Source organism: Maribacter sp. Asnod1-A12 (assembly GCF_045063735.1).
Lineage (GTDB): Bacteria > Bacteroidota > Bacteroidia > Flavobacteriales > Flavobacteriaceae > Maribacter.
In genome coordinates this window covers 1,266,372-1,324,042 of sequence record NZ_JBEFNZ010000006.1, presented here as the reverse complement: position 1 = coordinate 1,324,042, position 57,671 = coordinate 1,266,372, and the positions used below count along the sequence as shown (strand labels likewise).

Annotated in this window: 57 protein-coding genes (2 of these 57 cut by a window edge); 44 read left to right on the top strand and 13 right to left on the bottom strand. The window is 34.5% G+C overall.

Translation table 11 applies throughout. The annotated features are described in order from the left end of the window. A protein-coding gene (locus ACJJVP_RS05545; protein ID WP_405411520.1) for a hypothetical protein crosses the window boundary here: on the top strand, nt 1-127 show its end. The gene continues 197 nt to the left of window position 1, outside the view; the window shows 127 of its 324 coding nt (coding positions 198-324); its start codon lies beyond the left edge, outside the window; it ends in the stop codon at nt 125-127. A gap of 320 nt (nt 128-447) precedes the next feature. On the opposite strand, the gene ACJJVP_RS05540 is transcribed toward ACJJVP_RS05545, so the two are convergent. Further along, nucleotides 448-1,701 carry a DUF2264 domain-containing protein gene (locus tag ACJJVP_RS05540; RefSeq protein ID WP_405411517.1) on the bottom strand — a complete coding sequence of 418 codons (1,254 nt, stop codon included), beginning with the start codon at nt 1,699-1,701 and terminating at the stop codon, nt 448-450. Nucleotides 1,702-1,814: 113 nt separating this feature from the next. Between ACJJVP_RS05540 and ACJJVP_RS05535 the strand changes: the two genes are divergently transcribed. The 4 genes from ACJJVP_RS05535 (at nt 1,815) to purD (ending at nt 6,238) form a co-directional block, all read left to right on the top strand. After that, complete coding sequence (locus ACJJVP_RS05535; protein ID WP_405411514.1) at nt 1,815-2,552, top strand: glycosyltransferase family 2 protein; 738 nt, start codon at nt 1,815-1,817, stop codon at nt 2,550-2,552. Between the two features lie 447 nt (nt 2,553-2,999). Then, nucleotides 3,000-3,938 carry a sugar transferase gene (locus ACJJVP_RS05530; RefSeq protein WP_405411512.1) on the top strand — a complete coding sequence of 313 codons (939 nt, stop codon included), beginning with the start codon at nt 3,000-3,002 and terminating at the stop codon, nt 3,936-3,938. A gap of 8 nt (nt 3,939-3,946) precedes the next feature. Then, entirely contained in the window at nt 3,947-4,888 is a 942-nt protein-coding gene (locus ACJJVP_RS05525) for a UDP-glucuronic acid decarboxylase family protein (protein ID WP_405411510.1), read from the top strand. Between the two features lie 78 nt (nt 4,889-4,966). Next, a complete protein-coding gene (gene purD / locus ACJJVP_RS05520; RefSeq protein WP_405411508.1) occupies nt 4,967-6,238 on the top strand; it encodes a phosphoribosylamine--glycine ligase in 1,272 nt (423 codons plus the stop codon). 58 nt (nt 6,239-6,296) lie between these two features. Here purD and ACJJVP_RS05515 read toward each other — a convergent pair whose 3' ends face one another. Beyond that, on the bottom strand, nt 6,297-6,518 hold the full coding sequence (locus ACJJVP_RS05515) for a DUF6341 family protein (protein WP_405411505.1): 222 nt from the start codon (nt 6,516-6,518) through the stop codon (nt 6,297-6,299). Between the two features lie 40 nt (nt 6,519-6,558). Here ACJJVP_RS05515 and ACJJVP_RS05510 point away from each other — a divergent pair, with 40 nt between their 5' ends. Genes ACJJVP_RS05510 through ACJJVP_RS05500 form a run of 3 tightly spaced genes read left to right on the top strand, consistent with a single transcriptional unit; the run spans nt 6,559 to nt 9,176 of the window. After that, nucleotides 6,559-7,488: a DUF6427 family protein gene (locus ACJJVP_RS05510; RefSeq protein WP_405411504.1), complete on the top strand. Its 930-nt coding sequence runs from the start codon at nt 6,559-6,561 to the stop codon at nt 7,486-7,488. A gap of 40 nt (nt 7,489-7,528) precedes the next feature. Continuing rightward, nucleotides 7,529-8,131 (top strand): DUF4254 domain-containing protein, encoded by a 603-nt coding sequence (locus ACJJVP_RS05505; protein ID WP_405411502.1) that lies wholly within the window; start codon nt 7,529-7,531, stop codon nt 8,129-8,131. Further along, the gene (locus ACJJVP_RS05500; RefSeq protein WP_405411501.1) at nt 8,118-9,176 is read left to right on the top strand and encodes a glycosyltransferase family 9 protein; all 1,059 of its coding nucleotides are present in this window, start codon (nt 8,118-8,120) and stop codon (nt 9,174-9,176) included. The genes ACJJVP_RS05505 and ACJJVP_RS05500 overlap by 14 nt, the downstream gene beginning before the upstream one ends. Here the strand turns inward: ACJJVP_RS05500 and ACJJVP_RS05495 are convergent. Then, entirely contained in the window at nt 9,166-9,783 is a 618-nt protein-coding gene (locus tag ACJJVP_RS05495) for a TetR/AcrR family transcriptional regulator (RefSeq protein ID WP_405411500.1), read from the bottom strand. The genes ACJJVP_RS05500 and ACJJVP_RS05495 overlap by 11 nt on opposite strands. A 488-nt stretch (nt 9,784-10,271) precedes the next feature. Here ACJJVP_RS05495 and ACJJVP_RS05490 point away from each other — a divergent pair, with 488 nt between their 5' ends. After that, nucleotides 10,272-11,792 carry a Do family serine endopeptidase gene (locus tag ACJJVP_RS05490; RefSeq protein WP_405411498.1) on the top strand — a complete coding sequence of 507 codons (1,521 nt, stop codon included), beginning with the start codon at nt 10,272-10,274 and terminating at the stop codon, nt 11,790-11,792. Nucleotides 11,793-11,870: 78 nt separating this feature from the next. After that, nucleotides 11,871-12,644 (top strand): patatin-like phospholipase family protein, encoded by a 774-nt coding sequence (locus tag ACJJVP_RS05485; RefSeq protein ID WP_405411497.1) that lies wholly within the window; start codon nt 11,871-11,873, stop codon nt 12,642-12,644. 4 nt (nt 12,645-12,648) lie between these two features. On the opposite strand, the gene ACJJVP_RS05480 is transcribed toward ACJJVP_RS05485, so the two are convergent. Further along, nucleotides 12,649-14,496 carry an SLC13 family permease gene (locus tag ACJJVP_RS05480; RefSeq protein WP_405411494.1) on the bottom strand — a complete coding sequence of 616 codons (1,848 nt, stop codon included), beginning with the start codon at nt 14,494-14,496 and terminating at the stop codon, nt 12,649-12,651. Nucleotides 14,497-14,709: 213 nt separating this feature from the next. After that, nucleotides 14,710-15,759: a 2Fe-2S iron-sulfur cluster-binding protein gene (locus tag ACJJVP_RS05475; protein ID WP_405411492.1), complete on the bottom strand. Its 1,050-nt coding sequence runs from the start codon at nt 15,757-15,759 to the stop codon at nt 14,710-14,712. Nucleotides 15,760-16,100: 341 nt separating this feature from the next. Between ACJJVP_RS05475 and ACJJVP_RS05470 the strand changes: the two genes are divergently transcribed. The 27 genes from ACJJVP_RS05470 (at nt 16,101) to ACJJVP_RS05340 (ending at nt 42,672) form a co-directional block, all read left to right on the top strand. Then, nucleotides 16,101-19,571, top strand: a complete 3,471-nt coding sequence (locus ACJJVP_RS05470) for a T9SS type B sorting domain-containing protein (RefSeq protein ID WP_405411490.1) — start codon at nt 16,101-16,103, stop codon at nt 19,569-19,571. A 105-nt stretch (nt 19,572-19,676) separates the two neighbouring features. Further along, nucleotides 19,677-21,146 (top strand): DUF5687 family protein, encoded by a 1,470-nt coding sequence (locus ACJJVP_RS05465; protein WP_405411488.1) that lies wholly within the window; start codon nt 19,677-19,679, stop codon nt 21,144-21,146. A 273-nt stretch (nt 21,147-21,419) separates the two neighbouring features. Beyond that, complete coding sequence (locus ACJJVP_RS05460) at nt 21,420-22,139, top strand: ABC transporter ATP-binding protein (RefSeq protein WP_405411487.1); 720 nt, start codon at nt 21,420-21,422, stop codon at nt 22,137-22,139. A 39-nt stretch (nt 22,140-22,178) separates the two neighbouring features. Further along, a complete protein-coding gene (locus ACJJVP_RS05455) occupies nt 22,179-22,883 on the top strand; it encodes a hypothetical protein (protein ID WP_405411485.1) in 705 nt (234 codons plus the stop codon). A gap of 340 nt (nt 22,884-23,223) precedes the next feature. Then, nucleotides 23,224-25,734 (top strand): tetratricopeptide repeat protein, encoded by a 2,511-nt coding sequence (locus ACJJVP_RS05450; RefSeq protein WP_405416139.1) that lies wholly within the window; start codon nt 23,224-23,226, stop codon nt 25,732-25,734. A gap of 3 nt (nt 25,735-25,737) precedes the next feature. Beyond that, entirely contained in the window at nt 25,738-26,154 is a 417-nt protein-coding gene (locus ACJJVP_RS05445) for a polymer-forming cytoskeletal protein (protein ID WP_036150996.1), read from the top strand. Beyond that, a complete protein-coding gene (locus ACJJVP_RS05440; RefSeq protein WP_036150997.1) occupies nt 26,132-26,359 on the top strand; it encodes an AtpZ/AtpI family protein in 228 nt (75 codons plus the stop codon). The genes ACJJVP_RS05445 and ACJJVP_RS05440 overlap by 23 nt, the downstream gene beginning before the upstream one ends. A 3-nt stretch (nt 26,360-26,362) precedes the next feature. Then, nucleotides 26,363-26,755, top strand: a complete 393-nt coding sequence (locus ACJJVP_RS05435; RefSeq protein WP_405411483.1) for a DUF6168 family protein — start codon at nt 26,363-26,365, stop codon at nt 26,753-26,755. Nucleotides 26,756-26,845: 90 nt separating this feature from the next. Next, complete coding sequence (atpB, locus tag ACJJVP_RS05430) at nt 26,846-28,024, top strand: F0F1 ATP synthase subunit A (RefSeq protein ID WP_084684590.1); 1,179 nt, start codon at nt 26,846-26,848, stop codon at nt 28,022-28,024. A 38-nt stretch (nt 28,025-28,062) separates the two neighbouring features. After that, on the top strand, nt 28,063-28,257 hold the full coding sequence (gene atpE, locus ACJJVP_RS05425; RefSeq protein WP_027065438.1) for an ATP synthase F0 subunit C: 195 nt from the start codon (nt 28,063-28,065) through the stop codon (nt 28,255-28,257). Between the two features lie 89 nt (nt 28,258-28,346). Then, nucleotides 28,347-28,847: a F0F1 ATP synthase subunit B gene (locus ACJJVP_RS05420; RefSeq protein ID WP_036151002.1), complete on the top strand. Its 501-nt coding sequence runs from the start codon at nt 28,347-28,349 to the stop codon at nt 28,845-28,847. An 8-nt stretch (nt 28,848-28,855) separates the two neighbouring features. Next, entirely contained in the window at nt 28,856-29,395 is a 540-nt protein-coding gene (atpH, locus tag ACJJVP_RS05415) for an ATP synthase F1 subunit delta (RefSeq protein WP_405411480.1), read from the top strand. A 60-nt stretch (nt 29,396-29,455) separates the two neighbouring features. Next, entirely contained in the window at nt 29,456-31,036 is a 1,581-nt protein-coding gene (gene atpA, locus ACJJVP_RS05410; protein ID WP_405411478.1) for a F0F1 ATP synthase subunit alpha, read from the top strand. 45 nt (nt 31,037-31,081) lie between these two features. Then, the gene (locus ACJJVP_RS05405) at nt 31,082-31,639 is read left to right on the top strand and encodes a hypothetical protein (RefSeq protein ID WP_405411476.1); all 558 of its coding nucleotides are present in this window, start codon (nt 31,082-31,084) and stop codon (nt 31,637-31,639) included. Between the two features lie 89 nt (nt 31,640-31,728). Further along, a complete protein-coding gene (gene atpG, locus ACJJVP_RS05400) occupies nt 31,729-32,592 on the top strand; it encodes an ATP synthase F1 subunit gamma (protein ID WP_405411475.1) in 864 nt (287 codons plus the stop codon). Between the two features lie 141 nt (nt 32,593-32,733). After that, nucleotides 32,734-33,954: a TCR/Tet family MFS transporter gene (locus ACJJVP_RS05395; protein WP_405411473.1), complete on the top strand. Its 1,221-nt coding sequence runs from the start codon at nt 32,734-32,736 to the stop codon at nt 33,952-33,954. Between the two features lie 74 nt (nt 33,955-34,028). Beyond that, complete coding sequence (locus ACJJVP_RS05390) at nt 34,029-34,871, top strand: alpha/beta fold hydrolase (RefSeq protein ID WP_405411471.1); 843 nt, start codon at nt 34,029-34,031, stop codon at nt 34,869-34,871. Beyond that, the gene (locus tag ACJJVP_RS05385; RefSeq protein WP_405411468.1) at nt 34,871-35,365 is read left to right on the top strand and encodes an RNA polymerase sigma factor; all 495 of its coding nucleotides are present in this window, start codon (nt 34,871-34,873) and stop codon (nt 35,363-35,365) included. The genes ACJJVP_RS05390 and ACJJVP_RS05385 overlap by 1 nt, the downstream gene beginning before the upstream one ends. Further along, nucleotides 35,358-35,924, top strand: a complete 567-nt coding sequence (locus ACJJVP_RS05380) for a hypothetical protein (RefSeq protein ID WP_405411466.1) — start codon at nt 35,358-35,360, stop codon at nt 35,922-35,924. The genes ACJJVP_RS05385 and ACJJVP_RS05380 overlap by 8 nt, the downstream gene beginning before the upstream one ends. Before the next feature lie 75 nt (nt 35,925-35,999). Next, nucleotides 36,000-36,440 carry a hypothetical protein gene (locus tag ACJJVP_RS05375; RefSeq protein WP_405411464.1) on the top strand — a complete coding sequence of 147 codons (441 nt, stop codon included), beginning with the start codon at nt 36,000-36,002 and terminating at the stop codon, nt 36,438-36,440. A 51-nt stretch (nt 36,441-36,491) separates the two neighbouring features. After that, nucleotides 36,492-37,952: a polysaccharide biosynthesis C-terminal domain-containing protein gene (locus ACJJVP_RS05370; RefSeq protein ID WP_405411463.1), complete on the top strand. Its 1,461-nt coding sequence runs from the start codon at nt 36,492-36,494 to the stop codon at nt 37,950-37,952. Further along, nucleotides 37,949-38,383 (top strand): dUTP diphosphatase, encoded by a 435-nt coding sequence (gene dut / locus ACJJVP_RS05365; protein ID WP_405411461.1) that lies wholly within the window; start codon nt 37,949-37,951, stop codon nt 38,381-38,383. The genes ACJJVP_RS05370 and dut overlap by 4 nt, the downstream gene beginning before the upstream one ends. Nucleotides 38,384-38,398: 15 nt before the next feature. Then, complete coding sequence (locus tag ACJJVP_RS05360; protein WP_405411459.1) at nt 38,399-39,331, top strand: tetratricopeptide repeat protein; 933 nt, start codon at nt 38,399-38,401, stop codon at nt 39,329-39,331. A gap of 9 nt (nt 39,332-39,340) precedes the next feature. Then, a complete protein-coding gene (locus tag ACJJVP_RS05355; protein ID WP_405411456.1) occupies nt 39,341-40,126 on the top strand; it encodes a DUF4292 domain-containing protein in 786 nt (261 codons plus the stop codon). Nucleotides 40,127-40,130: 4 nt separating this feature from the next. Next, on the top strand, nt 40,131-41,354 hold the full coding sequence (locus ACJJVP_RS05350; protein WP_405411453.1) for a murein hydrolase activator EnvC family protein: 1,224 nt from the start codon (nt 40,131-40,133) through the stop codon (nt 41,352-41,354). A 12-nt stretch (nt 41,355-41,366) separates the two neighbouring features. Further along, nucleotides 41,367-42,212, top strand: a complete 846-nt coding sequence (locus tag ACJJVP_RS05345) for an aldo/keto reductase (RefSeq protein WP_405411451.1) — start codon at nt 41,367-41,369, stop codon at nt 42,210-42,212. 151 nt (nt 42,213-42,363) lie between these two features. Next, a complete protein-coding gene (locus tag ACJJVP_RS05340) occupies nt 42,364-42,672 on the top strand; it encodes a hypothetical protein (RefSeq protein WP_405411448.1) in 309 nt (102 codons plus the stop codon). 5 nt (nt 42,673-42,677) lie between these two features. Here the strand turns inward: ACJJVP_RS05340 and ACJJVP_RS05335 are convergent, their stop codons facing one another. Beyond that, nucleotides 42,678-43,190 (bottom strand): acyl-CoA thioesterase, encoded by a 513-nt coding sequence (locus tag ACJJVP_RS05335; protein WP_405411446.1) that lies wholly within the window; start codon nt 43,188-43,190, stop codon nt 42,678-42,680. A gap of 60 nt (nt 43,191-43,250) precedes the next feature. Next, on the bottom strand, nt 43,251-44,222 hold the full coding sequence (locus tag ACJJVP_RS05330; RefSeq protein ID WP_405411444.1) for an SPOR domain-containing protein: 972 nt from the start codon (nt 44,220-44,222) through the stop codon (nt 43,251-43,253). Nucleotides 44,223-44,314: 92 nt separating this feature from the next. Between ACJJVP_RS05330 and dprA the strand changes: the two genes are divergently transcribed. Further along, nucleotides 44,315-45,433 carry a DNA-processing protein DprA gene (gene dprA, locus ACJJVP_RS05325; protein WP_405411441.1) on the top strand — a complete coding sequence of 373 codons (1,119 nt, stop codon included), beginning with the start codon at nt 44,315-44,317 and terminating at the stop codon, nt 45,431-45,433. 182 nt (nt 45,434-45,615) lie between these two features. Here dprA and trpS read toward each other — a convergent pair whose 3' ends face one another. Further along, nucleotides 45,616-46,584 (bottom strand): tryptophan--tRNA ligase, encoded by a 969-nt coding sequence (gene trpS, locus ACJJVP_RS05320; RefSeq protein WP_036151051.1) that lies wholly within the window; start codon nt 46,582-46,584, stop codon nt 45,616-45,618. Between the two features lie 71 nt (nt 46,585-46,655). On the opposite strand from trpS, the gene ACJJVP_RS05315 reads away from it, so the two are divergent. Beyond that, nucleotides 46,656-47,396 carry a lysophospholipid acyltransferase family protein gene (locus tag ACJJVP_RS05315; RefSeq protein ID WP_405411437.1) on the top strand — a complete coding sequence of 247 codons (741 nt, stop codon included), beginning with the start codon at nt 46,656-46,658 and terminating at the stop codon, nt 47,394-47,396. Here the strand turns inward: ACJJVP_RS05315 and ACJJVP_RS05310 are convergent. From ACJJVP_RS05310 to recA, 5 genes are all read right to left on the bottom strand, one after another. Next, nucleotides 47,393-47,821, bottom strand: coding sequence for a DUF3575 domain-containing protein (locus tag ACJJVP_RS05310; RefSeq protein ID WP_405411434.1), 429 nt, complete (start codon nt 47,819-47,821; stop codon nt 47,393-47,395). The genes ACJJVP_RS05315 and ACJJVP_RS05310 overlap by 4 nt on opposite strands. Before the next feature lie 136 nt (nt 47,822-47,957). Next, nucleotides 47,958-49,472, bottom strand: a complete 1,515-nt coding sequence (locus ACJJVP_RS05305; protein ID WP_405411433.1) for a hypothetical protein — start codon at nt 49,470-49,472, stop codon at nt 47,958-47,960. 31 nt (nt 49,473-49,503) lie between these two features. Continuing rightward, nucleotides 49,504-50,070: an RNA polymerase sigma factor gene (locus ACJJVP_RS05300; protein ID WP_405411431.1), complete on the bottom strand. Its 567-nt coding sequence runs from the start codon at nt 50,068-50,070 to the stop codon at nt 49,504-49,506. A gap of 15 nt (nt 50,071-50,085) precedes the next feature. Continuing rightward, complete coding sequence (locus tag ACJJVP_RS05295; RefSeq protein WP_405411429.1) at nt 50,086-50,508, bottom strand: hypothetical protein; 423 nt, start codon at nt 50,506-50,508, stop codon at nt 50,086-50,088. An 82-nt stretch (nt 50,509-50,590) separates the two neighbouring features. Further along, entirely contained in the window at nt 50,591-51,598 is a 1,008-nt protein-coding gene (gene recA, locus ACJJVP_RS05290; protein WP_036151063.1) for a recombinase RecA, read from the bottom strand. Nucleotides 51,599-51,972: 374 nt separating this feature from the next. Here recA and ACJJVP_RS05285 point away from each other — a divergent pair, with 374 nt between their 5' ends. The 5 genes from ACJJVP_RS05285 to ACJJVP_RS05265 all read left to right on the top strand — a co-directional run. Continuing rightward, nucleotides 51,973-53,004 carry a rhodanese-related sulfurtransferase gene (locus tag ACJJVP_RS05285; protein ID WP_405411426.1) on the top strand — a complete coding sequence of 344 codons (1,032 nt, stop codon included), beginning with the start codon at nt 51,973-51,975 and terminating at the stop codon, nt 53,002-53,004. Between the two features lie 242 nt (nt 53,005-53,246). Beyond that, nucleotides 53,247-54,443, top strand: a complete 1,197-nt coding sequence (locus tag ACJJVP_RS05280; protein ID WP_405411424.1) for a stage 0 sporulation family protein — start codon at nt 53,247-53,249, stop codon at nt 54,441-54,443. Further along, nucleotides 54,436-54,900, top strand: a complete 465-nt coding sequence (locus tag ACJJVP_RS05275) for a gliding motility lipoprotein GldH (RefSeq protein WP_405411423.1) — start codon at nt 54,436-54,438, stop codon at nt 54,898-54,900. Before ACJJVP_RS05280 ends, ACJJVP_RS05275 begins: the two co-directional genes overlap by 8 nt. Before the next feature lie 3 nt (nt 54,901-54,903). Next, nucleotides 54,904-57,249 carry a transglycosylase domain-containing protein gene (locus ACJJVP_RS05270; protein WP_405411421.1) on the top strand — a complete coding sequence of 782 codons (2,346 nt, stop codon included), beginning with the start codon at nt 54,904-54,906 and terminating at the stop codon, nt 57,247-57,249. Nucleotides 57,250-57,354: 105 nt separating this feature from the next. Next, nucleotides 57,355-57,671: the start of a CoA transferase subunit A gene (locus ACJJVP_RS05265; protein ID WP_405411419.1), read on the top strand. Its footprint extends 382 nt past the window's final position; only the first 317 of its 699 coding nucleotides appear in the window; the start codon lies at nt 57,355-57,357; the stop codon falls past the right edge of the window.

Below are 57,671 nucleotides of genomic sequence, written 5' to 3'. Positions count from 1 at the left end.
TTTCAGTGATTTTGATGATAAGGAATTACATATTTTCTTGAAATTTTACCTGAAACGTCTGGGGATAAGAAAATTACTTTTATGGTTGATAGAGGGCAGGTATTTGAAAATTGTGCGTATGAGATGAATTATAAAATAACCAATGTAGAAATAGATAAACTTAATTAGTAAATCAAAAATCTTATAACCACAAAAGAGAGCTTGTCAATAAATGATTCTAATCAATTACTCACGCAAAATGGTTTTTTTTAGGAAAGAACTTTATATTGCTCGGAATGACCGTTTAAGTAATTTTTGTAACTTAAAAATTTAGCAAAAGATATATCTATAGATAATTTCTAAGTAGGCAGGAATATTTGTAATCTAAATTTTCAAGAGATACAGTCAAAAGATTCTTGTAAAAAGTAATTGTTCTTATTTTAAATAACAAATAAATTCTTAATACAACTAGTATTGTACCTGATAATCTTTTTTAAAAGGCTTACTGCTCCATGCTTTTTTTGAAGTCCAATCTTCATAAGGAGCACTCCAGAATTCATCTGTTGGTGGTAGTCCTAAAGGTAAAAAACTTAATGTAGTCATATATAAACTACCTCTTGATGTATAATAATCAGCTAACTCTGGCTGATGACCTCGAAAACCTAATTGTAACCATCCTTCTTTGTCAAAAACATCATCTATTAAAAGGTTTTTTTTAACGGCCGTAAGCGCACATCTCACTTGTGCGGGTTTTATTTCTTTAGGTAATTCTTTCATCAAAGATATTTGTGATAATGCCTGAAAAGCAGCTGTTCTATAAGTAATAGATCTTCCAATAATAGGATAGGTACCTTCAGGAGATATCATTCTTTCCAATTGAACTGCAAATCTGGTCATTCGTTTTACAGCCAAGTCATAATCTTCTTTGTTTGCATGACCTTTTTGAACCAAAACCTTCAATGTGTCTACAAGCATACTATGCATGACATAAGAATTATAATAATTATATGAGAATTTTACGCCATCTGTGTACCAACCATCGCCAATATACCATTCATTATAATATTTTAAGGCCTTATCTACCGCTGGTTTATCCCATTGCTCTCCTATTGAAAGTAAAAATACCTCTGTTAATGCTCTACACATGAGCCAATTATTTTTGTGAGCCTTTCTTGTTCGTAAAGCTTTGAGTTCTGTTACCATTCTATTTTTTGTAACTTCATTTAGTGGTTTCCAAAGTTGTTCAGGAGCTCTAAGAAATGCCTCTACAAGATGCCCAGCATCTACAATTGGTTGTTTTTCTTTCCTGAAATTTAAGTAATCTGGACTTAACGGATTTACTCCATTTGTAATGCCTTTTAAAAAATAAGTTCTTAATTCTTTTCTCAAGTGACCTTCTTTAGTATCATCATCAGGTAAGGATAACCAAGGTGCTATGCCAGCAGCTGTCCTTCCTACAGCCTCTAAATAGGTGACATTTTTTCGAGAGTCGTATGAAGGTGACTTTGTAGCAGGCATGTTTTTTACTAATGTTTCATTTGCTAGATTGGAAAAAACTGGGTAAGCAATTTTAAAAAGCATTGATGACCAGTATTTCCTGTCTTTTAATCCATTCTCATAATTGTTTTTTATTTCTAAAGAATTTGCCGATATACTATTAGGTTTCAGGATAGCTATTATTCCGGATAGTGAAATGGAACTTATAAATTTTCTTCTAATCATAATTTTAATTTATTGAAAATTATGAAAACATTTTTAGAATGAATTTTTTATTTTAAAAGTATACTTATGTTTATTTACATTAGTTTGCAATAAAATTTTTAAAAAATAAGATTTTGGTTTCAATAATAACACCAGTGCATAATTCAGGGAAATTTATTGAAGAGTGTATACAATCTGTAAAATTGCAGACCTATATAGATTGGGAGCATATTTTGGTGGATGATTGCTCAACAGATAATAGTGTTAAAATTATAGAGGAATATGCTCAAAAAGACTCTAGAATTAAGCTTCATTGTTTAGCTGTAAATAGTGGAGCGGGTACTACCAGGAATAAGGCGATAGAACTTGCCAAAGGTAATTACATTGCGTTTTTAGATAGCGATGACACTTGGTATCCTAAAAAGTTGCAACTACAGTTGAATTTCATGATTGCAAACGATTATTATTTCAGTTTTACCAGTTATGATAAAATGGATGAACTAGGAAATAACCTCAATAGTATTGTGAAATCAAAAAGATTTGTTGATTACCATTCTGCTTTATATAAGAATCCGATAGGATGCTTAACTGTCATGTATGATGTGAAATATTTTGGTAAGCAGTATATGCCATCAATTAGAAAACGGCAAGACTATGCTTTGTGGTTAAAGTTGTTAAAAAAATCTGATGCTTACGGTCTTAATGAGGTATTAGCAACATATCGTATAGGTAGCGAATCAATTTCTTCCAATAAGTTTAAACTTTTGAAATATGAATGGCAGATATATAGGGAGGTAGAAGGTTTGTCATTTTTTAAATCTGCATTTTATACTGTTTCGGCAATTATTTTAAAATTGAAAAGCTATTTTTGATTGTTATAAGTAAAAAATAAAATGCCAAACCCTTCCATTTTAAATTCGATAGAGCGAAAATTTATACTTTTAGTAGGGGATTTGGTAATTATTATTGCCAGTCTTAATGTGTTTGTCAATAATGCAATTGATATTGAATTCGTATCTTTTAAGCTTAAGGTGATAGTAACCTTATTTGGGGTATTATCATTTCTAACGCTTTCCTATATATTAGACCTATACAACTTACAAAAAACATTAAAAAGAAAATACGTAGTATCTCAAGCCCTTTATATAACTGCATTATTTGTTTTTATAGTTTTTATTTTTTCAGTACTGTTTTTTGATACTAGTTTCTGGAGAATTCCTTTATTGGTTTTTTTAATACTAACCCCAATTGAAATTGCACTTTGGCGATTGTTTTTTGTCAATGTTTTTAGGGTTATACCAACTACTAGAAATGTACTATTGATATATGATAAAGAAACTGAAAAACATTTTAGAGAGGTAACATCGTCTATTGATGGAGATGATGTTGAAACTTTTTATAAAGTAAAGTTAACGTACAACCTTAATCAACATAGTGAAGTTAGAAAAAAGTTTCTTGTAGCAACTGAAAAAGTTGATTCTTGGATAGTCAATATTAAGAATTATAGTGACTTTCCAGATGATTTAGAAAAGATTTTACTAAGATCTATTTTGAAAGGAAAGGAAGTTATTTCGTATACCTCGTTCTATGAAAATACTTATGAAGCTTTGCCAATACAATCTCATAATGATAGTTTTTATGAGATTCTACAATTTAGAAATAGAAAAATCAGGTATTTACATACTATTTTCAGCTTCATTATAAATTTTGTTCTTTCATTATTTGTGGGTATTGCTCTTTTAATTTGTATTCCTTTCGTTTTCATATTAAATTTTTTTTTTAACAAAGGACCATTGTTTTATACTCAAAAACGTGTTGGTTTTCACGGAAATGAATTTAAAATTTATAAGTTCAGATCTATGGTTGTTAATGCAGAAAAGGAAGGTGCAAAAATGGCTGTTAAAAATGATGCTAGAATAACTCCATTTGGAAGAATATTAAGGGTTTTTAGAATTGATGAATTACCTCAAATTTTATCTGTTATAAAAGGAGATATGCAATTTATCGGTCCACGCCCTGAAAGAAAAGTATTTGTCAATCAATTAAATTCACTCGTACCTTTTTATGGCACCCGTCATTTAATTAAACCTGGTATAACAGGTTGGGCTCAGGTCAAGTATAAATATGGGGAAAATTTAGAAGATTCAATTAAAAAATTAGAATACGATTTATATTATATTAAAAATCGTTCTATTACTTTAGATTTACGAATTGTTTTTAAAACTGTTACAACGGTTTTATTTTCCAGAGGTGTATAATACTAAATATGAAAAGAATATTAATTACGGGTGCCGCTGGCTTTTTAGGTTCTCATCTTTGCGATAGATTTATTGCTGAAGATTTCCATGTTATAGGTATGGATAATCTTATTACAGGAGATTTAAATAATATTGCGCACTTATTTCCATTGGAGCATTTTGAGTTCCATCATCATGATGTCTCTAATTTTGTTCACTTAGGGGGGGAATTAGATTATATCTTGCACTTTGCATCACCTGCAAGTCCTATAGATTATTTGAAGATTCCGATTGAAACCTTAAAAGTTGGTTCGTTAGGTACGCTTAACTTACTCGGACTCGCAAAAGAGAAAAATGCTAGAATATTAGTTGCATCCACTAGTGAAGTCTATGGAGACCCTTTAGTTCACCCTCAAACGGAGGAGTACTATGGTAATGTAAGTCCTATTGGTCCACGTGGAGTTTATGATGAAGCTAAACGCTTCATGGAGTCCATTACAATGGCTTATCATAGACATCACGGACTAGATACTCGTATCGTTCGTATATTTAATATCTATGGGTCTAGAATGCGTTTAAACGACGGTAGGGTTGTACCTGCTTTTATGGGGCAAGCTTTACGTGGTGAAGATTTAACCGTATTCGGAGATGGCTCTCAAAGTAGATCATTCTGTTATATTGACGATCAAGCAGAAGGAATATACCGTTTGTTATTTAGTGATTATACAGATCCTGTTAACATTGGAAATCCGCATGAAACTACTATTAAAGAATTTGCAGAAGAGATTATTGCTTTAACAGGAACCAAACAAAAAGTAATTTACAAACCGCTTCCTCAAGATGATCCTACACAACGTCAACCCGATATTACAAAAGCGAAGGAAATTCTGGGTTGGGAACCAAAAGTACACAGAGCAGAAGGATTAAAAATCGTATACGATTATTTCAAATCGCTGTCTCCAGAAGACTGACAAAAGAAAGAGCATAGAGATTTCTCTACTAAATAATATTATATAAAAGCAAAAAGTATTTTTGCAAAAATGGATAAAATGAATATTTTAATTCTAGGATCGGGTGGTCGTGAGCATACTTTTGCTTGGAAATTGACTCAAAGTAACAAACTTTCCAAACTTTTTGTGGCACCGGGGAATGCGGGTACTGAAACAATCGCTACTAATGTACCAATTGGTGTGAATGATTTTGAAGCCATTAAAAAATTGGTTTTAAAGGAGAATATACAACTGGTTATGGTTGGCCCAGAAGATCCGTTGGTAAATGGTATTCATGATTTTTTTCTTGTAGATGACCAATTAAAGAATATTGCTGTTATTGGTCCTGAGAAATTAGCAGCCACTTTAGAAGGTAGTAAAGAATTTGCGAAAGAATTTATGATGAGACATCAAATTCCAACCGCTCAGTATAAAAGTTTTACAGCAGAAACTGTTGAAGATGGTTTTAAGTTCTTAGAAGAATTGAACCCTCCTTTTGTTTTGAAAGCTGACGGACTGGCTGCGGGTAAAGGTGTAGTTATTCTTAATGATTTGGACGTCGCCAAAATTGAATTAAAATCAATGTTGGTTGATCAGAAGTTTGGTGATGCCAGTACTACTGTTGTAATAGAAGAGTTTCTTGACGGTATTGAATTAAGCGTTTTTGTTCTTACAGATGGTAATAGTTATAAAGTTTTGCCAACTGCTAAAGATTACAAAAGAATAGGAGAAGGCGATACCGGACTTAATACTGGCGGTATGGGAGCTATTTCACCGGTTCCTTTCGCAGACAAGGTATTAATGGACAAGATTGAACAGCGAATTGTCAAACCTACCGTAGAAGGGCTTAAAATGGATAAAATGCCTTATAAAGGATTTATCTTTATCGGTCTTATCAAAGTTGGTGATGATCCTAAAGTAATTGAATACAACGTTAGAATGGGTGATCCAGAAACAGAAGTGGTATTGCCACGTATTCAAAACGATATGGTTGAATTGCTTGATGCAGTGGCAAAACAAAAATTATCTGAGGTTGATTTGCATTTAGACGATAGAACTGCTACTACAGTTATGACGGTTTCTGGTGGTTATCCAGGTTCTTACGAGAAAGGAAAAGAAATTATGGGCATAGACACCATAAGTGAATCTTTGGTGTTTCATGCAGGTACAACTTTTAAAGACGGTAAGGTAGTTACAAATGGGGGCAGGGTAATGGCTATTACTTCCTTTGGTAATGATTTTAAGTCAGCATTGGCCAAGTCTTATCAAAATGTAGAAAAACTTTCTTTTGAGGGAATGAATTATAGAAAAGACCTTGGTTTCGATCTTTAGGTAATAGTTATCCATCGGATTTTAGAAACTAAAATCCGATGGATAATATATTTGACTACTATAAGTAAGAATGAGAAGTACTTGATTTGTCTTCCTCTCCTTTTTCGTTATACTTTTTCAATTCAAGCATCCAATATACAAACGCTGCAGACCCGATTAGCATAAATATCCAGTTTAAGATATTTGCTAAAGCCCAACTGTCTGTAAAACGTAAAAAATCTAATGGTGCAAATAGTACATTTACGAACAAATCCGCAATACCTTCAAAAAATGATTTCATCTTATTACTATATTTACAAGCAAAAATATAAAAAGCTTAGATGATTACAAGCATTTTTGAGAAAACAAAACCGGTGAATTTCATCATTCTTCTGGTTTTTTTGTTTTTATTCTATTGGTCAGTGCAATTTTATCTACTAGATTTTGCACTTGACGATATAGAAATTGTACCTTCTTTAGGAATATTGAGCCTTCTTTTGTTTAGTGTTTTTATAGTTGATTTTGTGGTTAAAAGAAACAAATTAACGCGAACAAATTCCTTCGCAATATTATTCTTTACCTTGCTATTTGTGGTGTTTCCAGAAACGCTAATTGATAACAAGGCCATTTTTACCAGTTTTTTTCTTCTACTCGCCATGAGGCGTTTGTTGAGTATTAAATCGTTAAAAAATATTAAACTTAAGATATTTGATGCCGGACTTTGGATCTGTATTTCAAGTATATTTTATGAATGGGCTTTGCTGTATCTACTTCTTGTTTTTGCTGCCATATTTATTTACGAACCTAAAAATATTAGAAATTGGCTAGTAATTATTTCTGTAGGCTTTTGTTTTTTTATGATACTATACGGTATATTAGTGTTACTTGATAAGCCTTCCTTTATTCAAAATCATTACGATTTTGCTATCGATTATGATGCTATATTACCACTTAAATGGTGGTCGAGTTTAAAAATGTCATTATTTGCAATTGTCAATATGGGGCTTGCTTTTTCTACATTTATAAATCTGAATAAAGCAGGTATGGGCAAGGTTATTGTAATGAGATTAATTGCCTTTTCATTTGTAATCGGTTTGGTGGTTAATGTTTTAGTTACATCCGATAATAATAATGCAGTTATGATTACCTTTTTCCCATCTGTAGTATTTATTGTAAATTATTTGGAGTCCATTAAAAAGCCAAAGATTTTAGAACTTGTGCTTATTGCTAGTATCGTAGTACCTATAATTGTTTTCGTAACTAAACTTTAGGTTTGTCCTTTAAACTTTATCTTTGTAAAAAAATTTTCACATGTTTAGCGATTTCGCATTTCAGATATTTAATTCGAGTATAGAGAAGTATCACATAAAAGATGATGTGTATCAAAGCTTTGAAAACCCTTACTCTAAAGAAGATATAGAACACTTGTTATATCGTAAAAATTGGATTGATACTGTACAATGGCATTATGAGGACATTATTAGAAATCCTGAAATTAACCCTGATGATGCGTTAGTTCTCAAACGAAAAATCGATGCTAGTAATCAAGATAGAACAGATCTTGTGGAGTTTATCGATAGTTACTTTTTAAATAAATACCAATCGGTTGATATAAAACCATTTGCTACGATAAATACCGAAAGTCCCGCTTGGGCTATTGACCGCTTATCTATTTTAGCCCTTAAGGTATATCATATGAACGAAGAGGTTACGAGGATTGATGCTTCGGTAGAGCATAAAGAAAAATGTCAAATTAAATTGAATATCTTACTAGAACAGAAAAAAGACTTGTCCTTAGCTATTGATCAATTACTTAAAGACATTGAAGAGGGTAAAAAGTATATGAAGGTATACAAGCAAATGAAAATGTACAATGATGAGGAACTAAACCCCGTCCTTCGTGGTAATAAATAAATCTTCTCATATTCTGGTTATAAGGTTATCTGCTATGGGTGATGTTGCTATGACCGTACCGGTAATTTTAGGTTTAGTAAAAAAGTATCCAGAAATAAGTATTACTGTATTAACCAAAGCTTTTACCGCCCCTATTTTTTTAGACATACCAAATGTTACAGTTCTTATTGCTGATGTAAACGGTGAACATAAGGGTGTTTTAGGTCTTTGGAAACTTTCTAAGCAACTTAAAAGATTAGAAATCGATGCAGTTGCCGACTTGCATAATGTGCTACGTAGCTCTATTTTAAAGCAATTTCTTAGGTTTTCATCTATTCCATTTATACAATTAGATAAAGGTAGAGCAGTTAAGAAAGAGTTGATAAAACGCAATAGAAAAAATTTCTCTGCGCTTAAGTCTACTTTTGTAAGATATGCAGAAGTTTTTGAGAATCTCGGTTTTCCTATAACTAAACAAGAAATGAAAACCCTTTCTCAAAAAACGTTTTTTAAAAACGAAACAACGTTTAGTGGTTTCGATGAGAGCGAGCTCATTGGTATTGCCCCATTTGCTGCATTTAGTGGTAAAATGTATCCATTATCTTTAATGGAGAACGTTATACAGGAGTTAAATAATACAGATAGGTATAAAATAATATTATTTGGTGGAGGAGAGAAAGAAATTGCGGTTTTGAATAAGTGGGAAAAGCTGTATACTAATTGCAGTAATGCAGCAGGAAAGCTATCCTTTGCGAATGAGCTTGTTTTAATATCCAACCTTCGGCTTATGCTGGCAATGGATAGTGGTAATGCTCATTTAGCATCGATGTACGGAGTGCCAACCGTTACACTTTGGGGAGTTACACACCCTTATGCTGGGTTTTATCCATTTAATCAACCTGAGAGTTATGGTCTTTTATCAGACCGAAATATTTTTCCTGCCATTCCAACATCCATCTATGGTAATAAATACCCTGAAGGATATGACAATGTTATGGAAACTATTAAGCCCGAAACTGTAGTTCAAAAAATAAAAGAAATTTTAGAACTCCCAATTAAGGGTTAACCACTTTCGCTTCTATGCTTTTAAAGTATTGACGCAATTGAGACATAAATCGATACTTTTTAGCTGAAGGAGTTGAACTCGTCATTAAAGTTCTTACTCCGAAATATGAGCTCATTAGAAAAGTTGCTGCAGCTTCGCAGTCTACATGGCGATCCAAATAACCATTGAATTTTCCTTTTTGCAATGTAGTTACCAAATTAACTTCCCAAACAGTTAGTATTTCATTTAAATGGCGCATAATTATTTCATTTCGACCATTAAACTCGGTCAAGAAATTACTTAGAATACATCCATAATCCATTTCGTTGTGCACAGCGGTTTCCATATCATCATCAAAACATTTGGTAATTAAAGTCAATGGATTGTCATGCCCTTCTATTGGTTCTATTAAGGTGCTGTAAATTTTACGCGCCAATAAATTTTGAATAATTTGAACAAAGTAATCTTCTTTAGAATCAAAATGATAGTAAAAAGCTCCTTTAGATAACTCTAACCTCTTAAGAATGTCATCTACACTAGTATTATAATAACCTTGAGCATAAAATAGCTCTAATCCTGTCTTTTGTAGTCGTTGCATGGTAGCCATGCGTTTTAAACTCTTGTTCATAATATTGAGATTTGGGTAAATCCGACCATATGGTCTTTTTATAGAACTCGTGAGTTGTAAAAAACTTTTAGATTCATAGACAAGTTGCATCGTTATTCGATAAACGTCCAATATTTCGTTGAAATACTGTAGTAGGACAGCTTATAACAAACTTAGTAGTCCGTTTGTACACTAACCTGTTTAATTTATGTCAGAAAGAATGATTCATGTTATGTTTAGTCAAAATGGCAGCTTTAAACCATGTGGTCGGTTCTAAGTGGTTAACTATTTTGGCTAACTTGTAGATTCCTCTATTAACTTGTTATAAAATGAGATATGTAGCTAGATTAAATCATAGGATCTAGCAAAATTTTAAGATTACAGACTGATTAGTCTAAAGAATCCCTTAAAATTTTATGCATTTTTAATTTTTTTTTAGCAATGACAGCTATATGCATGGCATAGCTATTGAGATTATGACATCAGAAGAATTATAAAATTAAATACATATGAAATCAGACACAAATGTCAGAAACGCTTGGAAGGTTTATTTCTTCTCAGCAGTAATTGCCTTAGTTGTTAGTTTTGGAGTAATTCAATTTAACAAACAAAATGAATCGGATAAGGAAACTAGCGGAGTAACCGTGGTTGAATCTGTACCCGGAGCACAGGCTTTATACACAAAGGATAATGAAGGAAATATTAAGCCTTTAGATTTTACGGAAACTTCTGAAAAAGTTTTAGATGCCGTAGTGCATATTAAATCGACCCAAACGGGATCAACAAGCCAGAGTCAAGGTGCACGAGAATTACCGGATCCCTTTAAAGAGTTTTTTGGAGATATGTTTAAAGGGCAATCTCCAAACGGTGCGCAATCAAGACCTAGAGTAGGTACAGGTTCGGGAGTAATTATTAACGACCAAGGATATATCGTTACCAATAATCATGTTATTGATAATGCCGATGAAGTTGAGGTTACCTTATATAATAACCAATCGTATAAAGCGACGGTTATTGGTACCGATTCAACGACAGATTTGGCGCTTTTACAGATTAAAGCCGATAATCTAAAAACGATGTCATTGGTAAATTCTGATGATGTAGAAGTCGGTGAGTGGGTATTGGCAGTTGGTAATCCGTTAGGGTTGAATTCAACGGTTACGGCAGGTATTGTTAGTGCAAAGGCAAGAAGCATTCATATCAATACCGATAAGTTTGCGGTAGAAAGCTTTATACAGACAGATGCCGCTATTAACCCTGGTAATAGTGGGGGAGCTTTGGTTAATCTTGATGGTAATTTGGTAGGAATTAACACAGCCATTGCTAGCACAACCGGTACTTATACCGGATACGGATTTGCGGTGCCTAGTAACATCGTTACCAAAGTGGTTGAAGATTTACTGAAATTCGGTAACGTACAACGTGGCATGTTGGGGGTTTCTATTAGAACTATGGACAGTAACTTGGCAAAAGAAAAAGATGTTGACTTTACCAAAGGTGTTTGGGTAGAGCAAGTAGGTGAAGATAGTGGTGCTGATTTGGCAGGTATGGAATCTGGCGATATTATAGTTAGTGTAAACGGTAAAGAAACAGCTACGTCACCAAGACTTCAAGAAATTATAGCAGGTAAAAGACCTGGTGATAAGGTTGCTATTATTGTAAATAGAAATGGAAAGGAAAAAGAATTGGAAGTAGAGCTACATAATTCTCAAGGTGGAACAGATTTTATCAAGAAAGAGAAGAAAGAAGTATTTAATCTTTTAGGTGCGGATTTTGAAAATGTAGACAAGCAATTAGCCAAAAAATTAGATATTGATGGTGGGGTACAAGTTTCTAAACTATACCCTGGTAAGATTAAGAGTGAGACGCAAATGAGAGCTGGTTTCATCATTACGCATATTGATGGTAAACGTGTAGATGACATTGATGATGTTGCTGCTATTTTGGAGAACAAAAAAGGCGGAGTAATGTTGGAAGGTGTTTATGAAGATGGTTCTAAAAATTATTATGCCTTCGGATTGGATTCATAGTCCGCTATAATGATTAATTTTATGCCAAGCGGATAATAGTATCCGTTTGGCATTTTTTTTGAAATTAATTCTAGATAGATGCAATTAGGTTCTAAGTCCATTGGTTTGGTGCTTTCCGGTGGAGGCATTAGAGGCATGGCACATATAGGTGTTATTAAGGCAATGCAAGAGTTTGGCATTGAGGCTAAGGTGGTATCCGGTAGTAGTATTGGTGCATTAGTGGGTGCATTGTATGCGGCAGACAAACCTGTAGTAGATATGCTTAAGTTTTTTAAGGAAACACCGCTTTTTAAATATAATTACTTTGCTGTTGCTAAACCAGGTTTATTGAATAGCGAGAGTTATATAGCTTCTTTTAAACAGTATTTTCCAGATGATAGTTTTGAGGCCTTGAATAGAGAACTCCATGTAGTCGCTACAAATTTGCAAAAAGGTGAAGAGCTTTTTATCGATAAAGGTGAATTGATAAAGCCTTTATTGGCATCGGCTGCATTACCACCTGTTTTTAGTCCTGTAGAGTATAAGGGAGAATTATATGCCGATGGCGGAATCATGAACAATTTTCCGTCCGAAGCTGTGCTGCCAAAAGTTGATTATGTAATTGGTAGTAATGTATCTGTGGTTTCTCAATTAGAGAAAAAACATTTGAACAATTCATTTCAACTAACAGGCAGAGTAACCGGATTAATGATTTATGCCATAAACCGACAAAAAATCAATAATTGTCACCTTGTACTAGAATCTAAAGAACTGGAACATATTGGCTTGCTAGATAGAAGAGGCATTGAAAAAGCCTACGCCATTGGCTATGAAGCTGCTGTTAAAAAGTTTGAGGAGGTATTTACCAAATAGCTGATTACAACATCGCACTTATAAGCAAGGTACCCACGATCCAAAGTACTACGGATATAACCCCGCCGATTACTATAAAGTGTTTGAATTTATATATTCCCATACTGTAGATAAGCGCATTTGTTTGATATCCTAAGGGAGTAAAGAAACTGAAATTTGCCGCAAACATTACACATAGAATAAATGGCTTGGGATCAAGACTTAACCCGCTGGCCAATGAAATTCCAATAGGTGCCATTATAATTGCCGTAGCATTGTTTGATACAACACTACTTAGAATCATGGTGGTTAAAAATAACAATCCGATTATAAATATTGGTTGCTGACCGGCCATTAAGGCTAAAAGTTCTTCCGTGATCCAAGTGTCTGCCTTGGCATTACTCATCGCAATACCTAACGGTATCATACCTGCTAATAAGAATATAATTTGCCAGTTTATCTTTTCATAAATACGATTTAACTCTACGCACTTAAAAAGAAGCATAGCTAAGGTTCCTGTAATTACGCTCGTCATTACTTCAAAAATTCCCGTAGCTGCCATGGCAATGGTGGCAATTAAAATCAAGATGGATAAGTTTCTTTTAAATGGAGTAGCAGGCGTGCGACCTTCATATTGGTTTAATACCGCTAGATTATTGCTGTTTTCAAAGTTAGAAACGTATTCTGGTTTAGTCTGTATTAATAATCGATCCCCAACATGAAGTTTTGTAAACTCATGATTACTTTGGTGTAATCTATTTTGTAGAATACGTAGTTTCTTTCTTTTATTGATACCAAGCGGAATAGCTCTTGGTATCAATATAGTTTTCAACTCGGACAAATTTCTACCTAAAAAACGAGAACCGGGTAACAGTAGAAGTTCTAATAATAAGTTTTCATCTTTGTCATCTTTTGATTCTTCATCAGCCTTTTCAGAACTTGCTACTTTCTTTATTTGAGTTGTTTTAGTAGAAGTAAAATGGTCTTTTTCTGCTAAATCGACGTCAAAATAACCTTCACCACGCATTTTTTGAAGATTTTCTAAACTACAGTGTAAAAGAATGACATCGTTTGGTTTAATCAGTAAATCATGATTATCAAGATTTTGATCGTAGCCATATCTAGACAAGCGTAACACCGTTATGTCAGCTTCTTTATACATAAAGCTTTCCCCAATTGGTTTCTCAACTAATGGAGAATCTTGTTCAATAGTCAAGGTCAAAAGATAGCGGTCAAGATCATAATTGTCTGAAAGTTCGCCATTGTCTTTTGGTAAAAAACGATAGAAAATGGCTATAATTCCTATAGAAATGATCAAAAAAGTGCCTCCCAGGAACGAAAATTCAAAAAAACCGAGTTTTTCGCCTGTGTACCTAGTAGCTATATTACTGACCAATAAGTTGGTTGAAGTTCCCATAAGGGTACAGCTTCCTCCTAGAATACTTGCGAATGATATAGGTAATAATAATTTTCCTGGTGGTAGTTGATACTTTTCTCGTAGCTCGGCAACTATCTTTATAAACACTATTACTACAGCAGTAGAACTTACAAATGCAGAAATACTACCTGCAATCAGCATAATAGCGACCATGGCCAAGACAACCGGCCAGTTCTTTAAAACCTTTAAACCTTTTGCGAGATAAGAAATGGCTCCATTTTCTTCAAGTCCGATCGCTAAAATCATTAGACATAGAATGGTGATCACGGCTTTGTTAGAAAATCCGCTGACGGCTTCTTCGGGGGAAACCAAGCCTGTCAATAGTAACGCGGCAATAATGCAAAAGGCAATTTTATCCATCGGAAAAACCTCAAAAGCAAACAATATAATGACTGCTGCGATGATGATAAAAACACCAATGATTTCTATAGACATACCTAATGAGAATTGAAAATACTATCAAAGATATTTCAACGCTCCATTAAGGATGACTCAATCGAATTTAGTTTTGACTTGGAGTGGATAATGATTAAAAAAAAGAACGTCATTACAAAAGTAGTGTACTAATCTGTTGAATAGTTGTACCTATTGGTCAGGTTGTTTCGTACCTCGTAATGACGTTTAATGAATTTTAATCCCTAAATGGGCTTACACATCATCAAAATCTACTTTTATAGTAGGTGTGGTTGCATGCGCTTGACAGGTTAAGATAAATCCATCTGCAATTTCTTTATCGGTCAAAATTTGATTCATGACCATTTCTGCTTTTCCATCAGTAACTTTGGCAATACAGCTACTGCAAACTCCGCCTTGACATGAGTATGGAGCATCAATATTTTCTTTTAAAACAGCATCAAGAATTATGGTTTTCTTATCCATAGTAAACTCAAATTCTTCATCATCAACAAGTACAGTAACCGCAGTTTGACCATCTGCCTGTACAGGCAATTCTTCTTTTATTTCCGTTGGTGTAAAAAGTTCAAAATGGATTTTATCCTTATCCACTTCATTCTCAATTAAAGTATCTTGTACCAAACGAATCATCTCTTCCGGTCCACATAAATAATATCCATCAAAATCAATGTCTTTATGCTTATTTAACAAAGCATAATTTACCGTTGAGGTATCAATTCTACCAAATAACGCCTTGTCTTCACGAGTTTGGCTATTAGTGAAATATACAAAAAACCGATTGGCATATTCTAGTTCTAATTTTACCAAATCTGTATAGAACATGGTCTCTTCGTAAGATTTGTTACCATAAACCAAAACGAATTTGTTCTTAGGGTTACTATCTAAAACAGACTTCACAATACTCATAATAGGGGTAATACCACTACCCGCAGCAAAAGCGGCAATATTCTGTACGTCATTGGTCGTATTGAATACAAAACGACCTTCTGGTTCCATTACTTCTAATGTGTCACCAACTTTTAATTCTGAGTTGGCGTAATTGGAGAACCCGCCATTATCTACTTTTTTGATACCGATGGTGATGCCATCTTTTTCAGGTGATGAACTTATAGAGTATGCTCTTCTAAGTTCTTTACCCTTAATCTCTTTTTTAATGGTGATATACTGACCCGCCGTAAAGGTGAAAGTCTGTGCCAATTCTTTCGGAATTGAAAAAGTAACGGCAACAGAGGTTGGCGTCAATTGTTTGATATGTTTAACCGTTAATGGGTGAAAATGCGACATATATTCGTTTCTTTAAATCGAATTACAAAATTAAGCATGCTTTTGCGATATCATATGACATTTGTCAAAAAAGTCAGTATTACTGCTTTTTGTTTAACTTTTTATGCTATCAAATAGTATTGAAGTATCTCATCTAGTAGAAAGAGCATATTTAAATTAGTGTTGATATGCCGAAAATTATATCAGGAAAGGAGAGATAGTATTAGCGATTTCTAAATTAATTATATGATAGCTTTAATAAAAAGGACAAATTATCGACATTATAAACACTATGAAGTATTTTACTTACGTTATATGTTGTAATTCTTATATTAGCGCAAGACCAACAAACCTACTTATACTTGAAAAAGTTTATTTCGATTGCCCTCATAGTTATTTCTACGTTTACTTTACACGCCCAAAAAGAAGCCGCTATTTGGTATTTTGGAGAAAATGCTGGGCTTGACTTTAACAGTGGAGCACCAGTAACTTTATTAGATGGTGCTTTAAATACTAGGGAAGGCTGTGCAACCATTTCAGATTTTAATGGTAATCTTTTATTTTACACAGATGGTATTACGGTTTGGAACCGTAACCACTTGCCCATGCCAAACGGAAATGGTTTATTAGGTGACCCGTCTGCAACACAATCTGCTATAATAGTTCCTAATCCTGGTAATCCCAATTTATACTACATTTTTACGGCAGATAAATTAAAGTTAGAAAATGGTATCAATTATAATGTGGTGGATATTACATTGAATGGCGGACTTGGAGACGTTATTCAAAAAAACGTACAATTAGTTACACCGGCTTCGGAGAAACTTACCGCAGTAACCCATGCCAATGGTACTGATGTTTGGGTATTGACCCATGATGCTTTTGGTGATGCATATATGGCATACTTGGTTACAACGGCAGGAGTAAATCCTACTCCTGTTATCTCTAATTTAGGAATACACTTAACTAACTATTTTTATGAAGATGACTACCATGCCATAGGATACATTAAAGTTTCACCGAATGGTGAAAAAGTTGCAGCTGCACATGCTGGCTTAAATGTGGACGTAATGGATTTTGATACCGCTACCGGTGTCTTAACAAATGCAGTTGCCATATTAAATGCTACCGAGGAATATAAGGGATTTTTTGGAATAGAATTTTCTCCTAATAGTAGATTTTTATATACAAATAGCTCTAATTTTACTGAGTTGTATCAGTATGATTTGGAGGCGGTTGATATAAAAAATTCAGTAGTCAGTTTAAATACAACAGAAATTACTTTTGGCGCACTTCAATTGGGTATAGATGGTAAAATTTATTTAACGGAGTACTTAAGACCAACTTTAAGTGTAATCGAAAACCCTAATGTAAAAGGAGTTGCAAGTAACTTGAATTATAGTTCAATTGATTTAGGGGGTAGGTTAGGGGTTTTAGGTCTACCACCATTTATAACAAGTTATTTTTTAGTGAATATTATGGTTGATGGTTTTTGTTTAGGAAACCCAACGACTTTTGAAAGTTCTATTAGTGCCAACCCAGTTTCTATTTTATGGGATTTTGGAGATGGTAACACATCTACCTTAGAAAACCCAAGTCATACTTATGCCACTGCAGGGGACTATACAGTTTCCGTCACCGTAACTACAGCATCCGAGACCAAAACGGAGACAAGAAATATTACCATTTTTGAAACTCCTATTGCTGCCACACAACCAAATATTGAGGTATGTGTTACGAAGGATAGCTATACTTTAGATTTGACCATGCTAAATAATGCAATTTTAGGTACTCAAAATCCATCAGATTTTACCGTCACCTATTTTTCATCACAAGCTGATGCAGATGCAAATAGTAATCCGTTAGTATTGAATTATGATTTTCCGTTAGGCAGTACGGCAGTTTATGCACGAGTATCTAATAATAGCAATACAGCTTGTTATGATACAACCCAGTTTAATGTTATTTCCCAGAAAGAACCAACATTGGGTACTATAGCCGATTGGACCATTTGTGACGATGACCTTGACGGATTTTACACCTTTGACCTATCTGAAAAAGACATTGAGGTTTTTAATGGTCAAGATGAAACTATTTTTGATGTAAGTTATTTTGCTTCTCAAGCTGATGCCGATACTGGTTCTAATCCGTTACCTATCAACTATACCAACAACTTGTTCAGTGAAGAAATTTTTGTGAGACTGGAAAATAGTACTCATACCGATTGTTATAAAACAGATAGTTTTACAATAGAGGTCAGTCCCGGAGTTGTCGCAAATACCCCAAATAATTTAGAGGTCTGTGATGATAATAATGATGGTTTTGCAGCATTTTTGTTAAGCGATACAGAAGCGGAAATCATTGGAACACAAAGCTCAACTAGTTTACTAGTAACATACCATACCACTATGGTAGACGCTGAAAATGGCACTGATACACTTTCCGATAGCTTTACAAATACCATAAATAACAATCAAACAATATTCGTTAGAGTGCAAAATGCTACTGATGCGAGTTGTTATGCAACATCAAGTTTTGAATTGCAAGTTTTTGATTCACCAGAAATTCAGACAGTCACCGATTGGAGTATTTGTGACGACAATAATGATGGTGTTACGGTTTTCGACCTTACCGAAAAGAATGCGGAAATATTAGTAAATCAAAATGTTGATGATTTTACGGTGCGTTATTATGAGAATGCAGTAGATGCCAATTTGGCTCAAAATGAAATTAATGGTTTCTATCAAAACACAACAAACCCTCAAGCTATATTTTACAGTATTGAGAACAATAGAAGCGCAACTTGTATTGTGACAAATAGTTTTGAAATTGAAGTGTATAACACGCCGTTTGCGCAGGCTCCATCACCAATAATTCTATGTGATGTCAATGAAACAGGTGTACAAACTATAGATTTGACCCAAAAAGATGAGGAGATTTTAGGTAATCAATCTGTTAACGATTTCAAGGTAACGTATTTCGCCTCTCAAGTTGATGCTGAAAACAACACAAATACTTTAGATTCATCGGCATATACTAATGTATTGAATCAAGAAACTATTTACGCTCGGGTTCAACCAAATAATTTAGATGATTGCTACGCCACGACATCCTTTGAAATTACTATCAACTTTCTACCACAACCTAATATAGAAGAACGTTATGTTATATGTCCAGATAGTCCTGCTTTAGTTATTGATGGAGGAGATTTTGAATCGTGGTCTTGGCAGAATACTGCAGGGGAAGAACTAAGTACTACTAGAAATTTCAACGTATCAGAATTAGGAGAATACCATTTAACGGTAAGCCAAACTTCAAACGGGGTACGTTGTGAAAATTCCCGATCATTTGAGGTGTTATCATCTGGAGCACCAGAAACTATGACCGTTGAGGTTAATGGATTTTCAGACCAAATAAATATTACAATAAATGCGACGGGAACGGGACCTTTTGAATATTCGGTAGACGGTGAAAATTACCAAACTAGTAATGAGTTTGTGGTCTTTCCTGGTGAGCATACGGTGTTTGTGAGAGATTTGTTAGAATGTAGGGTTTTATCAGAAGAAGTTGTAGCTATTGGTTACCAGCGATTTTTTACTCCGAATGGAGATGGTAATAATGAATTTTGGAACATTATTGGTGGAGAACTGTATCCTGAATCCCAATTGTTTATTTACGATAGGTACGGTAAACTTTTGAAACAGATTAATCCTAATTCAAAAGGATGGGATGGAACTTTTAACGGAACCTCATTACCAGAATCAGATTATTGGTTTAAATATACATATTCTGAAAATCAAATAATTACAGGTCATTTTGCTTTAAAGCGATAAAATGATTTCGGTCTATTTTAAGTAGTTTAGAAATATATTCTTGAATTATCTTGTAACAAACTCAAGATTTTTCTTACTTATATTCTGAATACTAAAACCAACCGAATGTTTAAACGTTTTTCTTCATTACAATGGAAATCCTTTTTTAGGTCCTCTAACCTTGGTAAAAGTCTAGGGATAAAAATAGTGATGGGATTTTTCGGCGTATACATGCTTTTATCACTTGCTGGTGCAGGAGCCGGAATGTACTTTATCTTAAAAGAAATATTCCCTGATCAAAGCCCTATGTGGAGTATTAGCCAATATTTTATTTACTGGATTTTAATGGAATTATTCTTAAGGTATTTCATGCAGAAACTTCCTGTAATGGATATAAAACCATTTTTGACCACTCCTGTTAAGAAAAGTACCATTGCACATTATATATTGGGTAGATCAGCAGCATCTATCTATAATTTATTGACGATATTCTTTATAGTTCCGTTTGCAATAGTGTTACTATTTAATGGCTACCCTGTACTCAATGTTTTACTATGGATAGTGGGTATTATAGGAATTGTTCTGAGTATAAATTACGTGAACTTGTTAGTAAATAAGAATGATAAGATTCTTATTGGAATAGGTAGTATTCTTGTCTTAGGGTATGGATTGGATTATTTTGGGGTGTTCTCTATAAAAGAGTTTTTTGCTCCTGTTTTTCATGCGCTTTATGCATACCCAATTACGGTATTGATTCCTATTGCTTTAGCAGCTCTTATATATTATGTGAACTATAAGTTTTTGCGTGATAAGATTTATCTTGATGCCAAGCTTAAAACAAAGTCAGTTGAGGCAAATACCTCAGATATGTCTTGGACAAAGCGTTTTGGAGAAATGGGTTCTTTCTTACAACTTGATCTTAAAATGATTTGGCGTAATAAAAGAACGAAGTCTCAGGTGTACATTTCCCTTCTGTTCGTGTTCTACGGATTAGTGTTTTACACCCAAGATATGTATAGTAGTATGATGCCGATGAAAGCCTTTGTGGGCATTTTTATGACGGGTATTTTCTTGAGTAATTTCGGACAATTTATTCCTGCTTGGGATAGTAGTTACTATAGTATGATGATGTCGCAGAATATACCCATGCGCAAATATTTAGAGTCTAAAGTATCCTTAATTACTGTTAGTATCGTATTCATGTTTTTATTGACCCTACCCTATGTTTACTTCGGTTGGGATGCTTTGGCCATCAATTTTGGCTGTGCATTATATAACTTAGGAATTAATATACCGGTCATTTTATATTTTGGTTCATTTAATAAAAAAAGAATCGAACTGGATCAGAGTCCGTTTGGTAATATGCAGGGTGCTAGTGCTACTCAATTTTTGGTAATGGTTCCGGTTTTAATCGTTCCTATTATCATATTTTCCATCTTTTATTACATCTTTAGTTTAGAGGTAGCAGTGGGAGTATTATCCGTTCTAGGCATCATAGGTTTTGCTATGAAGAATTATTTACTAGGGTTGATAACAGAACAATACAAGAAAAAGAAATACGGAATGATAGCAGGTTTTAAAGAGAAGGCGAGTTGATTGATAAGTACCGAGTATTAAGTAATAAGTTCAAAGAAAAAAGCTTTTTTAATGATGAGTTATAGAACATTACTTTTATTTTTTTACTAAAATTTATGGAGACTTTTTAGGAAAGCTTAAAGAATTCAGTAAGGAATATAAAGTTGCAGGGATAAGTAAATAAACGTCGGCTAGTTGTTAATAAGCTATTCAGATAGATAAATTGGATTTATTTCTTTTAACCAATAACGAACAAAACGGTTGCTGAGCGTAGCCGAAGTAAATAATAAGATTATGATTACAATAGAAAATTTATCTAAAAAATACGGTTCACAACAAGTATTAAATATTGAATCCTTAAATATACCAACAGGACAAAGTTTCGGTTTGGTGGGTAATAACGGAGCGGGTAAAACAACGCTATTTAGTTTGTTGCTAGATTTAATTCAGCCAAGTACGGGTCATATCATTAATAACGATGTTCAAGTAAACACCAGTGAAGATTGGAAACCATTTACATCATCTTTTATAGATGAAACCTTTCTGATTGGGTACTTGACTCCCGAAGAGTATTTTTACTTTATAGGCGACCTTCGCGGTCAAAATAAAGCGGATGTAGATGCATTATTGGCACAATATCAAGATTTCTTTCACGGTGAAATTTTGGGTCAGAAAAAGTACTTGAGAGATTTGTCTAAAGGGAATCAAAAAAAGGCTGGTATCGTAGCTTCTTTTATTGGTAACCCCAAAGTGGTCATTTTAGACGAACCTTTTGCAAATTTGGATCCAACTACACAGATTCGTCTAAAGCAAATTATTAAAGAACTTGCTGCAAAAGAAGACGTCACCGTTTTAGTTTCTAGTCATGATTTAATTCATGTAACTGAAGTATGCGAACGTATTGTAGTACTAAATAAAGGTGAAGTGGTTAAAGACATAGAAACATCTACAGAAACATTGAAAGAACTGGAGGTGTTCTTTGGTGCAGAGAGTGCTTTACCGGTTGCGGAATAAATTGAATTTTCTTAATTTATAGATATTTAAACTATATAAATGGCTTCTGATTTAAATTCGTTAATTGATTATTATCAATGGGAAATTATTAGAATACAGGCTCAAATCGATGAAAATCTAGAAATGCATTTGTACAATGAGGTTGAATTTGATGTGGTTGCCTTACGCAACTTGAAAAATGAGTTGGATGCTATTTTAACATTGCAAGATTCTAGGTACCCGAAAATTCAAAGAGTAAAAGATCAAATTGAATATTATAAAACTAAGATTACGGAACAAGGTAAATCAAGTGACTTCAAAGAAGTCTATGAAATTCGAATTCGTGAAACGGAAAAGGAGCTGGAAGCATTATTACAGATTAAAAATAAGTCTATTTCGTTTGAGACTCAGTTTGTTGATGATGCTTTGTATAAGTTATATTCAAATGAAATCGTTGCTTTTAATTTATATCTAAATGATGATAAACAAGTATACTTAAGTCTTAGCATGGTAGGTGCTAATGAAATAAGAATAATAGTTTATCTTGAGAATAGGGATGCTTATTCTTGGTATAAAAAATACTCCTTAATTAAAGATTTGAAATTTCAGGATTTGGAGGGCGGAGGAATGTATTTGACAAGAAGTATTACTAACGCAAATACCTTGTTGGTAATTAAAGAGCTGCTATCAAGAATCGTAATAGCTATTAAGAATGGCTATTATTTAAAAAATGAAATCTATTTAGAACTCATCGACAATAAGTAGTTATCTAAATTTCATAGTAAAAATCCAAAAACCGACCACTAGGTCGGTTTTTCATTTCTGAGTTTTGTAGCAAAATGGATAAATATCCGATAAAGATATCTTTGATCAGATTATCTGATGTAAACTTATATTCGCTTGGTTATTTTAATTCAAAACAAACTACACGGTCGGTAAAATTTGGTTGTAGTAGTCTAAAAATGTTGAGAATGCTCAAAAATAAATATGCAGTTTACCGATGAACGGTATAATAATCTGGTTGTTTTTAAGTTAAACATACATACGTAGATCAACTATTTTGAATCTTAGAAACAAACTTATTTTATCCGGTGTTTTGGCGAGTATGCTTTTTAATGCATGTTCTGTCAAGAAAGACAAGTTCGTAAACCGTAATTGGCATGCGCTCAATACCAAATACAATACCTTGTATAATGGTAACATTGCTTTTGAGCTAGGTCGAGAAACTTTGAACGATACCTATCAAGATGATTATTTTGAAGTCTTGCCTATAGAGCGTTTAGAGGTTAGTGGCGAAATTAAATTAGATTCAGAAGACAACAATCCTAATTTCCTTATTGCAGAAGAAAAAGCTACTAAGGCTATTCAACGCCATAGTATGGATATTAAGGATGAAGAGCGAAACCCACAAATAGATGAAGCTTTTCTTCTTTTAGGGAAAGCAAGATATTTTGATGAACGCTACATACCGGCATTAGAATCTTTCAACTATGTTCTTAATAAATATTCTGAAAGCGATAAGCTGAACGAGGCAAGTATTTGGAGAGAGAAAGTAAACATTCGCTTAGAAAACGATGATCTTGCAATTAAAAATTTAAAGCGCTTAATGAAATATGAGCGTTTAAAAGATCAAGAATATGCAGATGCAAGAGCAATGATGGCGCAAGCGTTTATTAATCTAAATGCACCAGATACTGCTGTGCAAAACCTTAAAATAGCATCGCACTACACTACAAAAAACCCAGAAAGAGGAAGGTACTATTATATTATAGGTCAGTTGTATAATCAATTGGGGTTTAAAGACAGTGCTAATTACGCATTTGATAAGGTAATCGAATTAAATAGGAAGTCGCCTCGTGTTTACATGATAAATGCCAAAATAGAAAAATTAAAGAATACTCAAGTAACTTCTGAAAATAAGGAAGAGGTTTTGGAGTATTTGACAAAAATGGAAATGAATAGGGAGAACAGACCTTATTTAGATGGTATTTACAGACAGTTGGCTGAGTTTCATTTAGAGCAGGAATCTGATAGTTTGGCTTTGATTTATTTCAATAAATCTTTGCGTGCTTCTCAAAACAAGCCAAAATTGAATGCACTGAATTACGAGAATTTAGCGGAATACAATTTTGATGAAAGTGTTTATAAGCCGGCTGGTGCATATTACGATAGTGTATTGACTAACCTTAATGAAAACACCAAAAAATTTCGTGCTATTAAGAAGAAGCGCGATAATTTGGAAGATGTTATTAAATACGAAGACATTGTACAGTATTCTGACAGTGTAATTACAATTTATCAAATGCCAAAAGATGAGCAATTGGCTTATTTTGGAAAGCATATTGAAGAATTACAGAAGGCTAAAGAAGCTGCACAGAAAAAAGAAAAAGCAAGAATTACCGATGGTTTTGCTGCATTTAGCAACAGTAAAGGTGGCAAAGAAAACAAAGGTAAATTCTATTTCTATAATATAACAAGTTTAGGTTATGGTCAGAACGATTTTAAGAATCGTTGGGGCAATAGAGAATTGACAGATGATTGGCGTTGGTCAGACAAATCGGTTATCAATACTGAAAATGTTGCCTTGCAAAATGCACCGGGTGTAAATGATAGTTTAAGTGTAGTCAGTGAAGATGAGAAATTCTCTTTAGACTTTTATATGGATCGTTTGCCAACAGATGTAGCGGTTATTGACAGCTTAAAAACAGAACGTAATTTTGCAAACTATCAATTAGGATTAATATATAAGGAGAAGTTTAACGAGAATTTGTTGGCAGCTGCCAAATTAGAAGATGTATTGGCATCTAATGCTGAAGAACGATTGATTCTTCCTTCAAAATATAATCTTTATAAGATTTACGAAGAAGTTGATAGTCCGTTGAAAGAGACCATGAAGGCAGATATTATTGCCAACCATGCCGACTCTAGATATGCTGAGATTTTATTGAATCCGCAAGCGGTATTAGCAGATAGTTCAGATAGCCCAGAGAAGCGCTATGAGAGTTTGTTCAAACAATATAAAGAGCAACAATATTTACAGGTAATTACGGGGTCAGAAGAGAATATTAATAGATTTACCGGTGACCCTATTGTTCCTAAATTTGAAATGTTGAAGGCAAATGCCATTGGTAGACTTCAAGGCTTTGAACCTTTTAAAGAAGCATTGAATTATGTGGCGTTGACATATCCTAACAATCCAGAGGGTAAAAAGGCGGAACAAATGATTGCAGAGCAGCTTCCTAAATTAGAACAAAAGGAGTTTTCACCAGAAACAGATTCTAAAGGAACATCTAACTGGAAGGTAGTTTTTCCGTTTAAAAGAAGTAATACGGAACAAGCGTTAAAGTTGATGGAATTGTTAGAGCAATCTATAATTGACCTTAGATATAAAAATATTGTCTCTAGAGATATTTATAACCTAGAAGACCAATTTGTTGTAGTGCACGGATTTAAATCTAAAGATTTTGCTTTAGGGTATGCCGAGCTACTAAAAAACAATAAGGATTACCTTGTTGCTGATGAGAATTTTGTAGTTTTATCGGAGAACTATAAGATTGTACAAGTACACAAGAATATAATCGAATATAGAAATACGCTTTTAACCCCAAAACCGTGAACAATGTTTTCAGACAAACAAAAACCTAGAGCTATGAATGAAGTAGGAGGCCAGCCTAACAGAATAGAAAAGAACACCAAAATAAAAGGAGATATCATATCTGAAGCAGATTTTCGTATAGACGGTAAGCTAGATGGTAATGTAAAAACTTCTGGTAAAGTGGTGATCGGTAAAGATGGCTACATTCATGGAAAAGTAGAATGTGTAAATGCAGATATAGAAGGTAGCTTTAACGGTGAACTTTTAGTATCTGATCTGTTATCCTTAAAATCATCAGCAGTTATAGAAGGGACCGTATCTGTGAGTAAATTGGCCGTTGAGCCGGGTGCTACATTTAACGCCTCTTGTACAATGGGTGGTGGTAAAGCTGCTGGTGCAGGTTTTAAATCATCTAATAATGGAGCCGCAAAAGCCTCGTAACGATAATTCTGAACTTTTAAGAAATGCTGCAAGCTTATCTGGTGTTGCCATACAAATGGGTGTCACTATATTCTTGGGCAATCTTTTAGGGGAGTGGTTAGATCAAAAATTTGAAAAAACGTTTTTAGAGGACACATTTACATTACTTGCTGTATTTTTGTCCATCTATTTAGTCATAAAGAAAGTTATGGCGCTAAATAAATAAACGTTGCTAAAAAATATCTTTTTATATATAGTCGTGTTCACTGTTGTGGGCGCGACTTCTTATTTTCTGCAAGATCTTGCTTTGTTGGATCCGCCAACTTATTTTGGTCCGTTATTGGTCAAGGCATACACTTTTCACTTCGTGTTCTCTCTTGTGTTGGTCATCATTTTCTTAATTGCCTCAAAAAACAATTCTTTTTTTGATCAGTTGGGTTTTATGTATATGGGTGTATTGGTTTTTAAGATTACAATTTTTGCTGCACTGTTCTATCCTTACCTTTTAGGTGAACTGATTATGTCTCAAATATATAGGGGTGCACTGCTTATACCGGTGATTATTTTTTTGTTTCTAGAAGTGTTTTTTATTTCCAAAATTATGCGCAAAAAAAGACTCTAAATTTTAAAGCTTTAAAATTGGGTAGATTATGCAATAATTAACTACTTTTGCGCAAAATTTCTAGGAGCTAAATTTTTTGATAAAGAACTAATGATGCAAGTTTCAAATACGATTAAAACCTTATTACAACTTCTAATACTTTGTTTTTCATTGCAAAGTTTCGCTATATCCGATACTGAGCCAGAAGGAGCGGTAAGTGGTAAGGAACAGGTAGATGCCTATATTTTACATCACCTTAAAGATTCTCATGATTTTCATTTGTTCTCTTATACTAGTGATTCAGGAGAAAGAAAGCATGTTGGTTTTCCACTTCCTGTAATTCTTTGGTCAAGCAATGGTTTGGCAACTTTTATGTCATCAGAATTTCACCATGATGATAACGGACATGTAATTGTTGAGAGAAACGGTTCTAAATTCGTAAAACTTCATAGTAAAATATATGAATTGGATGCTGGAGCATCTTCAGTGAATTTTGATGAAGAGCACCATGCCACTAATGCACATAAAGTTTTAGATTTTTCTATTACTAAGAGTGTTGTTGGGGTGTTGTTGGTAGGCTTACTTATGTTATTGGCCTTTTCTTCATTGGCGAAACAATACGGAAAGAAAAAAATACCTACTGGTTTTGGTAGAGTGTTAGAGCCATTGGTACTTTATGTAAGAGATGAGATTGCTAGACCTAATATTGGGGAAAAGCATTACAGAAGATTTACAGGATACCTATTAACGGTTTTCTTCTTTATCTGGGTGTTGAACTTATTAGGACTTACCCCATTCGGTTTTAACGTAACAGGACAAATAGCAGTAACTGCTTGTTTGGCTATTTTTACATTGATCATTTATACGGTTAGTGGAAATAAAGATTATTGGATGCACATTTTATGGATGCCAGGTGTACCTGTATTCGTAAAACCTATTTTGGCTATAATAGAATTAGCTGGTGCATTTATCATTAAACCATTTTCATTGTTAGTGCGTTTATTCGCAAACATATCTGCAGGTCACATTGTAGTAATGAGCTTAATTGCAATTATGTTTACATTGAAAGAGAGTTTAGGTGTGGCAGGAGCTACGGGCCTATCATTGGTATTATCATTTTTTATTACGCTTATTGAGGTTTTAGTAGCCTTCTTGCAAGCATATATTTTTACTGCGCTTTCAGCCTTGTTTATAGGTATGGCAGTTGCAGAACACGACCACGATCATGAACATGATGAGGCGGGTCACGAAGTAGCCGATACAGAAGATGTAAGAGCAGACTTCATTTAATAAGAGTTTTTTTAATTTAATTATATAAATCAATTAGTATGGTAACTTACAATTTAATTGGAGCAGGTTTAATCGTTATCGGAGCAGGTCTAGGTCTTGGTCAAATCGGTGGTAAAGCAATGGAAGGTATTGCTCGTCAACCAGAAGCGGCAGGAAAAATTCAAACTGCGATGATTATCGTAGCTGCACTTTTAGAAGGTTTAGCATTCGGTGCTTTGTTCTTAGGAAAATAAGAACACGAAAACCCAAAGACATCTTCCTGTAACGGTTGGTTACAGGAAATGTTTTTTAATTATTTGATTTAGATTTTAAAGATTAGGATATGGAAGTTTTATTGAACGATTTTTCACCAGGTTTGTTTATAGTTCAAACAATATTATTATTAGGATTGATTTTCTTGATGGTAAAATTTGCTTGGAAACCAATTTTAAACTCTTTGAACGAAAGAGAAGCTGGTATTGAAGATGCATTGGCTGCTGCTGATAAAGCGCGTACAGACATGCAAAACTTACAGGCTGATAATGAGAAGATGCTTCAAGAGGCTCGTGCTGAACGTGAGGCGATGTTGAAAGAAGCTCGTGAAATCAAAGAAAAGATGATTGCTGACTCTAAAGAGCAAGCAAAATTAGAAGGCGATAAAATGTTGAAGCAAGCACAGACCGCGATCGAAAGTGAAAAGAAAGCTGCTGTTGCTGACATTAAGAGCCAGGTTGCAGAATTGTCTGTAGCTATAGCAGAAAAAGTATTGAAAGAAGATTTATCTAGCAATGACAAGCAATTGAAATTGGTAGATACAATGTTGAGCGATATAAAACTTAACTAAAAGAAATAATGAGCGAATCTAGAGCTGCATTACGTTACGCAAAGGCAATATTGGACATGGCCAAGGAAAACAAAGCCTTGGATGCTGTTGAGAAAGATATGCGTTCCATCGCCTCTACTATTTCAGATAGTAAAGAACTTAAAGATGTATTGGCTAGTCCGGTGGTTTCCGGTACTATGAAAAAGAATGCCTTACTTGAAATTTTTAAGGGTAGTCATTCTATTACAGAAGGAACCATTAACATGTTGGTAGACAACAAGCGTTTAGGAATGTTAAACGAGGTTGCTTTGAAGTACATTATCCTTAATGAGCAACAAAAAGGTAAAGATATAGCTTACGTTACAACAGCAGTACCTTTAGATGCCGCAATGGAAAAGAAAATATTAAAGAAGGTAGCTGAACTTACCGGTAATGAAGTTACCATTGAAAGTAAGGTTGACGAAAGTATTATTGGAGGTTTCATCTTAAGAGTTGGGGATTTGCAGTATGATGCTAGTGTTAGCAACAAGCTTAATAATTTAAAAAGAGAATTTTCAAATAGTCTATAATAACAATATAAGGCTAAGAATGGTTACATTCAATGCCTAATATCTTATATCTAATTAAAAATGGCAGGAGTAAAAGCCGCTGAAGTATCAGCAATTTTAAAGAAACAATTATCTGGATTTGATGCTACCGCTACTTTAGACGAAGTAGGTACTGTATTACAAGTTGGTGATGGTATCGCAAGAATCTACGGATTAGCGAACGCGCAATACGGAGAATTGGTTGAGTTCGAAGGCGGACTTGAAGGTATCGTTCTTAACCTTGAAGAAGACAACGTTGGTGTGGTTCTTTTAGGACCATCTAAATCAGTTGGTGAAGGTGATACCGTAAAACGTACACAACGTATTGCTTCTGTAAAAGTTGGTGAAGGTATTGTTGGTCGTGTAGTGGATACTTTAGGTAGCCCTATCGATGGTAAAGGACCTATTTCTGGCGATACTTATGAGATGCCATTAGAGCGTAAAGCTCCAGGGGTAATCTATAGAGAGCCTGTAACTGAGCCAATGCAATCTGGTATTAAAGCAATTGATGCTATGATTCCGGTTGGTAGAGGACAAAGAGAGCTTGTTATTGGTGACCGTCAAACTGGTAAGACTACAGTTTGTATCGATACCATTCTAAACCAAAAAGAATTTTATGATGCTGGTGAACCTGTTTACTGTATCTATGTTGCCATAGGTCAGAAAGCATCTACTGTTGCTGGTATCGCTCAAGTATTGGAAGATAAAGGAGCAATGGCATATACTACTATCGTAGCTGCCAACGCATCTGATCCTGCACCAATGCAAGTATATGCACCATTTACTGGAGCATCTATTGGAGAATATTTCCGTGATACAGGTCGTCCTGCATTAATTATATATGATGATTTATCTAAACAAGCGGTAGCTTACCGTGAGGTGTCTCTTTTATTAAGAAGACCACCGGGACGTGAGGCTTACCCAGGTGATGTTTTCTACCTACACTCTAGATTATTAGAGCGTGCAGCAAAAGTTATCAATGATGATGATATCGCAAAGGAAATGAACGATTTGCCAGAGGTATTAAAACCTATGGTAAAAGGTGGAGGTTCTTTAACAGCATTACCTATTATTGAAACACAAGCGGGTGACGTTTCTGCTTATATCCCAACGAACGTAATTTCTATTACTGACGGACAGATATTCTTAGAGCAAGATTTATTCAACCAAGGTGTAAGACCGGCAATAAACGTAGGTATTTCGGTATCTCGTGTTGGGGGTAACGCTCAGATTAAATCAATGAAGAAAGTTGCAGGAACATTGAAACTGGATCAGGCACAATTCCGTGAATTGGAAGCTTTTGCTAAGTTTGGTTCAGATCTAGATACTGCTACCTTGAACGTTATTGAAAAAGGACGTAGAAACGTAGAAATATTAAAGCAAGCACAAAACGATCCTTATACTGTAGAAGATCAGGTTGCCATTATTTACGCTGGTTCTAAGAATTTGTTAAGAGATGTACCTGTTGAGAAAGTAAAAGAATTCGAACGTGATTATTTAGAGTTTTTGAACGCTAAACACAGAGGTGTTCTTGATACATTGAAGTCTGGTAAATTAACCGATGAGGTTACTGATACATTAACTTCTGTTTGTAAAGAGCTTTCTGCAAAATATAAGAAATAGTAATTAGCAAAAGATTTTAAAAAATAACCAATAAACTATTATATAATGAAAACTGTTTTAAAGAGTGTGTTTTTTATAAGTCTTTTTGTACTAGTGTCTTGTGGTAATGGCAAAACAAATTATGCTGAGAATGCTGTTTCTATAAAATCTTTAGGAGATGAGTTACAAAGTGAATTTGGTGATGCGTATTATACTTCTATCAATGTAACATCAAGTGATTTAGGTTCAGTAGTGACGGTAACTAATACTGAAGACCCTTCTTCCATGAAAATGGCAGATTGGTCATATTTTCAAGGTTCTTGGAAACAAAATTCAGATATTACTCTAGAGGTTCCTGAAGGTGCAAAAGCTCAAGATTACATGTTTCAAGTAGGTAAACAAGTAAAGTTTGATGTGCTTGGAAAGATTGTTGATGATGCTAAAGCAAAACTTAAAACCGATAAGAAGATTGATGGAAAGGTGCAGACTATTTTAGTAAATGCTCCTAATGATGGTAATTTTGAATCAATGGAGTATTACTTAACTTTAGAACCAATGTCAGGTGGTACCAGTTTTGATTTTCAATACCAAATGGATGGTACTCTAATTAAATACGATTATTAAAAACGTTTAAGTGTATCGAACACTATGTAAAAAGTACAAGTAAAAAAAGCAACTTATTACTTTGTATTATTTACTAAATACTGAATAAAATGGCAAATTTAAAGGAAATACGTAATAGGATTTCATCGGTTTCATCAACGATGCAGATTACCAGTGCCATGAAAATGGTATCGGCTGCAAAATTGAAAAAGGCGCAAGATGCTATTACGGCTATGAGACCTTATGCAGATAAACTTACTGAACTATTGCAAAATTTAAGCGCTAGTTTAGAAGGTGATTCCGGAAGTGTTTATGCCGATAATCGTGCTGTGAACAAGGTTTTAGTGGTTTCAGTTACTTCTAATAGAGGTCTTTGTGGAGCTTTTAATACCAATATTTTAAAGCAATCTACTAATTTGGTCGAAAATGTTTACGCAGGTAAACAAGTAGATTTCATAGCAGTTGGTAAAAAAGCTAATGATTATTTAGAGAAACGTTATAAAGTAATCGCTAATCACAGTGGTGTTTATGACGACTTGACATTTGATAATGTCGCTGATATTGCTGAGAGTCTAATGGGGCTTTTTACGGAAGGTGAATATGATCGTATTGAGATTGTTTACAATAAGTTTAAAAATGCAGCCACTCAAATTGTAATGACAGAGCAATTTTTGCCGATTGTTCCATTAGAAGAAGTTGAAGTAACCGCTAGTGCAGATTATACTTTTGAACCTTCTAAAGTGGAAATCATTGAGCAATTGATTCCTAAATCCTTAAAAACACAATTGTATAAAGGTATTAGAGATTCATTTGCTAGTGAGCATGGTGCGCGTATGACCGCAATGCATAAAGCAACTGATAACGCAACAGAAATGCGGGATCAATTGAAATTAACATACAACAAAGCAAGACAAGCAGCTATTACTAACGAAATCTTAGAAATCGTTGGTGGTGCAGAAGCATTAAATAATTAATACTTCTATTGTACTAATGACTTACTTGAATGAAGTCATGTAAAGCTTGAAAATATATTGAATTGAAAACCCCACCTAAAAGTGGGGTTTTTGGTTTTATAGCTTTAAGATTCCTTTTTTTATCCGACTTTTGCTTTGACCATGAAATCTAAAAAAACCGCTTTACTCTTTATTTTCATAACCATTCTTGTTGATGTCATTGGCATCGGTATAATTCTTCCAATTATTCCTGATTTGATTATGGAATTAACGGGTGAGGGTAATCACATGGCTATTATCTATGGCATGTGGCTGACCACTGCATTTGCTGGTATACAGTTCTTGTTTTCACCAGTGTTAGGTGAAATATCAGATAGGTTTGGTAGAAGACCAATTCTACTTCTCGCGCTTTTGGGTTTAAGTATAGATTATTTGATTCATGCTTGGGCACCAACAATCACTTGGTTGTTTTTAGGTCGTTTCTTAGCGGGATTTACAGGTGCTAGTTTTACAGTTGCTTCTGCTTACATTGCAGATGTAAGTACCAAAGAAAATAAGGCAAAGAACTTCGGATTAATAGGTGCCGCATTCGGAATAGGATTTATCATCGGTCCTGGTATTGGTGGGTTTTTCGGTGAGATTAATATTCGACTTCCATTTTACATAGCTGCAGGCTTAACATTTGCCAATTTCCTTTTTGGATATTTCTTTGTACCAGAATCTTTAGCACCAGGGAATAGAAGACAGATTAATTTTTCTAAAATGATTCCAGGTGTTTCTTTGTTCGCATTGAGAAACTATAAAGGTATTCTGTTATTGATATCCGCTTTTTTCTTGGCAAACCTTGCAGGGCAGGCATTGCCTTCTACATGGTCTTACTACGGTATTGAGCGATATGATTGGACTCCGAAACAAATAGGATTGTCGCTAATGGTCGTAGGCTTATTAGTTGCAATCGTACAAGGGTTTTTAGTAGGTAAGATTGTAAAGAAGTTTGGAAAACGTAAAGTAATTATATTCGGTTTTCTGCTTTGGACAGTTGGTATGTTCTTATTTTCTTTCGCCAAAGAACCGTGGATGCTGTATGCGTTTTTAATTCCGTATGCATTGGGCGGTATTGCAGGGCCCACGGTCCAAGGTGTAATTTCTAACCAAGTATCTGAAAAAGAGCAGGGAATTTTACAGGGATCAATTACTGGTCTGGTTAGTATTACTGCCATACTTGGGCAATTCATCTTCGTGCCCGTGTTTTATTATTTTATACGTCCTGAGGGGTCAATTTACTTTCCTGGAGCACCATATGCTTTGGCGGCAGTATTTCTCTTAGCGGCTTTTATTTTAGCATCTACCGCTATAAAAAGAATGGATATAGAGCCAGAATAAAATCTTTTTTCAATTTAGGATGTAACATTTTCTAGTTTTTGAATCTAAAGGGCAAACAAACAAAAACTCTTACGATGAAAACAATTAAAAATTTACTATTCGGATTACTAATTTTATCTGCACTTTCAACAACGGCACAAGGCAATCCTTTTGAAGTAAAAGTTACTGGCGAAGGAAACCCAATTCTTCTTTTTCCTGGATTTGCGTGCACAGGTGAAGTTTGGGATACTACAGTAGCAGAGCTATCTAAAGAATATGAATGTCACGTTTTTACTTTTGCCGGATTCGGTGACGTTGCTGCCATTGAAAAACCTTGGTTACCAAAAATAAAGGAAGGTGTTGTATCCTATATAGCAGAAAATAAATTAGAAAATCCTGTTTTACTAGGTCATAGTTTAGGTGGTGCATTGGCACTTTGGATGGCAGCAGAGGGTAATTCATATAAAGAACTGATCATTGTAGATGCTTTACCATCAACCGGTGCTTTAATGATGCCCGATTTTAAAAGTGAGTATATGGTGTATGATTCGCCATATAATAAACAAGTATTGGCAATGCATGCAAATGATTTTGAAGCTATGGCTACTCAGATGGCATGTGGTATGACCAAAGGAAAATCAAATCAAGAAATAATTAAAAATTGGATGATTCAGGCAGATAGAGAGACCTATGTCTATGGGTATACAGATTTATTGAAGTTAGATTTACGTGAAGATTTGTCTAAGATAAATGCACCGGTGACTATTTTGGCGGCTACAGAACCTTATGGTTTAGAAATGGCGAAATCTACTTATGACCTACAGTATAAAGCGCTTGCAGAATACACCATTGAATTTGCAAATGGCTCATCACATTTTATCATGTATGATCAACCACAGTGGTTTATAGAGAATCTTAAAAATGCGTTGAAGAACTAATGGGATCAAAAGAAATCGCATACCAGAAAATATATGAAGAAAACTACCCAAAAGTAATGCGATTATGCATGGGGTATACTGCAGGTAACCAGTCTCTTGCTAAAGATCTGGTACAAGAAGCTTTTATAAAAATTTGGCAAAATTTAGACGGTTTTAGAAATGAAAGCGGAATAGGCACTTGGATTTACCGTATTTGTGTGAATACCTGTTTAGCTGAAATACGGCGCGAGCGTAAAAAGGAGAGAGAACTTCAGATTGATAGTCTGCAGGTAAGTGACAGCAGTGACAATTCTGTTGAAAAAGAAGATATGTTAGTGCAATTATACAAGTGCATAAATAAACTAAGCAGCACTAATAAAGCAGTAATATTATTGGAATTGGAAGGCTTGCCCCAACTAGAGATTTCAGAAATAATTGGGATAAAACATGAAGCTGTACGAACTAGAATTCATAGAATAAAACAACAACTTACAAAATGTGTAAACAATGAATAATTTTGAAGATTTACAAAATAAATGGCAGAACCAATCTGAAGTTACTGCAACCGAAGACGGATTTCAATCGCTTTTAAAAAGTGTAAAATCCATAGAACAGAAACAAAGAACAGGAAACATAGTTTTGACCCTTACTATTATTATTCTAGTTTCTTTTCTAATTTATGTTTCAGGTTATAAGAGCGCGACATTTATGCTTGGTATTGGTTTAATGATCGGTAGTTTAGTGATTAGAATTGCTATTGAATTGTTTAGTTTAAAGAGGCTGCGTACCATAAACTTTAGTAAAGATGCAAGTACTTTTACTGAAGATTTAACTACCTATTATTCCTTTAGAAAATATACTCATTACATCATTACGCCTTTAGCTCTTGTAATTTATACCGTTGGGTTTATAATATTATTGCCATTATTTAAGGCTAGCTTATCAAACGGATTTTATATCTATATTTTATGCTCATCAGTAGTGTTTTTAGTCCTGTTCTCTGTGTTTTTATACAGACAAGTAAAGAATGAACTTTTTAAATTGAAGCAATTGCAAATGCAAGAGGGAGTATAATATTTGTGATCACGATGTTAAATGACCTATTAAACCCATATTACTTATTATCTTTATAAGAATAATATGGGTCTAATGAAATATGTACTTAGTTGCTTTTTAATTTTCTGTCTTTGTTTAACCAGCTGTACCTCACAAAAAAAACTAAAAGCAGAAGCTCCATTTGAGATAGGTAGCGCTACTTGTCAGCAATATGTTGGCGGTAGAGAAGAAAGTGGCTCTGGTACCGAATTACGTATTCCGGTTTCATTACTTGAAAATTCTGATATCGAATTAAATGAAGTTTATTTTCGCGGTAAGCAGGTAAAGGCATTAGTGAATATGGTAGATAATCAAAAGATGATTGTGGTTAGAATACCTAACAACAATCCTGAATCATCTGAAACTTTAGATTTAAAATTAAATACAGATGAAGCTGTTATAAGTTATAATGAAAATGGAGAAATGAAATATGCTAAAGTAAATGGCATAAAACAAAAGCAACCATTAATTTATAAGGGCGCAACCAAAAACTAACTTTGTAACTAGGCTTTTAATAGGTACTTTTATCGCCTGAATGTATAGTGCTTGAATCCACTCAAAAAACTTTTTAAACAAACTGCAATCTATGGCTTGGCAACTGTCTTGCCTAGGATGCTTAATGTTATATTGGTACCTATCTATACTGGTGTAATGCAGCCAGGTTCATATGGGGAAGTCGTTGTGATTTTTGCATATTTTGCTATTTTCAATGTCTTCTTGGCCTACGGTATGGAGACTGCCTTTTTTAGATTCTATATGGATACAGAAAATAAAAAAAGAGTAGTTTCTACATCGTTGATGTCCATTTTGGGATCAACTATGTTATTTATGCTCATTGGGTTTTTGTTTAAATCTTCATTATCCGATGTTTTTGAAATATCCAGTGAGTATATAGGCTATGTTTTTTGGATATTGGCTTTAGATGCTTTAGTTATAATTCCGTTTGCTTGGTTAAGAGCAAATGAAAGACCTATGCGTTATGCCATAGTAAAGCTGGTCAATGTAGCTTTGAACTTAGGTTTGAATTCGTTTTTCTTAATTTTTCTACCCAAAATTGCAGCTGCAGATAGCTCAGGTTTTTTAGGTTCTATCTATAAACCAGATTTTGAGGTTTCATATATTTTAATTTCTAACTTGGTTTCAAGTGCTGTCACATTAATTTTAATGTTAAGGGTTTATTTACGAAGACCTTATGTCTTTGATATGGATATCTGGAAAAGAATGCTAAAGTACGCCATGCCGGTAATGGTAGCGGGTATTGCATTTACCGTAAATGAAGTATTGGATAAAATTTTACTAGAAAAGATTTTACCTGTAGAAATCGCTAGTGATGAAGTGGGTAAGTATGGAGCTTGTGTAAAATTAGCCGTATTTATGACCTTATTTGCAACTGCATTTAGAATGGGTATTGAACCTTTCTTTTTTAGTCATTCAGACACAAAATATCCGCAAAAGGCGTATGCCCAAATAACGAATTACTTTGTAGTGCTTGGGAGTACCATTTTACTTGCTGTAGTTGTATTTTCTGATGTATTAAAGGTTCTTTTTGTTCGTGATGAAGCATATTGGGAGGCAATGCCAGTTGTACCAATAATTTTGTTGGCAGCCTTCTTTTTAGGTATTTACCATAATCTATCGGTTTGGTATAAAGTTACCGATCGTACAAAATTCGGTGCATATATTTCAATGATAGGTGCTGTGTTAACTATTATCATCAATCTAATATTCATTCCGTATTTCGGATATATGGCATCAGCCGTTGCAACTTTATTAGCCTATGGGACCATGATGTTGCTTTCATTCTATTTTGGGAGAATGTATTATCCTATTCCGTATAACTTTAGAAAAATTATCTTTTATTTAGGAATATCCATCTTGTTTTCTATTCTTTCATTTTACATTTTTGATAGAAACCTTTTTGTTGGTATACCGCTATTAATTCTGTTCTTGGGTCTAGTGTATAAATTAGAGTTTGAGAACCTTAAAAAACTATATGTAAACAGATGAACATAAAAATTATTAATAAGTCGAATCACGATTTACCGCATTACGAAACAAGTGCTTCTGCAGGTATGGACTTAAGAGCTAACCTTACCGAAGCTGTTACCTTACAACCCTTAGGAAGAGCTATTATACCAACTGGTCTTTTCATTGAATTACCAGTTGGTATCGAAGCTCAAGTAAGACCTAGAAGTGGTCTTGCCGCTAAAAAAGGAGTAACAGTACTTAATGCGCCTGGCACAATTGATGCAGATTATAGAGGTGAAGTGGGAGTAATATTGATAAATCTTGGTAGTGAAGATTTTGTAGTTGAAAACGGAGAACGTATTGCACAAATGGTAATCGCCAAGCATGAACGTGCAGATTGGAATCTTGTCGATAACTTGTCTGAGACTGCAAGAGGTGAAGGCGGATTTGGAAGTACAGGTGTAAAGTAATTTTATAATATTGAAATGAAGAAGTTGATTTTTTTGGGCGTGCTCTTTGGTGTTTTTGTTACACCGAGGTTAGTGCATGCGCAAGAAAATCAAGAACTGAAGGTGGAGCAAAGCTCAGAAGTTTTTCTGGAAGAATATTCAGATACTTTTCAAGAGAACTTTTTTGAAGGGCTAAAACAAATGGGGATACGAAATTATGATCGTGCTATCACCTATTTTCTGGAATGCAAACGTCTTCAACCGCAAAATACGGTCGTCTCTTTTGAGCTTGCCAAGTTTCATTTGTATGATAAGCAATTTATACGTGCACAAGAATATGCATTAGAAGCGCTAAACGGTGAGCCTGAGAATTATTGGTATGCAGAAACATTGGTTGATGTTGTAGATGCCAAAAAATCTGTAATAGAAGAAGTAAAGGGAGAATTACCATGGAGCAATGTTGAGCTTAGGGGTAATTTGGCGGAAATCTATTATCTAAATGAAGATTACCTTACCGCTAAGACCATGTTGAAAGGGATTAAAAATTCTAAAAAGCAAGAGTATCTAGAAAGTAAAATAAATGACTCTATTGCTCAACAAAAAAGGAAACTGGTACCTGTAGCAAAAAAAGAAGGTGTCGTGCCTTCTGAAGATTTAAATAGTGTAGAAGGGTACAAGTCAAAAATCGAAACCTTGCTTACTACTGGTTCTGACATTGATAATTTACTTGAAACAACTGAGGAGGCAATGGAGCGTTTCCCTTCTCAACCGTATTTTTATTATGCCAACGGAACCGCTTTGAATAAAGCCTTGAAATATAAAGATGCTATAGAAATTCTAGAAACTGCTTTAGATTATATTATTGATGACACTGCCTTAGAACATGCCGTTTATAAAGAATTGGCAAATGCATATACGGCTACCAACAATACCTCTAAAGCAAATATGTACCTTAGTAAAATTAAATAGGAATTACAGATGACGAAGTTTTTGAGTATGATGAAGATAAAGTATGTTTTACTAATCGTAGTAATAGCTTTTACTGCATCCTGTAAAAGTACAAAGGTGATTTCTGGTGGTACTGTAGATGCTAAATTAACGTCTAAATCGGTTATAAAAGCGCATTATCAAAATGAAGCAGGTTTTAATACATTGACAGGTAGGGTTAAAATCGATTATTCTGATGGCGAATCTTCTCAAGGTGTTTCCGTAAGCTTGAGAATGGAGAAGGATAAAGCCATATGGATGAGCGCACCACTTGGTATTGTTAAAGCTTATATTACCCCAGAAAGAGTATCGTTTTATAATAAGTTGGAAAACGAATATTTTGATGGTGATTTTTCATATTTAAGCGATTTGCTGGGGACCGAGGTAGATTTTTCTATTCTACAAAATTTATTGACCGGTCAGGCAATAGTAGATTTAAGAGAGGAAAAATATGATGTTGGTATTTCTGAAGATACGTATAAGCTTACGCCTAAGCAGCAAGGTACTTTATACAAAACCTTATTTCAGATAGAGCCTAAAAATTTTAAAATGGCATTGCAGCAGCTTTCTCAATCTGCAGACAAACGCTTATTAGAAATTGATTATAAAAATTATCAAATAATAGATAAAGAAGTTTTACCCAATGAAATTATGGTAAAGGCTATAAGTAAGGATAAGATGAATACGATCGACCTTGAGTTTAAAAATTTAGAATTGAACGGAAAAGTCAACTTTCCATATTCAATACCAAAAGGGTTTAATGAAATAGAGTTGTAAGCAGATGTTGTTCAAATTAAAAAATGTTTTTTTTCTATTAGTACTGTTCACTGCAGTCTCTGCTATTGCGCAGACTAGTGAGCAAAAAGCCTTAGAGGAAAAACGTGAGCAGCTTCAATCTGAAATACGTGATATCAATAGATTGCTTTTTGCCGAAAAAAAGGAAAAAGGGAATGTCTTAGATCAAATGGAGGCGTTGGATAAAAAAATTACCGTTCGTCAACAGTTAATTCGTGTTACCAATCAACAATCTAATTTATTGAATAGGCAGATCAATACCAATATTAGAAATATAGGTAAGCTAAAGACAGAGCTGCAAGAAGTAAAGGACGAGTACGCCAAAATGATTCAAAAGTCATATCAGAACAAATCCAAACAAAATAGATTAATGTTCCTGTTGTCTTCGGAAAGCTTTTTTCAGGCGTTTAAAAGGCTTCAGTATATGAAACAGTATACAGACTATAGAAAAGAACAGGGAGCTCAAATATTAGCTAAAACCGAAGAACTTTCGCGCTTAAATGCAGATTTGAACGAAGAGCGAAAAGTGAAAGAGGTTTTATTGGCTCAAAATAAAAAAGCAAAAAATCAATTATTCGCTGAAATACAGACTCAGAAAGCATTGTTGGGAACTATCCGCAAGAACGAGAGTAAATATACCAGTGCCATTGATAAGAAAAAGAAGGAAGCTAGAAAGATCGATCAGCAGATAGAAAAGCTGATCAGAAGTGCTATTGCAGCTTCTAATAAAAAATCTGGTAGCAAGACTAATAATACTAGTAAGTTCGTTTTAACTCCTGAAGCAACCGTAATTGCAAATAACTTTTCCGCAAATAAGGGCAAGCTTATTTGGCCGGTTGAAAAAGGAGTTAAAAGTCAAGGTTTTGGGGTATATGCCGATCCGGTTTATCCAGGAATAAAACATCAAAGTAACGGTGTTATCATTGCAACTGATGAGGGTTCTAAAGCCCGTGCCATTTTTGAAGGCGAGGTAATAGCTATTTTAGCTGTGCCAGGTGGTAATAAAGGGGTGCAGATCAAACATGGTAATTTTATTAGTACTTATTATAACCTTTCTGAGCTTTACGTGAAAAAGGGCGATAAAGTAGCCAGTAAAGAAGAACTTGGCGTAGTTTACACGAATAAGAACAATGGTCAGACCCGATTAAAATTCTATCTATATCAAGATACATCTCGTCTTAATCCAGAAGAATGGGTGTATCGTCTTTAAAACTTTACACAAATGAAACAGCAACAAAGAATTACGGATATTAAAGGAAGCTTTAAACTGCGCAATGGGGTTCAAATGCCTTATTTAGGCTTAGGTACTTACCAATCAGATAATGATCAAGAGGTTGTAGATGCAATAAAGAGTGCACTTCAATTGGGGTATCGTCATATAGATACTGCTGCTGCTTATAAAAATGAAGAGGGCGTAGGTAAGGGTATACGAGAAAGTGGATTAAATAGAAGTGAAATTTTCTTGGTAACTAAAGTTTGGAATTCCGATCAAGGATATGAAGAAACATTGAAAGCTTTTGATGCGAGTTTAGAACGTTTAGGTGTTGACTACCTAGATTTATATCTTATTCATTGGCCGGTTGAAGGCAAATACAAAGGTACTTGGAGAGCTTTAGAGTATTTGTACGCGCAAAAGAAGATTAGAGCTATTGGTGTAAGTAATTTTCTAAAACATCATTTAGAAGATTTGATGAGTGATTGTACCGTGGTGCCTATGGTGAACCAAATGGAATTTCACCCTTATTTAGTTCAGCAAGACCTGATCGATTTTTGTGCCGATAACGGAATTCAATACGAGTCTTGGTCTCCTTTTATGCAGGGTAAGGTTTTTGAGTTGGATATTTGTGCAGATTTAGCCAGTAAATATCATAAGAGTGTTGCACAGATTATTTTACGCTACAACCTTCAAAAAGGTGTTGTTGCTATCCCAAAGTCTGTTCATGCAAAACGTATTGCATCTAATGCCGATATTTTTGATTTTGAGCTGTCTGATGCTGATATTACTTTTTTGGATGGGTTGGAAACAGGTGAGCGTACTGGACCCGATCCCGATAACTTCAATTTTTAGCAGCTAATTTTATCAATACTATTTTTCTGTTATTTAAATAATATGATTTCTTTAATTCTAAGTTATCATGTTGATTTTCATACTATTATGTGAGGGTGGGTTGGTTATTTTTTCCGAATTTTACTGTATTAATTAGTAAAGGAGAGCTATTATGAGTAATACAATTAGTTTAAATTCGGAGTCTAATCAAAATGGTATTAATAGAGATGATAAGTTTAATTTACCAAGTATAATTAGTTTTAAGTCTTATATGCAAATGGCTGTTTTTCTTGTTTTTAGCTTAATTTTTGCGGTGTTAGGTTCTTTAGCTTTTGCAATTATTTTTTTTATAATAGGTGTAGTGGGATTTACGGTTCTTTACTTATGGGACAACATGAAAGGTTTAGATATGGACGTTTCATTTCAAATTGAAGTTAATCAGTCAGAATTAGAAAGAGAATTATATGAAGTGGCTGCTTAATCTTCTTACTTTGTGAATAAAGCTTTAAGCTCGGTTGCATTATCAGGTTTCATTTTTCCTGCTAATACTAAACTTAATTGCTTTCTACGAAGTGCACCTTCATATCTTGTAATTTCTAGTGGGGTTTCTGGTGCTAGTTCGGGTACTTCGGTCGGCTTTCCGGTATCATCTACGGCAACAAAGGTATAGATAGCTTCATTAGCCTTGGTGCGCTTACCATTGTAGCGGTCTTCTATCCAAACATCTATATATACCTCCATGGATGTATTATAGGCTCTTGAAACGGCTGCTTCTACAGTTACAACACTACCCAAAGGTATGGCTAAATTAAAAGCTACATGATTTACAGATGCGGTAACGGTAATTCTACGGCTATGTCTGCCAGCTGCAATACTGGCTGCACGATCCATACGCGCTAATAATTCACCACCAAATAAATTTTGAAGTGCATTGGTTTCACTTGGGAGAACCATATCTGTCATTGTAGTACGTGATGCTGCAGGAGTCTTTGCTTCCATTAATTAGAAATTTTTCGCAAAGATACGGGCATCAATAGTACTTATAAAATGTGTACGGGTTTATTTTTCGGTTAATAACCAAGCATCTTTAGACTGCGTACGTTTTATTTCACGTAAGGCTTTCAGTGCGTCGTTGGCGTTAGTATAACTGTCGAATGTTACCATATGAAGTCCATATGCATTCGTGCCATAATAAGCCGCATTAAATCCGTTTACTTTTAACTGTTCGATTTTTCTATCGGCATTCCCTTTTACCCTAAATGCTCCTGCAACAATAAAATGTGTTGATTCACCTTTGTTGATAGAAGTTTTTTCTACAGAAGTAGTAGATGCTTCAACGGTAACTGTAGGCAATTCTAATGGAGATAGGTCAAAAAATGTAGCTTCTTGTATTTGCTTATTCACGAATTCTTGTGCGTCTTGTCTGGCAACTTGCTCATTTGTTCGTTGTTGTTGGTAGGCGCGGTAACCGGTTATACCTGTAGAAAATGCCAACATTAGAATAGCGGCATATTTTAAATAAGGTCTAAAACGGCTGGTTTCTCTACGTTCAGGACTAATAACGAACGGTATTTTTTCTTCTATTTCTACGACTTCTTCTTTTAAAACCTCTCTAGTTACAGGTATTGAATTGAAATTAGATAGACCGAATGATGAAGTTAGATAGTTTGTTTCATTTGCAGGTTGAAACAATATTTTATCTTCTTGATTTCTTGTTAGGGAACCAATATTATTTAAGTGCAAAGAAGTTTCTTTAACTAAAACCTCTTGCCAAGATTTTACTTGATTTTCAATTTCAACCAATGCCGTTTCATAAGAAACTTTTTCTGCATTTGATACATAAGAAACCAAAAGACCATCATTTGAGATGAGCTGTCTATTGAAAACAATAGATTTATTTGGCGCGCTAAACGTATTAGTAACCACGTTTATTTTGGCTGAATTTTTTTGGGTAAGGAATGCTCCAAAACCGGGAACAACAACACAGTTGTACCTATAAAGTAAATCGCTTATATAGTGTTCTAAAACCATAGGATCACAAATATGGAAAAAATATAGAGGTATAAAAACCCCTTTCGTAACTTTTTATTAACATATTTTTTTCGCTTATTTGTGAACAAGAAATGAAAACTACACAACATACTGCTGATGAACTCATTGCAATTCTTCGTTTGCAACATGTACCAAATATTGGGGATGTACTTGCAAAGAAATTAATTTCACATTGTGGTAGTCCATCCGCAATTTTTGAAGATAAAAAGCAAAATCTGCTTAAAATTGATGGTATAGGTACGCATACCATCAGACATTTATTTGACCTGGAGCATTTAGAAGCTGCGGAGTCAGAATACAATTATATTCTTAAGAATGATATTAGTTGTACCTATTTTTTAGATGATGACTATCCTAAATATTTAAAACATTGTATAGACGGACCTATTCTCATGTTTAAGAAAGGGAATATTGTTTTACAGAATCGTAAGTTAATAAGTGTGGTAGGCACTCGTAATATTACGAGCTATGGAATGTCTTTTTGTGAGCAGTTTATTGAAGAAGTAGCTCCTTTAGACCCGGTCATCATTAGTGGTTTTGCATACGGAGTAGATATTTGCATTCAAAGAGAAGCAATCAAGCACGGATTGCAAACCATAGGTTGTTTGGCGCACGGATTAAATCAAATATACCCAAAAGTACATGCCAAGTACCAAGCCGATGTTCTAAAGAATGGTGGTTTTTATACAGAATTCTGGAGTACAAGTAACCCAGAACGAGAGAATTTTTTGAAACGAAATAGAATAATTGCCGGTGCAAGTGAAGCTACGGTTGTCGTTGAATCTGCGGAAAAAGGTGGGAGTCTTGTAACTGCGGATATTGCCAATAGTTATAATAGAGATGTTTTTGCCGTACCTGGCAGAACTACGGATAAATACAGTTTAGGTTGTAATAACTTGATTAAGCAACAAAAGGCTCACGTAATGACATCGGCGGCAGATTTAATTTATTTGTTGGATTGGGATATTGAAGAAAAACAGAACAAGAGCATTCAAAAACAATTGTTTATTGAATTGGATGAGGTTGAACAAAGTATTTACACCTATTTACAGAATAACGGGAAGCAAATTTTGGATAGTATCGCCTTAGATTGTAAACTGCCTATTTATAGAACATCTTCTACCTTGTTAACGATGGAAATGAAGGGGGTAATTAGACCTTTACCAGGAAAATTGTTCGAGGCTATCTGAGAATTTTATAAACTACTCAGTTTGTTTTCATGTGGTTTGTATAAAATACCTCATTAAATACACACTTAATCGATATTTCTGATTTTAATATCGATATATAAATGGCAAAAGGGGCATTATTAAAAACAAAAAACCGACCTAGTGGTCGGTTTTTGATATTTATAGTTTTTATATGCTGGCCCTTAATAACCTAACTTTTCACGAACTCTTTCTAGTACTCCGTCAGCTACTTTTCTTGCTTTTTCTGCACCTAGAGCCAAAGCATCATCTATCTCGTTTAAATTGTTCATATAGTATTCAAACTTCTCTCGGGGTTCTTCAAACTTATTTACAATCACTTCGTAAAGTGCTTGTTTTGCATGGCCATATCCATAGTTTCCGGCTAAATAATTAGCACTCATTTCTTCAATTTGTGGCTCACTTGCCAATATTTTATATAGTGCAAATACATTGTCAGTAGAAGGGTCTTTAGGATCCTCCATTGGTGTGCTGTCTGTTTGTATCCCCATAATCTGCTTACGTAACTTTTTATCGGTCTGAAAAAGACTGATTAAATTACCCTTGCTCTTACTCATTTTGGCACCGTCTGTACCAGGTATGTACATGGTTTCTTCTTGCACCTTTCCATCAGGTATAACAAAAGTTTCACCTAACTGTGCGTGAAAACGAGAGGCAACATCTCTTGTCATTTCTATATGTTGCATTTGATCTTTGCCAACAGGTACAATATCTGCATCATACAATAGAATATCCGCGGCCATTAACATAGGGTAAGTAAAGAGTCCGGCATTTACATCGTCTAGTCTATCTGCCTTGTCCTTAAAAGAATGAGCTAGTGTAAGACGTTGGTATGGAAAAAAGCAACTTAGGTACCAAGACAACTCCGTGGTTTGTGGTACGTCGCTTTGTCTGTAAAAAACGGTATTCTCTATATCCAAACCAAAAGCAAGCCAGGTTGCGGCAACAGCGTAAGTGTTGTGACGTAGTTCTGCGCCGTTTTTAATCTGTGTCAACGAATGCATATCTGCAATAAATAGAAAAGATTCGTTAGCCGGATCATTTGCCATTTCAATTGCTGGCTTGATCGCTCCTAGAATATTTCCTAAATGCGGGGTTCCTGTACTTTGAATACCTGTTAAAATTCTTGCCATTATCTTAATTTGTATAAAAGCAAAGGTAAAACAAATACAAAAAAACTATCGTAAATAACTACTTTTGATTTATGCTTAAATTGGTTAAACAAACCGGTCAAACGATATACCGAATTTGGTTTTATATTCTAGTGGCCATTCCTATTCTACTCTTTTTTCCATTTCTTGTCATTTTTGCTTCAAGAGAAGCTTGGTACCCACAGTTTTTTTGGATGGCAAGAAACCTATGGGCAAGATTTATACTGTATGGTATGTTTTGTTTCCCTAGAGTGAAATATGATCAACGATTAGTTAAAAAGAAGAGTTATATGTTGGTGGCTAATCATACCAGTATGCTTGATATTATGCTAATGTTAATCGTTAGTAGAAATCCGTTTGTATTCGTAGGAAAGAAAGAATTGGTTAAAATACCTTTATTCGGATTTTTTTATAAGCGAGTATGTATTATGGTAGATAGAGATAATACCCAAAGTAGAACGGCTGTCTACAGAAGGGCGCAAAGAAGATTGCAACAGGGTTTAAGTATCTGTATTTTTCCTGAAGGTGGTGTGCCCGAAGAGCATATATTGTTAGATAAGTTTAAAGATGGAGCTTTTAAAATGGCCATTGCTCATAAAATACCAGTAGTACCTATGACCTTTTATGACAATAAAGAACGTTTTTCATTTACATTTTTTAGTGGAGGTCCAGGTAAATGTAGGGCTAGGGTACACTCATTTGTAGAAACACATTCTATACGACCAGAAGATACGGCAGAGCTTAGGAATAACGTTAGGGAAACAATACTTAATGATTTAACTAAAAATAGCTAGAACCTGTAACCAAGGTTAATACCTCCTTTACCAAAAATTGTAAAATCTCGGTCATTGTTAAATAGATTGCGCCCAATGCCTAAATCTATTTCGACTATAAAACCTCTTTTGGTGATTAGTTTTACACCCGTGCCAATACCTAAAGCAAAATCGACAAGATTATCATCATATCTAGAATTTGAAAAATAGGTGTCGGTTGATTCGTCATAGTACGATCTGTAAGTATAATCATCAACAGAATTTAACATACCAAAAGCTTCTACGAAAAAACCTGTAGCATACTTTTTTCCAAAATATTGACGGTAGTAGGGCGCTACATAATAATTAACATCAATAGTTTCATCATCGAAAGGAAACAATAAATCAACACCTATGGCAGACTCTTCGTTAAGTAAATACTGATAATCTACTTCAATAGCACCCAAGACTAAAAAAAAGACCGTTTATTTTTAATTCATGATGTTCTTCAGAAGTAATATTCGCGTCACTCTGGTTTTGAGAATATATAATACCGCTAAAAAGACAAAAACAACTTAAAATGTACTTCTTCATATTTGATTTCTAAAATTGAAAGGTGAGTCCGCTGTAAACCCCAACTGAATAAGGTCTAAAAGTACCATTAATGTCAGAAAATGTATTTAATTGATATTTAAATATAGGTTCAACATTAAATCTTACTTTTTGTGAAAAATTATAGTTGAGACCAAGACCCATATTGGCACTGAAATTCAGGTCATTTATGTTATTTGCTTCTCCAATTTCTGTAGTTAAATCTCCAGAGGTTAGTGAAACCGAATTATCTATTAGGAAAAGTGAACTAACACCACCAATTATGTTTACTCCGAATTTTTTATCCAATAGGGCATAATTCAACTCTAAAGGAAGCTCCAAGTAACCAAACTGTTGAGACATAAACCCATCTCTTGTAGGGCTTTTTGCCGTAACGTCTTGGGCTAAATTGGTAGTGGTGTACTTTTCAGAAGTAACAATGTTACTTGCAATTGTCAACGTATTTGAGGTTTCGGCATAATTAATTGTGGATAATTGACCACCTTTAGAAGCTAAACTAGAAGAAGAGGAAAATGCTACATCTTCCGTGTCATAACCATAATCAACTTTATTGATCCCAGAACGAATAGTGAGTTTTTTGGTCACGGCATAAGCTACCGATACTCCGTAACTCATATTTACATTGCCTGATTTTGCATTGGGACTAAAAATAGAGTTCACCGGTGAACCTTCACCAAGTGCATTAAAATATACCGGTGCAACATTTGGACCTGCAGACCATCTGTTACTAGCAACTTTCTGCTTTTTTAATTCTTCTTGATCTTCTATTTCTTCAAAAATGGATTTCTTGTTAGGCTCTTCCACTTCCGTTATTTCTTTGACGTTAGTATTCTCAGCTATAGCGTTTTCTTTAACCATATTATTGGAGTCTGACTGAATAATAGCATCCGTATTATTGTCAGCAATTGTCTCTTTTGTTTTTTGGATATGGTTAGATGAATTTTCAATATCATTTTTAGCATTTCGTGGGCTAGCAGTATTTTCAGCCATCAATGCTTCATGCGCTGTAGCATTATTACCCGAAGCAGTTGTATTTTTTTCCGCAATAGTGCTTACAGGTTCAGAGTTCTGGTTTGAATTATTATTAACTACTGCAACGCTGTTATAATCATCTTTGCTGTTTGGTGAGTTGCTTTTTGCACCTGAAGATTGTTCTTCTTTATACGTGGTAGATTGCTTAACTATTGTGTTGGTGTTGTTATCTATAGAATCAATAAAAACCTCAGTTTTGGTAGTTGTTTGAATATCATTTATTACTTCTGATTCGTTATCAGTATCTACCAAAATTTCATTGGTATTGTGTTCTTCGGTAAAAGGATTGAATACTAATAAACCAATCATTATAGCGGCTGCAATACCACCAAATGACCACCATAAAGGAATGATTCTTTTCTTTTTTCTTTTGTCCAATGACGCATCAATCGCACGCCAGACTTTATTGTCCGGTGTTTGCTTGAAGTCCGAAAGTTTATCTCGGAAAAATTCGTCTATATTCTTCTTCTGCATCTAGTACTGTTTCTGTCTATAATCACGAGGATTATAAAAAGTGTGTTGATATTATAATTAAGATACTTACAATTGATTGCGTAATCTTAGTTTCTATTTTTTCTTTTAATAATGCGCGGGCCCTGGCAAGATTTGATTTAGAGGTGCCAACTGTTGTTCCCAGCATTTCGCTAATTTCTTTATGCGTATATCCATCCATAACATATAAATTGAATGTAGCGCGGTATTTATTCGGTAATTCTTGTATATAACTTAATAGGGTTTGTAAGCTAATATCGTCAAAGGCATCATCTACGGTTACTTCCTCTTCTGTATTATCTGTAACTACGTTTAAGTATTCTTGCTTTCTATATTTTTGTAGCGCCGTATTAACGGTAATTCTTTTCATCCAACCTTCAAAAGAACCTTTGTTTTTAAACTGACCTATTTTGTCATAAATAGTCATAAAACTATCGTGTAAGGTGTCTTCTGCCTGTGATTTTGATTTGGAGTATTTAAGGCATATACCAAATAGCGTAGTGGCATAGGCTCTATATAGTAGCTCCTGTGCTTTACGGTCTCCTTTTTTACAATTATGTATGAGTTCTTCTAGACTCACAAATGGCTGGTTGTTTTAAGGGTTGTTTACTGGAACGACAATTTCCATATATTCTGCCTCTCCGTCGCTATTATCTCCTTTATAAAATTTAAATGTATAGGGTTCGGTATAAATTACCTGGAAGTTGAAAGACGCTGTTTCTTCAATTAATTCTTCCATACAATCTTCAAAATCAGTTCTTACCGCCCCTATGGCAACAACACTTCTAACGGTCAGGGAATCTTTAACAACGTCAAAACCTTCATAGTATGTACAACTATCAGGTCTTAAATAATTTACAGAAATCGTATAGACCTCATTGAGATCAAAAGATTCTGGTAATTCTGCATCAACAATTTCCAATGCTGTGAAATGGAAATTGGCGTCATCATCATCAATAGAACAACCATTGCATATAAATGCTAAGACCAAAGTCAATAACATCAACTTAATTTTCATCGTACAACTATTTTGTAATAAGATGAAAAGTAACTGCAATGGTTGCGTTAACTCATTTATGTTTGCTTAAATAAAACTGATTTTAAGCATTCAAGGCAGCAATGGCTTCTCTAATCTTACCATCTAATTCCTCGAACAATTCAGGATTATCTAAAAGTAGGTTTTTAACCGCATCACGACCTTGACCTAATTTTGTGTCACCATAACTAAACCATGACCCACTCTTTTTTACTATTTCGTATTCCACACCTAAGTCGATAACTTCACCAACCTTAGAAATACCTTCACCATACATAATGTCAAATTCAGTGGTACGGAAAGGTGGCGCTACTTTATTCTTAACAACCTTAACTCTGGTCTTGTTACCTTGAACATTACCATCTGTATCTTTTATTTGTGTAGACCTTCTAATATCTAAACGAACAGATGCGTAGAATTTAAGTGCATTACCACCAGTAGTGGTTTCTGGGTTACCGAACATTACACCAATCTTTTCACGTAATTGGTTGATAAATATAACGGTACAGTTTGTTTTGCTAATAGAACCAGTTAATTTTCTAAGTGCCTGAGACATTAAACGTGCATGAAGACCCATTTTAGAATCTCCCATTTCGCCCTCGATCTCACTTTTTGGAGTTAAGGCAGCAACAGAATCGACAACTACAATATCTATAGCTCCTGATCTAATTAGGTTATCCGCAATTTCCAATGCTTGTTCACCATTATCTGGTTGAGAGATAATTAAGTTGTCTATATCTACACCTAATTTTTGAGCGTAAAAACGATCAAAGGCATGCTCTGCGTCAATAAACGCTGCTATACCTCCGTTTTTTTGTGCTTCTGCAATTGCGTGTAAGGTAAGGGTGGTTTTACCTGAAGATTCCGGTCCGTAAATTTCAATTACACGACCTCTTGGGTAACCGCCTACGCCTAATGCTATATCTAAACCTAAAGAGCCAGAAGGTATCACTTCAACATCTGCAACAACGCTATCTCCCAGTTTCATTACAGCGCCCTTACCGTAGGTTTTATCCATCTTGTCAAGGGTCAACTTTAATGCTTTTAATTTTGCTTCTTTTTCAGAACTCATTCTCTATTTTTTTGGAAAGCTAAATTACCAAATCTTTTTTGAATTGAACAATATTGAAATGATTACGCAACCATTTTAATTAATCGCAATCTTTTATTAAATATAAGTTACTTAATTGGTTATCAAACGCTTTTTAATTCTAAGCGATTATAGTTGGTTATCTCCTTCATGTATGTTTTTCAATAATGCTATGAAAAAGAGAAGAATGGAATAACCAATAAGGAGTCTTGTTAAAATCAAGGCTCTTTTTTTATGCTTTAAGGTGGTTAAGCTTAATAAAATAGGTGCATTTTTCAATATTATAGCTATTTTTGCCATTCAAAATTTTTCTATAAACCTTCTGCCCATAGGCAGACTTAAATTATTAGTATAGCATGCAACTGTACAATACGTTAAGTGCAATAGAAAGAGCAGCTTTAATTGAAGAAGCGGGTAAGGAACGCCTTACCATCTCTTTCTATACCTATGCACACATTGGTAATACCAACATTTTTAGAAACCACCTTTTTATCAATTGGAACGATATGGATGTTCTTGGGCGAATTTATGTTGCCCACGAGGGTATTAATGCCCAACTTTCTGTACCAGCTGAAAATTTCAATGTTTTTAAAGCCCATTTAGATAGTATTTCATTTCTGGAGAATGTGCGACTTAATATTGCTATTGAGCAAGACAATCTTTCATTTTTAAAGTTAAAAGTGAAAGTGCGTAAGAAAATTGTAGCGGACGGATTAGAAGATAATTCTTTTGACGTAACCAATAAAGGTATTCATGTAGGTGCAGAAAAGTTCAATGAACTTATTGAAGATCCAGATACTGTTCTGGTAGATATGCGAAACCATTATGAAAGTGAAATAGGGCATTTTAAAAATGCCGTTACTCCAGATGTAGATACGTTTAGAGATTCCCTAGATATAATTGAACGCGATTTAGCCGATCATAAAAAAGATAAGAAACTGGTAATGTATTGTACCGGTGGTATTCGATGTGAAAAAGCAAGTGCTTATTACAAACACAAGGGTTTTGAACAAGTATACCAGTTAGAAGGTGGAATTATTGAATACACAAGACAAGTAGAAAAGAATAATCTTGAAAATAAATTCAAGGGTAAAAACTTTGTATTTGACCATAGAAGGGGTGAGCGTATAAGTGATGATGTTATTGCCAATTGTCATCAATGTGGAGAGCCTTGTGATGAGCATGTAAATTGTGCCAACGAAGCTTGTCATTTATTATTTATTCAATGTAAATCTTGTGCAGAAAAAATGAACGATTGCTGTTCAGATGCTTGTAAAGAAGTGCATGAATTACCTTTTGAAGAACAAAAAGCGTTGAGAAAAGGTAAGGTTGTAAGCAATAAGATATTTAAAAAAGGCCGATCAGAAGTGCTGAAGTTTAAAAAGTAGTTTTATGTTTTCATAAGGCTTAGGTCATTAAACAATACGATACACTATAAAAAGGCAGCGTTTTTCGCTGTCTTTTTAGGTTTTAGAAATGGTCTTCAGTTATTGGTAAAGTCACTATTTAAAACCATCACCGCTAATTTCACTTTTATTTCACATTAAAAAAACTGTATCTTTACCTATAAGTTTTTTATGAACCTTTTTTGGTGAATTTTATATAATTCGACCAAACCAATATATATAATATGAGTTGTAGTAGTTGTTCTACCGGTAAGGATGGACAACCAAAGGGATGCAAGAATAACGGTACTTGCGGTACAGATGGTTGCAATAAACTGACAGTCTTTGACTGGCTTTCAAATATGTCGCTCCCTAATGGGGAACGACCATTCGATTTTGTTGAAGTAAGATTTAAAAATAGTAGAAAAGAGTTTTTTAGAAATACAGAGAATCTCTCACTTTCCATTGGCGATATACTTGCCACACAAGCACAATCTGGTCATGACATTGGTATGGTTACCTTAACTGGTGAACTAGTACGTGTGCAAATGAAACGGAAAAAAGTGTCTTTTACTGATGAAGAGGCACCGAAAGTGTATAGAAAGGCGAGCCAGAAAGACATTGATATTTGGCAAAAATGTAGAGATAGAGAAGAAGAAATTAAGAAAAGAGCACGTGAAATCGCTATTATCTTAAAGCTTCAAATGAAGATTTCTGATGTGGAGTTTCAGGGTGATGGCTCTAAAGCTACTTTTTACTATACAGCCGACGAACGTGTAGATTTTCGTCAGTTGATAAAAGATATGGCAAAAGCATTCGGTATTCGTATCGAGATGCGTCAAATCGGGTATCGTCAAGAAGCACAAAGACTTGGTGGTATCGGGTCTTGTGGTAGAGAGTTATGTTGCTCAACATGGTTAACAGATTTTAGATCTGTAAGTACTTCTGCAGCACGTTACCAACAACTATCATTAAATCCACAAAAGCTTGCTGGTCAATGCGGTAAGCTGAAGTGTTGTTTAAATTATGAGCTAGACGTCTATGTAGATGCTCTTAAAGATTTTCCTGCTCAAGACACAAAATTGTTTACAGAAAAAGGACTCGCTTTTTGCCAGAAAACCGATATTTTTAAAGAAATGCTGTGGTTTTCATATAGAGAAGATCCTGGAAATTGGCATGTGCTTTCTAAAGATCAGGTAAACGAAATATTAGCGAAAAATAAAAAGAAAGAGAAAGTTGCTAGTTTAGAGATGTATGCAATGGAAATTGTCGTCGAAGAAAAAGTAGTTTTCGAGAATGTTGTTGGTCAAGATAGTTTAACTCGTTTCGATAAGCCTAAAGGTGGAGGAAATAGAAATAAAAACAGAAATAAGAACAAGAATCGAAACCGTAATAAGAACAAGAACAGAAATCGTAACAGAAATCAAAAGAAGGATGCGTAGTATATCTTGTTGTTTTTTAGCATTAGTGCTCTTTGCTTCTTGTGACAGCAATATTATTAAAACTGAATATCAAACCTTAGAAGATGGTGTTTGGAACAAAGACAATGTTCTTGAATTCTCTCTTTCTAAAATGGATACCATTGCAGCACATGATATTTTCATCAATGTTCGTAATGACAATACTTTTCCTTATAGCAACTTATTTATAATTGCATCTTTGACTACACCTGAAGGCGAAGTAACCAAAGACACGTTAGAATATGCGATGTCTTTGCCTGACGGTACTTGGCTTGGTAAGGGTAGTGGAAGTATTAAAGAAAACATCGTTTTTTCATCTTCTGGCGTATATACAATAGATGTATCGCAGGCGATGCGTAAAAATGGTAATGTCTCTGGAATTATTGGTCTAGAAGGTATTACCGATGTAGGTATAGAAGTAACAAAAAGCACCCCGTAAACAATGGCAAAAGAGGTAAAGAAAAGAGCAACCAATAATTTTTCTAAATTCATATTATGGTTTTGGATTTTGTTTGGGTCAGGTATAGCTATCGTGACTTTAATTTTCCTATCTGCTTCTTGGGGACTTTTCGGTGAATTGCCTTCTTATGAGTATTTAGAAAATCCACAGACAAATTTAGCTTCACAAATCATCTCTTCTGATGGTAATTTGTTAGGTAAATTTTATTTAGATGATAACCGTACAGACGTAAAGTTTGATGAGTTACCTGATAACTTGGTCAATGCATTGATTGCTACTGAAGACGCTCGTTTTAAAGACCATTCTGGTATTGATGCAAGAGGTACCGTAAGGGCTTTTGCATATTTAGGTAGCAAAGGTGGTGCAAGTACCATTTCTCAGCAGTTGGCACGTCAGCTCTTTGTCGGTGTACGATCTAGAAGTAAGTTTGATGCCGTAAAACAAAAGATTAAAGAGTGGGTGCTAGCCATTAGACTTGAACGTAGTTATACCAAAGAAGAAATCATAAGTATGTATTTTAATATTTATGATTTTGGTAATAATGCTGATGGTATTCGTTCTGCTGCTCGTATTTATTTCGGTAAAGAACCAAAAGACCTTAAAATTGAAGAGTCTGCTATGTTAGTGGGTATGTTCAAGAACTCATCGTTATTTAACCCTATGCGTAGGGAAGAAATGGTGAAAGACCGTAGAGATGTTGTACTCGCCCAAATGGCAAAATACGATTACATTACTCCGGTAGAGAAAGATTCACTGCAGGCTATGAAAATGGATATTAATTATAATCCAGAAACGCATAGTGTTGGTTTGGCAACTTACTTTAGAATGTATTTGCAACGTTTTATGAAAGATTGGATATCTAAAAATCCAAAACCTGCGATAGGTGATGAACCAGATAAGTATAATCTGTATTTAGACGGATTAAAAATCTACACTACAATAGACTCTAAAATGCAGGCAAATGCAGAAGAGGCGGTCAATGAGCATATGACCAAATTGCAAGCCGAATTTTTTCATCAGAATACACCCGATAGAAATAAGACAGCTCCTTTCTTAGATATTACTCCAGAAGAAACAAAGAAAATTATGGAACGTGCCATGAAAAATTCTGAACGATGGAAAATCATGAAAGCTGCCGGAAAATCTGAAAAAGAGATTCGCGAGTCTTTTGATAAGAAAACAGAAATGACTGTTTTCGATTGGAAAAGCCCTACCAAAGAAAAAGATACTATTCTTACGCCAAGAGATTCTATTCGTTATTACAAGGCGTTTTTAAGAACGGCAATGATGTCTATGGAGCCACAAACGGGTCATGTAAAGGCATGGGTAGGTGGTATCAATTATAAGCATTTTCAGTATGACAATGTTATACAAGGAGCAAGGCAGGCGGGTTCTACTTTTAAACCCTTTGTTTATGCGGCTGCAATAGATCAATTACGATTATCACCTTGTGAAACTCGCCCAGATACGCAATATTGTATAGAAGCTGGTAAGCATGGTAATGTTGAACCATGGTGCCCAAGAAATTCTAATCTTAAGTATTCAGGTAATAGTTACACACTAAAAAAGGCATTAGCTAATTCTGTGAATACAGTTACGGCGCAATTAATAGATGATGTAGGTCCGAAATCTGTTGTTAGTATGGTACGAAACTTGGGTCTTTCCGGTGATATTTTAGAAGTACCTTCCATTGCTTTAGGTACTGTAGATGTAAATGTTTATGAAATGGTTGGTGCTTATGGCGCTTTTGCCAATCAAGGTGTATATGTAAAGCCTGTAATGGTAACACGTATAGAAAATAAAGATGGTACCGTATTATATGAATATGTGCCAGAGACTAAAGATGTGTTGAGTAAAGATGTTTCATATGCTATTTTAGATTTAATGAAAGGTGTTACCCAAGGTGGGTCAGGTACACGATTACGTACTACTGGCTATAATAAGTGGAGACCAGAGTATGATGAAATTATTACGGGTTATCCTTATAAATTAACAAACCCTATCGCAGGTAAAACGGGTACAACACAAAATAATAGTGATGGTTGGTTTATGGGTATGGTTCCTAATCTAGTTACCGGTGTTTGGGTAGGTGGTGAAGAAAGAGCTGTACACTTTAAAAGTATTACCTATGGTCAAGGGGCATCAATGGCACTACCAATTTGGGGCTTGTATATGACTAAAAATTATGCAGACGAAGAACTGGGTATTTCTAAAGAAGATTTTGAACGGCCAAGTAATATGTCTATTGAGATTGATTGTGAAAAATTTGCCACAGAAATTAAGGAAGATAATGATATTGAAGATGACTTAGAAGATTTAGATTTCTAGAGAAGAATATAAAATGATTTAAAAAGGTCTTAGCATTCGCTAAGGCCTTTTTTATTTTTTCCCATTTATAATCGGTATTTTAGTGACAAGATAATTAATGACAAAATGATACGTAAAACAGTAGCAAATGTAACTGAAGCTTTGGAAGGTGTACAAGACGGAATGACCTTTATGTTAGGTGGATTTGGACTTTGTGGTATTCCTGAAAATGCAATTAGTGAATTGGTAAGGTTGGGAGTAAAGGATATAACTTGTATTTCTAATAATGCAGGGGTTGATGATTTTGGCTTGGGGTTATTGTTGCATCAACATCAAATTAAAAAAATGGTGTCTTCTTATGTAGGGGAGAACGATGAATTTGAACGACAAATGCTAAGTGGTGAACTGGAAGTGGAACTTACGCCACAGGGTACTCTTGCAGA

What these genes read in the sequence shown, in the direction of transcription:
- ACJJVP_RS05540 (WP_405411517.1), bottom strand. Translation starts at nt 1,701, where the DNA reads ATGATTAGAAGAAAATTTATAAGTTCCATTTCACTATCCGGAATAATA.
- ACJJVP_RS05525 (WP_405411510.1), top strand. Translation starts at nt 3,947, where the DNA reads ATGAAAAGAATATTAATTACGGGTGCCGCTGGCTTTTTAGGTTCTCAT.
- purD (WP_405411508.1), top strand. Translation starts at nt 4,967, where the DNA reads ATGAATATTTTAATTCTAGGATCGGGTGGTCGTGAGCATACTTTTGCT.
- ACJJVP_RS05515 (WP_405411505.1), bottom strand. Translation starts at nt 6,518, where the DNA reads ATGAAATCATTTTTTGAAGGTATTGCGGATTTGTTCGTAAATGTACTA.
- ACJJVP_RS05510 (WP_405411504.1), top strand. Translation starts at nt 6,559, where the DNA reads ATGATTACAAGCATTTTTGAGAAAACAAAACCGGTGAATTTCATCATT.
- ACJJVP_RS05505 (WP_405411502.1), top strand. Translation starts at nt 7,529, where the DNA reads ATGTTTAGCGATTTCGCATTTCAGATATTTAATTCGAGTATAGAGAAG.
- ACJJVP_RS05495 (WP_405411500.1), bottom strand. Translation starts at nt 9,783, where the DNA reads ATGAACAAGAGTTTAAAACGCATGGCTACCATGCAACGACTACAAAAG.
- ACJJVP_RS05490 (WP_405411498.1), top strand. Translation starts at nt 10,272, where the DNA reads ATGAAATCAGACACAAATGTCAGAAACGCTTGGAAGGTTTATTTCTTC.
- ACJJVP_RS05485 (WP_405411497.1), top strand. Translation starts at nt 11,871, where the DNA reads ATGCAATTAGGTTCTAAGTCCATTGGTTTGGTGCTTTCCGGTGGAGGC.
- ACJJVP_RS05480 (WP_405411494.1), bottom strand. Translation starts at nt 14,496, where the DNA reads ATGTCTATAGAAATCATTGGTGTTTTTATCATCATCGCAGCAGTCATT.
- ACJJVP_RS05475 (WP_405411492.1), bottom strand. Translation starts at nt 15,759, where the DNA reads ATGTCGCATTTTCACCCATTAACGGTTAAACATATCAAACAATTGACG.
- ACJJVP_RS05465 (WP_405411488.1), top strand. Translation starts at nt 19,677, where the DNA reads ATGTTTAAACGTTTTTCTTCATTACAATGGAAATCCTTTTTTAGGTCC.
- ACJJVP_RS05460 (WP_405411487.1), top strand. Translation starts at nt 21,420, where the DNA reads ATGATTACAATAGAAAATTTATCTAAAAAATACGGTTCACAACAAGTA.
- ACJJVP_RS05455 (WP_405411485.1), top strand. Translation starts at nt 22,179, where the DNA reads ATGGCTTCTGATTTAAATTCGTTAATTGATTATTATCAATGGGAAATT.
- ACJJVP_RS05450 (WP_405416139.1), top strand. Translation starts at nt 23,224, where the DNA reads ATGCTTTTTAATGCATGTTCTGTCAAGAAAGACAAGTTCGTAAACCGT.
- ACJJVP_RS05445 (WP_036150996.1), top strand. Translation starts at nt 25,738, where the DNA reads ATGTTTTCAGACAAACAAAAACCTAGAGCTATGAATGAAGTAGGAGGC.
- ACJJVP_RS05440 (WP_036150997.1), top strand. Translation starts at nt 26,132, where the DNA reads ATGGAGCCGCAAAAGCCTCGTAACGATAATTCTGAACTTTTAAGAAAT.
- atpB (WP_084684590.1), top strand. Translation starts at nt 26,846, where the DNA reads ATGATGCAAGTTTCAAATACGATTAAAACCTTATTACAACTTCTAATA.
- atpE (WP_027065438.1), top strand. Translation starts at nt 28,063, where the DNA reads ATGGTAACTTACAATTTAATTGGAGCAGGTTTAATCGTTATCGGAGCA.
- ACJJVP_RS05420 (WP_036151002.1), top strand. Translation starts at nt 28,347, where the DNA reads ATGGAAGTTTTATTGAACGATTTTTCACCAGGTTTGTTTATAGTTCAA.
- atpH (WP_405411480.1), top strand. Translation starts at nt 28,856, where the DNA reads ATGAGCGAATCTAGAGCTGCATTACGTTACGCAAAGGCAATATTGGAC.
- atpA (WP_405411478.1), top strand. Translation starts at nt 29,456, where the DNA reads ATGGCAGGAGTAAAAGCCGCTGAAGTATCAGCAATTTTAAAGAAACAA.
- ACJJVP_RS05405 (WP_405411476.1), top strand. Translation starts at nt 31,082, where the DNA reads ATGAAAACTGTTTTAAAGAGTGTGTTTTTTATAAGTCTTTTTGTACTA.
- atpG (WP_405411475.1), top strand. Translation starts at nt 31,729, where the DNA reads ATGGCAAATTTAAAGGAAATACGTAATAGGATTTCATCGGTTTCATCA.
- ACJJVP_RS05395 (WP_405411473.1), top strand. Translation starts at nt 32,734, where the DNA reads ATGAAATCTAAAAAAACCGCTTTACTCTTTATTTTCATAACCATTCTT.
- ACJJVP_RS05390 (WP_405411471.1), top strand. Translation starts at nt 34,029, where the DNA reads ATGAAAACAATTAAAAATTTACTATTCGGATTACTAATTTTATCTGCA.
- ACJJVP_RS05385 (WP_405411468.1), top strand. Translation starts at nt 34,871, where the DNA reads ATGGGATCAAAAGAAATCGCATACCAGAAAATATATGAAGAAAACTAC.
- ACJJVP_RS05380 (WP_405411466.1), top strand. Translation starts at nt 35,358, where the DNA reads ATGAATAATTTTGAAGATTTACAAAATAAATGGCAGAACCAATCTGAA.
- ACJJVP_RS05375 (WP_405411464.1), top strand. Translation starts at nt 36,000, where the DNA reads ATGAAATATGTACTTAGTTGCTTTTTAATTTTCTGTCTTTGTTTAACC.
- dut (WP_405411461.1), top strand. Translation starts at nt 37,949, where the DNA reads ATGAACATAAAAATTATTAATAAGTCGAATCACGATTTACCGCATTAC.
- ACJJVP_RS05360 (WP_405411459.1), top strand. Translation starts at nt 38,399, where the DNA reads ATGAAGAAGTTGATTTTTTTGGGCGTGCTCTTTGGTGTTTTTGTTACA.
- ACJJVP_RS05355 (WP_405411456.1), top strand. Translation starts at nt 39,341, where the DNA reads ATGACGAAGTTTTTGAGTATGATGAAGATAAAGTATGTTTTACTAATC.
- ACJJVP_RS05350 (WP_405411453.1), top strand. Translation starts at nt 40,131, where the DNA reads ATGTTGTTCAAATTAAAAAATGTTTTTTTTCTATTAGTACTGTTCACT.
- ACJJVP_RS05345 (WP_405411451.1), top strand. Translation starts at nt 41,367, where the DNA reads ATGAAACAGCAACAAAGAATTACGGATATTAAAGGAAGCTTTAAACTG.
- ACJJVP_RS05340 (WP_405411448.1), top strand. Translation starts at nt 42,364, where the DNA reads ATGAGTAATACAATTAGTTTAAATTCGGAGTCTAATCAAAATGGTATT.
- ACJJVP_RS05335 (WP_405411446.1), bottom strand. Translation starts at nt 43,190, where the DNA reads ATGGAAGCAAAGACTCCTGCAGCATCACGTACTACAATGACAGATATG.
- ACJJVP_RS05330 (WP_405411444.1), bottom strand. Translation starts at nt 44,222, where the DNA reads ATGGTTTTAGAACACTATATAAGCGATTTACTTTATAGGTACAACTGT.
- dprA (WP_405411441.1), top strand. Translation starts at nt 44,315, where the DNA reads ATGAAAACTACACAACATACTGCTGATGAACTCATTGCAATTCTTCGT.
- trpS (WP_036151051.1), bottom strand. Translation starts at nt 46,584, where the DNA reads ATGGCAAGAATTTTAACAGGTATTCAAAGTACAGGAACCCCGCATTTA.
- ACJJVP_RS05315 (WP_405411437.1), top strand. Translation starts at nt 46,656, where the DNA reads ATGCTTAAATTGGTTAAACAAACCGGTCAAACGATATACCGAATTTGG.
- ACJJVP_RS05305 (WP_405411433.1), bottom strand. Translation starts at nt 49,472, where the DNA reads ATGCAGAAGAAGAATATAGACGAATTTTTCCGAGATAAACTTTCGGAC.
- ACJJVP_RS05295 (WP_405411429.1), bottom strand. Translation starts at nt 50,508, where the DNA reads ATGAAAATTAAGTTGATGTTATTGACTTTGGTCTTAGCATTTATATGC.
- recA (WP_036151063.1), bottom strand. Translation starts at nt 51,598, where the DNA reads ATGAGTTCTGAAAAAGAAGCAAAATTAAAAGCATTAAAGTTGACCCTT.
- ACJJVP_RS05285 (WP_405411426.1), top strand. Translation starts at nt 51,973, where the DNA reads ATGCAACTGTACAATACGTTAAGTGCAATAGAAAGAGCAGCTTTAATT.
- ACJJVP_RS05280 (WP_405411424.1), top strand. Translation starts at nt 53,247, where the DNA reads ATGAGTTGTAGTAGTTGTTCTACCGGTAAGGATGGACAACCAAAGGGA.
- ACJJVP_RS05275 (WP_405411423.1), top strand. Translation starts at nt 54,436, where the DNA reads ATGCGTAGTATATCTTGTTGTTTTTTAGCATTAGTGCTCTTTGCTTCT.
- ACJJVP_RS05270 (WP_405411421.1), top strand. Translation starts at nt 54,904, where the DNA reads ATGGCAAAAGAGGTAAAGAAAAGAGCAACCAATAATTTTTCTAAATTC.